Consider the following 56,669-nt stretch of genomic DNA (forward strand, 5'->3'; position numbering starts at 1 on the left):
ACCTGCTCCAACCTCTTCCAACGGGGCGATCAAACTACCCGCGGTTGATAGGTGTTTCGGACCGGGACTGGTTCATTAACTCTGACGCGGAAGGACCGCCCCGCAACCGACAAAGGACGCGATCAAGCAGCGCCTGGTGTCGATGCCGCAGATTGAAACAATCTACGACGCTTCACCCGACGAGTTGCCTGAGTGGTTTCCCGGGAACCACCCATGGGGCGACACTCACCCTGATGCGTATCTGGTGAAGCTGCGGCCGGGCGCCAACCCCGACACCGTGCAGGCGAGCCTGCGCACCTGGCCGGGGGTGTACATGGTCACCTACGTGACCGTCACTGATCGAACCATCGGCACGGGTGGGACCAAGTGAAGCACCGGCCGCTGTCGCACGATCCGTCTCCCCTGTCGGCCCGATGCTCGGGTCCGTGCGATGGGCCCCAAAGTAACGCCGAGTAACCGGGCGTTCCCGGCCAGGCGGACATAACAGAACTTATCGAGCACCGATCATGGCTGTGACCTGCGGACACGCTGCGACTCGCGTTATCGCGGCGGCGAGCGCCGGACTCATCCCCGAACGCCTGGACCGAAACCGTGCTCATCCCCTCGCACGGGTCACAGGCCGTGACCTGCTGCTATCCCTCTTGTTTGGGGCTCCTGCCACGATTCTTACGATCACCCCAGAATCTCCGAGTCGCCTCACCGCTGAGGAACTACGCAGCGATCAGGCCTCATAGCTCCAGGCCACCCCGGAACCGCGATACTCCATGACCGAGATCGGATATACGCCAGGGCGCATTCTGCCCCGATACAGCGTCCCCGCGAGGTGATCGACTTCGTGCGCTACCAGGCGGGCAAGTCCCCGCTCGTACACGGAGACACAACGGACACCCTCAAGGGTGTCGTACGCGACCCGGAGGGCCAATGAACGCGGCACGAGCCCGCGGACCGGCATGCCGCCGACGTCTGACCAGTGAAGACGGGACTCTTCATCGCAGCAGCGCCGGACAGGAGGTGGTCGAGTTCGTGGGCGACCAGCCGGGCCAGACGAGCTTGCCCTCCTTGGCCTCCATCGCGAGCACGGCCCGGAGCCGACAGGCTCGATCAGCCGATCGGTGGTGCGAGGTATTCCAGCGCATAACCGTCGCCGGAGGGGGTTACGCGGGCGATGCCGGGTGAGTCGAGGTGGGCGCCGGCTACGAAGTGGTGTGGTTGGGTCAGTTGTTCGAGGAGGGCCGCTCGCGCGGCGCGGGCCTGGGACTGGTTGCCGTCGAGCTCCCAGGACACGTTCGGCTGATCGAATTGGAGCGTGGGAACGTGAACGGTGTCGCCCCAGACGAGAAGGTGGCCGGTGCCGCTCCTGACGTCGTAGACGGTGTGACCGGGTGTGTGGCCCGGTGTCGGGATCGCGGTGGTCCAGTCGTTGATCGCGACCTTCTCCGACACGGGTACGACCCGGTCGCGGATCGGCTCGAGCCGCCCCGTGAACACCGAGGTGTCGCCCGCGCCGATCCACACGCGCTCGAGTTTGGTGAACGCCTCTGAACCGTCCGGCGCGATCAGGCCGCTCACGTGGTCTTCGTGCTTGTGGGTGATGGCCACATCGGTGACATGCGCGCGGTCGATTCCCGCTTCGTCGAGCGCGTCGTAGATCAATCCCATGGTGGGGTCATGCCAGGCGTTGGACGCGCCGGTGTCGATGAGAACCGACCGCGTGCCGTCGGTGACGAAGAAGGCATTTACCGACAGCCGCAAGTTGTCGCCGGCCAGCGGGACGGCGGCCGGCAGCTCATCGAGCCTGCGCCCATCCTCGTCGCGGAGCCGTGTCGGCGGCATGTCGATGTACCCGTCTCGCAACGAGATCACCTGCAGATCGCCGAATTCGAACGTGGCATGGTGCCGGCCACTCGAGATCAAACGCATGGAACCTCCGTCGTGTTGGGCGCACATCGCGCGTCTCCTATAGAAGACTCTATCTTCTTTAGGAGAAACCCTACACTGTGGGCAGCGAGATACCCATCGATCGAGGAGCACGGTGGTCGAGCAAGACGGAAAAGCGGCCGAACCACAGCACGGTGACGACCTGGCCGGCGCGTTCGGCGGTAACGTGCGGCGACGCCGTGAGGAGGCGGGCCTGACGCTGGAGCAGCTGTCCACACAGTCGTCGGTCAGCCGGGCGATGCTGTCCAAGGTCGAACGCGGTGAGAAGAGCCCGACGATCGGCGTCGCGTCCAAGATCGCCCACGCGCTCGACGCGTCACTCTCGGACCTGGTCGGTGCGCCGGCTGCTGCCGCGTCTGGTGTGGCCATTGCCATGCGCAAGAACGATCGCCCCGTTTTCCGTGACCCGGAAACCGGCTTCGAGCGGCACATGGTGTCAGCGGCCCCGGGCGCGGGAGGAGCCGAGATGGTCGTCCACTACCTCCCCGCGCAGGTCTCTACCGGGCTGCTGCCCGCGTATCCGCCGGGTACGGAGAAACAACTCGTGGTGCTCGAAGGCACCCTCACCGTCGCGATCGGCGGGATCAGCGAGACCCTGAACACAGGCGACTCTCTGTTCTTCCAGGCCGACGCGGACCACGGCTTCGCCAACCGAACGAACGCTCCCTGCGAATACATCATGGTCATCTCGCGCAGAACCTGATCGGCCGCAGCGTGCGGGCCTGGACCAAAGCTGGCCAGGGCATCGTCAAACTCACGGCACCCGGCTACCGACCGGCAGTCGCTCACCCAGGGCCTTCTCCCGCTCGCGGTCGGCCTGCTGCTCGGCGAGGTGCTGCTGCCACACCGCGGCCGCCTCGACCGGCAGTAGCACGGCCTCCTTGCGGCCCGGGCCGCGCCGGATCGAGGTCGTGGTCATATCTCGACGAGATTTCTCACCGAGCACGGCCCCTTCCTGTGCTACCTCACCATCGACGGCCTCGACCGCGTCGCCCCCGCAAACTCATCGCCCTTCGCGGCCGCGTCCATACCGCCGCCCCTACCGCAGCCGAAGGACGAGCGACCACCTACCACGCCACCGACTCCACCATCACCATCGGCGGCCGCAACGGCGTGGATCGGCTCAGCTTTTGGCGAGTGCTTCGCGGCGGATCCACTGGAGCAAGGTGGGGTTGTCGGCGGTGGTGATGACGCTGACGGTGGTGCGGAGGTGGCGGTCGTCGTCCAGCAGGGCCAGCATGCTCGCGGCCAGGTCCGCACGGGCGGTGAACCTGCCGTCGGCGTGGCTGTCGACGAGGGTGTAGTCGGTGACCGACGGCAGGTGGTAGAGCCCGCTCGGGCGCACGATCGTCCAGTCCAGATCGCTGGCGCGGACCAGCTCTTCCATCCGCCGCATGTCGTCGTACAGCGTCTTACCCAGCACCCGTGTCACGTATGGCAGCAGGACCCGGTTGAACAGGAACCCGCCATCGGAGTACGGGTGCGGGTCGACCCCGCTAGAGCTCACCACGGCGAGCCGACGCACCTGATGCCGTCGCATCGCGGCGATGATATTCGCCACACCCCGCGAATAGGTGCTGATCGGTTCCTTCCCAGCGGGTACCCCGAGCGTCGACAGCACCGCATCCCGCTCCGCCACGGCGGCGTCGACGGCCACCGGATCGAGCACGTCGGCACCGACCACCTCGAGCCGATGATGGCGCAGTGGAAACGAGCCGGGCTGCCGGGTGACCGCGGCGACCTGATGTCCGGCGGCTAGCGCCTGATCGGTGAGCAGGCGGCCGGTGGGGCCGTTGGCCCCGAAGACTGCGATACGCATGACGACTGTCCTTCCGTGGTTATGCCTGTGATGTTGTTCGGTAGTAGCTGGAGGCGCCCGCCCGGGAGGTAGAAAACGGTTTCCCGTTCCTCCACGCTCCGAGGGCCGAGCCTGTCTGCCCCGAGACGAGACAGCCCGGCCGTTCTGTGACACGGGAGAAAAGACGGCTGAGCCAGAGCCGGCCGCCACCCGATGCCGGCGCTCTTCTCGTACACCGGGCAACAGCCGCGAACGATCCCTTCCCGGCTGTCCAACCTGCCGTGTCACAGAATGGCCGGGCTATCTCGTCTCGGGTTTGGAAGACAGGTTGGGGAATCGGGAAGGTGATGATCATGCGGGTGTTCGTGGCTGGTGGGGCCGGGGTGCTGGGGCGGCGGCTGGTGCCGCAGCTTGTGGCGCGTGGCCACCAGGTGACGGCGACGACGACGAGCACGGCGAAGATGGGCTTGGTGGAGCGGTTGGGCGCCGAGGCGGTCGTGATGGACGGGCTGGATGCGGGGTCGGTCGGTGAGGCGGTGGCCACGGCCCGGCCGGACGTGATCGTGCACCAGATGACTGCTATCTCCGGCAAGCCAGATATCAAGCACTTCGACCGCTGGTTCGCCACCACCAACCGGCTGCGTACCGAGGGGACGGACCACCTGCTGGCCGCTGCGGAAGCGACCGGCGTATCCCACTTCGTCGCGCAGAGCTACGGATCTTGGAACGGCATCCGCAAGGGCGGATGGGTGAAGACCGAGGAGGACCCGCTGGACCCGACGAGCACGGGCAAGGGGGCGGAGGCGATCCGCCACCTTGAGGACGTGGTCGTCAAAGCAGGTGGCGCGGTCTTGCGGTACGGCGCGTTCTACGGGCCGGGCGCCACCGACGATCAGGTCGAACTCGTGCGCAAGCGGCAGTACCCGGTCGTCGGGAACGGCGGCGGCTACAGCTCGTGGGTACATCTCGAGGACGCGGCCGGCGCCACCGTCCTGGCCGTGGAGCACAGGGCGAAGGGCGTGTTCAACATCGTCGACGACGAGCCGGCCCCGGCTCGTGAGTGGCTGACCTACCTGGCCGAGTGCGCGGGGGCGAAGCCGCCGATGCGGGTTCCCACCTGGCTGGCCCGGCCGCTGGCCGGGAAGACCGCGGTGACCATGATGACCGAGGGGCGCGGCTTCTCCAACGCCAAGGCCAAGCGGGAGCTCGGCTGGCAGCTTCGCTACCCCTCCTGGCGGCAGGGCTTCAAGGAGGAGCTGGCGTGAGCCGGGCCGCGGAGTTCGAGGAACTGCGGCCACTGCTGTTCTCGATCGCCTACCGGATTCTCAGCAGTGTCAGCGAGGCCGAGGACGCGGTCCAGGAGACCTGGCTGCGCTACGAGGCCTCCCCGACACGACCCGCGTCGGCCAAGGCGTTCCTGTCGGCCGTGGTCACCCGGATCGCGATCGACGTGCTGCGCTCGGCACGTGTCCGGCGGGAGGAGTACGCCGGGCTGTGGTTTCCCGAGCCACTGCTGACCGACCCGTATGAGGACCCGGAGCGGTCGGCGGAGCTGGCCGACTCGGTGTCGATGGCGGCCCTGCTGCTGCTGGAGCGGCTCAGCCCGCTCGAACGGGCGGTCTTCGTGCTGCGGGAGGTGTTCGGGTTCGGCTTCGGTGAGGTCGCATCGGCGGTGGGACGCTCGGAGGCGGCGTGCCGCCAGCTCGCCGTGCGGGCGCGCCGCCACATGGACGCCGGCGGCGCCAGGTTCGAGGCCGACCGTCGGGAGCGAGAAGAACTCGCCGGTCGATTCTTCGACGCCTTCCGGGAAGGCGACGTGGCCGGGCTGCGGGAGTTGCTGGCCGCCGACGTGCAGATGGTCGGCGACAGCGGAGGCAAGGCCCCGCTGTGGGGCAAGGGCGTCTTCGGCGCCGAGAAGGTGGCCCGGGCGCTGGCCGCGATGGTCACGCCGTTCATCGCGATCGGCGGGGTCGTGGAGTCGCACGAGGTGAACGGCCAGCCGGGCGCGATCTTCCGTGATCAGGACGGCAAGGTGGTCAACACCTGGGCGCTCGACGTCCTCGATGGGCAGATTCAGATGATCCGCGCGGTGATCAACCCCGACAAGCTCGGACACCTGGGTCCGGTGGCGGACGCCTGGGCGGTCGTTCGCGAGACGAACCAGGCTCGCCGGTCCTCGGATTGACCGCAAGGGCTGACCTGCACAGCAGTCGACCCACCACCACAGAAAGAACGGAATGACATCATGAGTAAAGTCTGGTTCGTCACCGGTTCGTCCCGCGGCTTGGGCCGCAACTTCGTCGAGGCCGCCCTGTCCCGCGGCGACAAGGTGGCCGCCACCGCCCGGAACACCGCAAGCCTCGATGAGCTGGTCGCCGCCTATGGCGACGCGGTGCTTGCGCTGGAGCTGGACGTGACCGACAGGGCCGCCGTCTTCGACAGCGTGAAGCGGGCCAAGGAGCACTTCGGCCGGCTGGACGTCATCGTGAACAACGCGGGTTACGGCCTGTCCGGCGCTGTGGAGGAGCTGACCGAGCGGCAACTGCGCGACCAGTTGGAGACCAACCTGTTCGGCCCGGTGTGGGTCGTCCAGGCCGCGCTTCCCCACCTGCGTGAGCAGGGCGCAGGCCACATCATCCAGATCTCCTCGGTCGCCGGCGTCTCCGCGTTTCCGCTCGGCGGCGCCTACTGCGCCTCCAAGTGGGCCCTGGAAGGACTGAGCGAATCCCTCGCCCAAGAGGTCGCCGGCTTCGGCGTCAAGGTGACCGTGGTCGAGCCCGGCTCCTACGCCACCGGCGCGAGCGCCGGCGCCGTCCAGGCCGAGCCCGATCCGCTGTACGACGGTCTGCGCGAGAGCTTCGCCGCGTACGCCGAGACGCTGGACGTCGGCGACCCGGCCGCCGCGGGCCGGGCACTGCTCAAGCTCGCCGACACCGACGACCCGCCGCTGAGGGTGTTCTTCGGCACCCAGGGCAACCCGATCCTCCAGCAGGTCTACGCCGACCGGCTCAAGACCTGGGCCGACTGGCAGGACCTCTCGGCGGAAGCACACGGACATACCCCTTCGGCTCCAGCTGTCTGACCACGCCACGAGACAGGAGATCTTTACCCGTGATTCTGGTAACTGGTGGCACCGGTAACGTCGGCGCCAACGTCGTACGCCAACTGCTCGACGCAGGGGAGAAGGTACGCGTCATCACCCGCGACCCCGGCGACCGTTCCTTTCCCGACGGCGTCGAGGTCGTGCCCGGCGACCTGACCCGGCCCGACACCCTGACGGAAGCGCTGTCCGGCGTTGAGCAGGCGTTCCTGTTCCCCGTCTTCAACGCCGTCGACGGGTTTCTCGACGCGGCACGGAAAACCGACCTGCGACATGTCGTACTGCTGTCCTCATCGACCGTCACGTTTCCCACGCCTGGGTGGATCGGCGAGCAGCACCTGCGACTGGAACGGGCCGTCGAAGCGTCCGGGCTGCCGTGGACCTTCGTGCGCCCCGGCGCGTTCATGACCAACGACCTCGTCTGGGCGCCTCAGATCGCAGGCGGCGGGGTCGTCCGCGGGGTGTACGGCAGTGCCGCACTGGCTCCGATCGACCCGCGCGACATCGCCGCGGTCGCCGCACACGCCCTGCTCGATCGGCGTGCCGGCGAGGCATACCTCCTCACCGGGCCGCAGTCGCTGACCCAGATCGACCGTCTGCGGATCATCGCGGAAACGATCGGACGGCCGTTGCGGTTCGAGGAGCAACCCCGCGAAGAATTCCTGGAGCAGATGCTCCACCACGGAATGCCCGCCCCGGTGATCGCCGAGCTCATCGACGGGCTCGCGGCCAGGGTCGGCAAGACCGAGCAAGTACTGCCGACAGTCGAGGAAGTCACCGGGCGACCGGCTTTCACCTATGCCCAATGGGTGGCCCACCGCGCGGCCGACTTCGGCTCGACAGCGGGCTGACGGCGACCGCCCCGGCTGTGCGTCTCTGAGCGCTTTGCCGGGGTATCAGCGGCTGGTGCCGTGCGGGTCAGCCGAGGGTGAGTTCGTACTCGACCTGGTCGATCGGGTTGCCGTCACCGAAATCGTGCCCGCGCACCGCACCCGACTCGGTGAAGCCGCTCTTGGCGTAGAAGCGGCGTGACTGGGGGGTGTCGCGCAACGTCCACAGATGCACCCCGCCGAAGCCGTCCTCGCGCAGTCTGCTCAAGGAGGCGACTATCAGGGCGCCCGCGCTGCCGGTACCCCACGCGTCCGGGTGGCTGTAGAAACCGAAGAGTTCAGCCCATCCCGGCCGCGTCGGCGAGGAACCGAAGTAGGAGAAGGTCAGCGGTCGTCCGGCCAGCGCGGCGAGCAGGAGGGTGTCCTGCCTGTTGGCGAGCATGTCGTGCCACTTTCCGCGCCGGTTTCGTACGGCTTCGGCGAAGAATGTCGCATCGAAGAAGTCAACGTAGGCCGCCTTCCAGGACTCCGCGTGGATCTCGCCCACCACATCCCCATCGCCCGTGGAGGCTTGAAATATCGCGAAGTTTTCTGCCACAAGATCAGTCTTTCTCTTCAAGATGCTGAGCAGAGTACCTGCGCACTGCGACGGACTCTAATGCGATTATTATGCAATAGCGATATAAATGCAATTAGAGGCAACGCCGCCGCCCAGGAGCCTAGGAGCGCTTCTGCACGGACGCGGCGCGGACGAGACCGTTCGGCGCGGGGCTCAGGGTTGTGGCGGGGGGTCGAACTCAACTGTGGCGTCGGCCAGGAGGGCCCCGCAGGCGGGGTCGGGCTCAGAAGGCGAAGGAGACGCCGGTCAGCTTCTTCGAGACCTCCCACAAGCGGCCGGATGGTCACTAAGAGTAATCAGTAAGTCACTTATAGCTTCGGCGAGCCTGGAGAGCCCATCGGCGCCGGTGGTACGAACGGGTGGGGTGACTGAGACTGAAGGGGTGGGCGATGGTGCCCGGTACGGAAGAGGCCGACGGCTTGAACGGCGGGAGCAGCCATAAGGGTGGAGACCAGCCTGGGGCCTCGGTCGGCCGAGGGGTGCTGCACGGTGCCTTCGCGGTGCTGGAGGAGCTGGCGCGGCTGGAAGAGGCGGGCCTGACGCAGCTCGCCATGGCCACCGGCCTGCCAAAGGCGACTACCCATCGGCTGCTGGGCCGACTCGCCGACCTGGGCGTGGTGCATCGCGAGGACGGCGGCCGCTACCGGATGGGGGCGCGGATGTTCCGCTGGGGCCAGCGCTGGGCGCCCGCCCAGGTGCTGAGCACGGCCGCCGTGCGACCACTGCAGGGGCTCGCCGGCACCGGATGCAGTGCGGTCATCGTGGTCAGGGACGGCGGCGACGTCATCGTCGTTGCGGGGATCGTAGATCCGACCGTGGACGAGGTCTTCCGGTTGCGCCCGGGGGTGGTGCTGCCGGCGGCCAGCGCCGCCGAGGTGGTGCTGGCGGCGTGGGAATCCGCGTCGGCCGTACGTCCGGACCCCGGCCGGAGCCGGCCGGAGGGGCATTCCACGGCCGAGTGGGCGCGGCGGGTCGATGGCGCGCGCGACCGGGGGGTGGCCTTCGACTTCGAGGGGGCCCTGCCGCCCCTCGCGTGCGTGGCCGCACCGGTACGCGCGCCGACGGGAGCCTTGGTGGCCGCGGCGGCCGTCGTGGTGCACGGTACCGGCCGCCTGCCCTTGCTGGCGGACGCCGTACGGGACACCGCGGCGCGCATCAGCGTCAACCTGGCCCGCGTGCCGGGATCGGGCCGGGCCCTGAGCCTGCTGACCGAGCGTTGACCTCGTTGGCCGCGCAGGGACACGCGGCCCGGCAGGCGTGCCTGCCGGGCGCGGCGTGGCGCCTGGCTACGCATCGAAGTCGATGATCAGCCCGCCCAGGCGGGCACGGAGCGCGACGCTGTCGGCGTGGGCGAGCCGCTCGGCCACCGGGACAAGTTCCAGCCGGTCGCCCGCGCTCCTCGTAGGTTCCGCGGGCGGCTCACTGGGCTCGTCATTGCCCGCTCTGTGTGTCGGCTCGCCGGGCCCCCCGATGACCACGGTTTCGTCGGCCGTCCCCGGGTCGCTACGGTAGCGCTCCCGCTCTTCCACCAGCAGCCGGTACTGCCGGCCGATATCCACCTCCGCCGGAGGGATCAGCGCGGACCACTGGAAACCGGCCCCGGCCGCGCCGCAGGTCAGTTCGGCCTTGATCTCGGTGTCCGCCCAATCGAGATCTTCGTCGCTCGTGAAGGGGCGCCGCTGGACGGTCGCGGTGACGCGGTGGCTGGCCGCGACCGCGGGAAGGCCGGAACCGGCCTGCGCGCCCAGCTCGGTGGCGGCGGCGGGCCCGGAGAGCGTGATGCGGAGCCCCCCGTCCGGCGCCTCTTCGACCGTGAGCGTACGGCGCGGTACCAGCTGGGCGAACTCGGCCTGTACGACGGCCGACAGCTCCAGCCCGGCCAGGGCATGCGGCTGGTAGCGGGCCAAGGCCAGGCGCAGGTACGGGAAGTAGGCCGACTCCCGCCCGGCGGGGCCGAGGTCGATGTCGACGTCAGCGAACCACAGCTCCTTCGCCGCGTCGAACGACGGGTTGTACACCACGGTCGCCGCGATCAGCTCACGGCCCGCCCCGGACTCCGCCAGCCGGAGGTCGGCGGGGGTGGCGACGGGGTTGGGGAAGTTCACCGGGGTCGGTGGGGGCAGCACGGTCGCGTCGGACCAGATGGGATCGGTGCCCCAGCGAGTCGTCAGATGACCAGGCAACGGGCCGACCCCGGGTGGGTCGAGGACGATCGCCAGCAGTTCGTCGTCGCCGGAGGAGAACCACGGTCGGTCCAGGTAGATCCGTACCCCGGCCCCATCGCGTACCGTCACGAGCCGCTTGTTCCGGCGGTCCTCCTGCCGGCTCCACCGGAAGGTGGGCAGGAGGTAAGAAGGCTTCGGCGGCTCCGGCCGCCTGCCGGCGGGCACCGGCCAGCCCCGCTCTGACGGCCCGGTGCTCAGCTCGCCGACGCTGGTGACGAGTTCGGGCTTGGCGGTGATCGACGGGTGGAAGTACTCGCGGAACCGGGTGGTGGCGGTCGGCCGGTAGGCGACATTGCGGTGCAGCGTGTCGCCGAAGTCGTGCCGGACCGGGGTCCCGGAGCGCGGCAGTTGTACCTCGTCCCTGTCGAAGTACGACAGCTCCACTCTGCCGACGTGGGCGTGCTCCTTGATCTGACGGGGGGCCGGTTCGGTGACGTCGTCGATCCAGCGCGTCCAGGTGGCGTCGATGTCGACGTGCCCGGTGCTGCGGGGATGCGACCGCAGCGCGCCACGCAGATCGGCGAAGGTCTGTTCCGGCTCCCGTACGAAGCGCAGCGCGTCGAGCGCGGGCGGCCGCAGCGGACGTTCCACGGCGTGCACCAGGCGGATTTCCGTGTACGGGGTGAGCAGCCAGTTCAGCCCGGCGACGGTCTCCTCGGCGATCAGCGCCCGCTGGGAGTCGGTCAGGCCCCGCCAGAAATCCGAGGCGAGCAACCGCCGCCAGAGGGGGAAGAGGTCAAGGTCGGCCGCGCTGAGCCGGCAGCTGAGCCGTACGGTGGCCATCTCGGCCTTGGGCAGGAACACGGTGAGCCGCCGGGGGCCTTCACGCCACCGCGGCTCCCCGTCCCCCTCTTCGATGCGCAGCGTGAACGGCGCGGCATCCGGCCAGGTCTCGTGGAAGTCGTCGTAGAACGAGACCGGATAGATCGGCGGCGCGCCCGGCAGGCCGTACAGCGTGACGCCCCGGGCGAGGACGTCGGGCAGGTACGGCAGGATGAGCCCGGGGGCGGTGTGCACGACGAACTCGCCGGACTTCAGCCCGGCACCGCGCGTCACGGGCAGCCGGGTGACCGGCTCCGGGTCGAAGGCGTCGTGCTTGGCGACGGCGATCTCCCTGAAGAACAGCAGGTCGCGGGTCCGGCCCGGATCGTCGGCGAAGCTGACCACCGTGTCGAGGAACGTGCCGGCCTCGCGTGAGGCCGCCGCGAAGAACCTCCTGCGCACCTCCTCCGGCCGCTCGCCGCCGATGGCGTCGTCGAATCGGCGGTGCCGCTCGGCCATCTGCAGCGACGTCTTGGGCGGGGCGACGAACCGCTCGTCGAAGTCCGCGTACCGGCGGCTCAGCCCGTCCGTGGCGGGCGGGCGGTCCGTGTGGCCGGGGACGTCGTGGCGTTCCAGGGCCCACTGCCAGGCGGGCACGTCCCGGCCGCCGACCGTGACGGTGCTGCGGATGACGAGGCATTGGCTGGATTCGCCCTCGTTGAACGGCTTGCTCTCGACGAGGGCCGGCTGCGGGACCGGCTCCCACCGTGAATATGTGATCGGCGGTGACAGCGCGGACTCGGGCGCCGCCGCGGCCGGCCCCAGGGCGTTGCCCGCGAGATCCACCACGCGGGCCCGCAGCCGATAGGTGCGCCCGTACCGCAGCGCCGGCAGCGAGCCCGGCACCGGCGTGAATTTGGTGTCGAGCGGGAAGTCCGCGTCGACCTCCGGGTCGGCGACGACCGGCCTGCCGAATCTGTCGAGCGTCCGGCCGGGCGGCGGGGCGGCCAGGCTCCAGCCGTCCCATCCGAACAGCGCCTGGTGCACGTACAGCTCATCGGCCCTGGTCGCGTCCCGCGTGACGGCGCTGGCGCGGACCGCGCCCTCGTCGTCGGCGATCCCCTCGATCCGGTGCGGCGGCTGCCCGCTACGGCGGATGAGGTAGGAGCCCCGGCGGCGGCACAGGGACAACCAGCCGGTGACCGCGCCCGCCGGGCCGACGGCTCCGACGTCGACGCGGAACCCGCGGACCAGGTGCCCGGCGTGCAGTTCGGGAACCGCCCCGCCCGATCCGGTCTGGTGGGCGGCATCGTCGCCGATCTGAGCGGCCAGCCACGCGTCCCGCCCCTTGTGGAAGACGGTGAGCCCGGCGCCCTGCAGCGCTGTCGTACCGGTGCCCAGCTGCTGCGCGCTCGGCTGGCCGCTCGGCCCGGCCAGCTTGTGCATGCGCTCGATCAGCGCGGTGAAGTCGGCCGCCTTGATGGCCGCGCCGTCGATGTCGGCGTCGGTGATCATCCAGTCCTCGCCGCCGAGGCCGAGCCAGCCGCCCTGGACGGGGTGCCCCGGCGGCGAGGCGGCGGTGAAACGCTCGCCGGCGGCGTAGTCGAACAGCGTCCACGGCCGCAGCCGGTCGGTGTCGAACGGCGCGGCGATGTCCTTGAACGCCACCCGGAGCTTGCCGGTCGCGGCGAGTCCGGCGGGTACGGGGACCACGAGATCGAGGACGAGCCCGAGCCGGCGGCACAGCTCCGGATAGTCGGCCAGGAAGCCGCAGACACCGTGGAATTCCACGTCGGGAGGCTCCGGCCGGGGCGCTTCGGCGGCCTCCCCGCCGCCGCTCCCTGTGGGCTTCGGCCGGTCGTAGAACCGGAAGGCCTCCGCCAACGCGAACCTCGTCTCGTCGCTCCGGTAGGCGTCACTCGTCCGATCGACAGTGCCCGGGCGGAGTTCCGCCGCGAGAGGGCCGGAGGTGCGGGCGTACGGCGCCGCGGCGTCCCCGCCGACCATGCCGTCGATGGCCCGGTAGGCGGCCTGGGGGTCGCCGGTGAACTTACGCATGTCCGCGACCACCGGGATGCCGCGGACGAGACCTGTGTACGGCTGATGCCAGGGCCGGGGCGGAGGTTCGGCGGGGCCGCCGTTCCCCCCACCGCCATGGTCGACCCCACCGCCATGGGCGCCGCCGTCACCATGGGCGCCGCCGCCGCCGTTCCCGCCGTTGCCGTTGCCGGGAGGCGTGAGGCGGTCGGCGACCACGGCCTTGCCCATGTCGTCGTACAGCGTGGTGATCCGCTCATGGACCAGCGCCGCGGGGAACGAGCGCAGCAGCCGCACGGCCAGCGGGCCGGCCTCGCCGCCACCCGCCGCACCGGGGGCATCGGCGGCCGCCAGGGAACGCGATCGTACCGGCGAGGCGGCCGGGAACATCTTCCCCCACAGGCCCGAGTCGGGGGCCGGCGACCGGGGGTCGAGGCGCGGGACCACCGGCTCGGCGTGCCCGTCCCACACGATGCGCAGCGCCGGCAGCACCGTGTCGCGCAGCGTCTTGGGCCAGTCGACGAACTCTCCGACGTCGTCGAGCCGGCCGTGCGGGGCCTCCAGCCGGGGGCCGACCGCGACGGACAGGCGCACCTCGCCCGGCCCGGCCACGCCGGCCGGCAACGCCGTCCACAGAACCTTGAACGCGCTCATGTTCGTTCGCTCCGCTCACTCGGCTCGGTCCGCTCGCTCACGGTCAGCCCACTTCCGCGAAGGCGGCGCAGTATTCGACGATCGGGTCTCGTCGCGCGCCGGTCACCGGATCCTGGTACGGCGCCATCATCTGGGCGAAGGTCGGGGCCGTACCGGCCGCCGCGGCCCCGAGCACCAGCCCGCCGTCCGCCTCCGCGCCCGGCACCGCGGCGCCCTCGGCGGTGGACAGCAGGGACTGGGCGCCGCCGAACCTCTTCTCGCAGCTGATCTCGACGGATTCCTCGAAGAAGCCGATCTCGATGGTGATCGTGATCTTCGCCCGTCCGACCGCGTCGCCGCCCTCGTACCCCAGCTCCAGGTAGAGCTCGATCGACGCGGAGACCAGGCCGAGAACGTCCACCTCGCCGCGGGCGCGCAAGTAGCCGAACAGGACAGCCTTACCGGTCGCGGCGTCCAGGTGGAAATAGATGCCGGCCATCACCGACAGGCTGCCGCTCGCCACTCCGAAGTCGATGGACGCCGCGGCGCCGAACTCCAGGCCCGCGTCCAGCGCACGGACCCCGTCAGGCGACAGCACGATCCCGAACCAGCCGCCGCCGCCGAACAGCGAGACGGTGAGCCGGAACGGTGCGTCGCGGCGGCAGAAAGCGAATCCGATCTCCAGCGGCCGGGTGCCGGCGAACGGCAGGTCCAGATAGGCGTTCAGGGAGATGTTCTCCAGGCTGAACACGCCGATCGCGAGGTTCGGCAGTGGCATGCCGTACCTCGCGCGCACCCCCAGCGGGGAGACGTCGAGCATCGGCGGGTCGCTGAACCCGTTGAGCGGGATGATCTGACGCAGCGTCTCGACGAACGACAGCGCCCCGATGAACTCGACCGCCCGCAACGCCACCTCGACGTCGGGCTTCTCGCCGGCACGTACGGTGAACCTGACCCGCCGGAAGTCCAGCCGCATCGCCGCAAGGACGCCCGGCAACAGCACCAGGTCGAACTCCTCCAGCGTGCAGGTCACGTCGGCGGCCGGGCGGACGTCCGGCCGCAGCGCGCCGCGCAGGTCGACGACCACGGAGAAACGGCCGGCCCGCGCCGGGTCGCCACCGCCGTCGTGCGGGTCGAAGACCGGCGGGTCACCCGCCCGCAGTGACCAGCGCTGAATATCGGGTACCCACTCCAACCGGGCGGCGACGGACTCCGGCAGCCGGATGCCGGCCTTCGCCGCCTCGATCGCCTGCCGCAGCGGCAGCACCCCGGCGGGGGCGTTCTCCCAGATGGCGATGGCCTGCCTCAGGTGATCGATCAGCGCGATGACCGCATGATCGACCTCGGCGGGGAGCCCGGTGCCGAGCGCGTCCAGGGCTGCGCTGAAGTCCCGGAAGGCCGCGTCCACCTGGCTGAGGGTGGCCGTTCCCGCGATGAACGCCTCGATGGTCTTGACGAGCGTCAGGGCGGTGGTACGCACGCGCTCGACCGCGGCGGCGACGGCCGGGAACCGGGCGGCGACGCCGATCAGCTGACGTTCGATCCGGCGCAGGTCCGCCAGGAAGCCGGTGGCGGCGTTGACGGTCTGTGTGATGAACCGCGGGGCCTTCAGTTCCTTGTCCAAGCCGGCCGCCTTGACCAGGGCGGACAGCGGGATGACGCCGAACAGCTTCGCGCCGATCGCGTCGAAGAAGTCCGAGGGCTGGAAGGTGCCGTCGGCCACCGTCCCCAGCGGATCTGCGGCCGCTGCGGCAGCCCCGCCGGTGGCGGCCGGAGACGACTTGGCGGCGCTGACCGGTCCGGTCAGCCGGGACAGGCCCGCCACCGTGAGCGTGGGCGCGGCGAGCCCGCCGGAGCGATCCCGCTGGTCGGCGAAGTCCATCACCAGCGGGGGCGCCCCGGTGACCGGGATCAGTTCCAGGAAGACCTCGCCGGGGTTGACGGCATCGCCCGGCCTGGCCGGCGTCTTGTCGAAGCCGGCCACCCGGTAACGCCGGGCGTACCGGACCGGGCGGGGCCCAAGCGCCCCGGTGAGCCGGCTCACCGCGGGCAGCACCGCCGTCGCCCAGCGCACCACCGGGAGGAAGCCGGGGATCCGCTGGTAGAACTGATCGTCGCGGTCCGTCGGCAGGGCGGTCCCCCAGACCAGGTGGGCGGCCTCTACCGTGGTGTCGTCGGGCGCGGAGGTCGCCGCGACCGCGACCCGGGCGCCGCGCAGAGCGGCGCACAGCTTCGCCGGAGGCGCCTCGGGGTTCACCGGTTCGGGGTCGAGGGCGTTGTACGCCTTGGCCGCCGCCTCCAGCTCGGCGCCCTTGTTGAAGTTCTCGGTGAGGAACAGCAGCGGGGTGCGGAATTCGGTCTCCCGCCCGGCCAGGTCGGTCGCGCGCACCGTGAACAGGAACGGATCCTCATCCCGGACGGCGGGAAAGAACGCATACTGCCCTTCTCGCACCGGCAGGAGGTTCCCGGGCGGCGAAAGATCGGGGGTGACGAGGGTCAGCAGCTCGACCCGCCGGAACGGGAACAGGGCGTTGAGCCGTTCGCCGGTGGCGTCCCGCCGTACCGTGCCGGGCTGGAATTCCCTGACCGGTTCGCGGCAGGTGATGAAGAGCCGCTGGGCGAGGTAGGCGGGATGTTCCGGGCGCTCCGGATCGAACTTCCGCTCCGTCACCTTCACCAGGTCAGCACGCTGCCCGAAGGGGCAGAGAAAGCCCGAGTAGAGCACCCGTACGTCATGGTCGCGGCCCATGGCCGCCCGGTGCCGCCATTCGCTGATGTTCGTGATCGCCGGCCGCGGATCCCAGTGGCCGAGGGCGTCGAGCCAGCCGCCCAGGCGGAGAGGATCACGTGCCCGACATCGACGGGCACCGGCACGTACGGCCGATGGCCCGGCTCGGTGAACAGCCCGCGATTGCTGGTCAGATGGACGAGCGCGGCCCGGTCGGCCGGCGTCAGCGACGTGGTCAGGGGGTCGGGCGGCGGTTCGACCGGTGTGTCGCCCGGGAAGTCCCGGGTCCATACGGCCCTGGCCCGCGTGCCGCGCACCCGCGTGTGCCACAGCTCCACGCGGCCCGCGCCGGCTGTGTCGCTCGTGGCGCCGCCCGCCGGATCGGCCGGGGTCGTACGGTGCACCCAGCGCACGTTCGGGGGCGGCGACAGCAGCAGCCGGTACGGCAGCTCGATCGCGGTCCGGGGATCGCCGGCGGGGTCGCGCAGCGGGTTGGCCGGGCCTTCGTCGCCCACCGTCCGCAGCGGAAGCCGGCCCATGGCCTCCAGCAGGCCCTCGGCGGTGTACGGGACCTCGTCGTCCGGTCCCACGACGAAGACCAGCATGCTGCGCCCGCCGATCCGGGAGACGACGGGCGGCGGCGGGTGCAGCCGCACCGGAACGGGGTCAGGCAGCCCGGTCCCCGCCGATTCGAAGAACGTCTGCTCCACCACGTGCTGCGCGGGGAACGTGACGACGATCAGCCCGTCGCGCTCCGGCGCGGTCCGGACCAGGATCCGTCTCACCGCCGGGCGCTTGAACGACAGACCGAGGAAGCCGAAGCGCAGATCCGCCAGGTCCGCGGTGCGGACCAGGCGGGCCTGCGTCGGCTCCTCCGCGGGGCCGGTCACGGCTACACCACCCTTTCCGGGTCAGCCCACTCGGGGGGATCCGAAGGAGAACTGTTCCTGCCTGCCCGGGGCGGTGACGTGGGCGGAGCCTATGGCGCGGTCGAACTCGAAGGGGTTGTTGTCGGGCACGCTGCTGGTGCCGCAGAACGCCGTCTGGCCGTTCTGGAGCTGGATGTCGGTGCACCGGGCGTCCCCGGGGAGGGGATCCAGCGCGGCGGTCAGGGTTTCGACCGTCAGCGGGGAGCCCGTACCGTTGAAAACCTCCGTCTGGGCCTGCTTCCAGCCGGCGCCCACCCCCCAGATGCAGGCCCGGCCCGAGAGCCCGGGGATGACGAGGCTGGAGACCCAGCTACCACAAGTCGGGTCGGCCGCGGCCGCGGCCGCGGGGCTGCTCGTACCGGCCAGGTCCGGTGCCATCATCACCGCCACCGCGATCACGGCCCAGGACATGCCCCTCGCCGATCTGTTACTCATTCTCCTCGTCCTTTCGTGGGCGCAGCCTGATCGCTGCGGTTGAGGTCGATCCCAGGCACCGTTCAGCCCACCCAGGGGGACTCGACGGTCATCCGTTCCTCCAGCTCCGGGTCCGAGACCGTCACGTACCCCCTGGCCTGGTCGAACTGGAAGGGGTTGTTGTCGGCCGCACTGCGCGTGGGGCAGAAGCCGCTCTGCCCGCGATCGAGCCGGATGTTGAAGCACCGGGCTCCTTGGAGGTCCAGCGGATCCAGGTAGGCGAACATGTCCGAGACCAGCAAGGAGGAACCCGAGCCGTTGAAGACCTCCGTCTGGGCCGACTTCCAGCCGGCGCCCACCCCCCAGATGCAGGTCCGTGCCCTGGCACCCGGGAACAGCCCGCTGTTGTGCCAGACCCCGCAGGCCGGGTCGGCGGCGGCCGCACCGCTCGTCCCGGCCAGGCCCGGCGCCATCACCACCGCTGCCCCGGCCGTCGCCGCTGCGATCAGGGCCCGGGACAGAGCCCTCGCGACCTTGTTCCGCCGCCCACCATTTTGTCGCTCTGAGTAATTGCTCGATGACAGCATGGATTCATGCTGTGCGTGCGAGGAAGGGACGGGCAACGTTCGGTCCACTCAGCGGACCGGGGAGCCGGCCTACTGCAAAGGCCAAACCCCAGTGGCGCTCAACCAGCGAGGAGCCGTGCTCGCGGACCACATTCCGGCCGCACCCCGGGCGCCCTCATCGCCGGTCGGCATTTGAGGCAGGCGCATCAGCAGGCCGTCGCAGTGGCAGGGCGAGCCGCACCGGTGGCAGTGGTAGTCGCCCGCCACTGAAGCCTGTTCCCAGTATCGGCGGACGGTGGTCACCGGCTCCCAGCCGGCGGCCTTCAGCACGCCGTCGCCGCACGCCGGATGGTCGCGCAGCCACACCATCGCGTACGCCTCGGCGCACCGCCCCCTCAGCCAGGCCGTGCGCTGGGCGGCAAGGACGGTGCCGAGACCGCGACGGCGCATCGACGGCACCACGGCCATGGCGCTCAGGATGCCGACCCGGCGCCCGCCGGCGGACGGCGGCGCGGGGGAGAGGGTCCCGTCCGGCATCGGGGCGATGAACGCGCGATATCCCTCGTCGTCGACCACCTGAGCCAGGGCCGCCCCCACCGGCGTCATCGACCCCTGCGGGAAGGCCGCCAGGAACTGCACCCTCTCGTCGTCGCGCATGTGCCGCAGGAGCCAGCCGACGGTGAGCACGCCATGGCCGAGAGCGGCGTTGACGACGGCGGCCGCGGCCGCCACCCCCCGCTCGTCGCCGGGATGAAGCCGGGCGACGAACCACGCGGGATCCGTCATCGGCGAAGGAATGCGAGTCACGTTCCTCGTTATATCCGGCCGCCGTTCTCGAATTCAGGTGAACGGAATTCACGTATCTCCAACATAGTACTATGATTAGAGTGGTTTGGATTCTGATGACGGAGAGATGCGATGCGGCAGAACCCGGCACGACGGGCGGCACTCCTCGACGCGGCCATCGAGGTGCTGGCCCGTGAGGGAGCGCGCGGGCTGACCTTCCGTGCCGTGGACGTCGAGGCGCAGGTGCCCAACGGCACGGCCTCCAACTACTTCAACAACCGCGACGACCTGCTCACCCAGGTCGGTCACCGCTTCTACGAACGGCTGGAGCCCGAGGCGGGGATAATGGCCGCCGCGCTGGAAGGGCCGCGCGACCGCGACCGGGTCACCGAGCTCATGCATGACCTGGTGGAGCGCGTCAGCCACTTCCGCTCCGGCTTCCTGGCCCTGCTGGAGCTCCGGCTGGAGGCCACCCGCCGCCCGGAGCTGCGCCGCCTGCTCACCGAGCGCATCCGCGCCGACGTCGACGCCAACATCAGCTACCACACGCAGTCCGGCCTGCCCGGTGACGCGACCACGGTGGTCCTGCTCTACCTCGCGCTGAACTGGCTGATCCTGGAACGGCTCACGCTGCCCGACGTCTTTCCCGAGAGCCAGATCCACGACCTGGTCACCGACGTGGTCGAACGCGTCCTGCCGGGCCCCGGGCGTTAGCACCGCGGGCCGGCTCGATCTGGAGATCCTGGCAGACTGAGACCGGCGGGCCCGGCCGATCAGGCACTGAACGGCAGGACCCGGTCATTCCGGGCAGCGGACCCGATGGCGAGGAGGACCGGTGCGTTACGTGCTGATGTTGTGCAGCGACGTGTCCGACGAGACGGTCGCCGGCCAGGATCCGGACATGGTCGGGTGCGGCGGCTGGACCGAGGAGATGGAGCGCCGCGGGATCCTGCGGGGCGCGACGGGACTGCGGCCCAGCAGCGACGCGACCACGTTGCGCGTACGGCGTGAGGAGGTGCTGCTGACCGATGGGCCGTTCGCCGAGACCAAGGATCAGATCGGCGGGTTCAGCGTGATCGACTGCGCCGACCTCGACGAGGCCATCGAGCTGGCCGCCGCCCATCCGTGGGCGCGCGTGGGACAGATCGAGATCAGGCCGGTCTGGCAACCGTGACGGACCAGGTCACCGCGGCGGTCGCGACCGCGTTCCGGGCGGAGTGGGGGCAGGTCGTCGCCACGCTCATCCGGATGACCGGCGACTGGGACCTGGCCGAGGAGTGCGCGCAGGACGCGTTCGCCGCCGCGCTGGAACGCTGGCCGCGCGACGGGGTGCCACAGCGGCCGGGCGCGTGGCTGACCACGACGGCCCGCAACCGCGCGCTCGACCGGCTGCGCCGCGAGGCCGTCGGGACCGAGAAGCTGCGGCAACTGGCGGTGCTCGACGCCCCGGACGGCGAGGAGAGTGGCGAGGAGAGCGGGGTGGGCGATGACCGGCTGCGGTTGATGTTCACCTGCTGCCATCCCGCGCTCGGCCTGGAGGCGCAGGTCGCGCTGACGCTGAGGACGCTGGCGGGGCTGACGACGGCCGAGATCGCACGGGCGTTCCTGGTCACGGAGCAGACGATGTCCAGGCGCCTGGTCAGGGCCAAGACGAAGATCCGCAACGCGGGCATCCCCTACCGGGTACCGCCCGCCCACCTGCTGCCCGAGCGCACGACGGCCGTGCTGGGCGTGCTGTACCTGCTGTTCAACGAGGGCTACGCGGCGAGCGAGGGCGCCGACCTGGTACGGCGGAGCCTGTGCGGTGAGGCCATCCGCCTGGCCAGGGTTCTGGCGGCGCTGATGCCCGGCGAGCCGGAGATACGGGGGCTGCTGGCGCTGATGCTGCTGCACGACGCCCGGCGGGCCACCCGGGTGGACGCCTCCGGCGTGCTGGTGACCCTCGAACACCAGGATCGCGCCCGCTGGGACACCGGCGAGATCGCGGAGGGCGCCGAGATCCTGGAGCGGGCGCTGCTCGAGGGCCGTCCCGGCGGGTACCAGGTGCAGGCGGCCATCGCGGCCTGCCACGCGACCGCGGCCAAGGCCGCCGACACCGACTGGGCGCAGATCGTCGCCCTGTACGACCGGCTCGCGCTGCTGGTCCCCTCACCGGTGGTACAACTCAACCGGGCGGTGGCCGTGGGCATGGCCGAGGGACCACCGGCCGGGCTGGCGCTGGTAGACGCCTTGACGGACTCGGGCGAACTGGACGGCTACCACCTGCTGCCGGCGACGCGCGCCGACCTGCTGCGCCGCATGGAGCGCGACGGCGAGGCGGCCGACGCCTACCGGCAGGCGCTCGCCCTGGCCGCCAACGACTCCGAACGCCGCTACCTGGCCGGACGGCTCGCCGAGGTCACGTGAGGCAGGTTCCTGGAACTCTTCGTCGCCTGGGCGAAAGGCCGGTAGGTGTCGGTTTCGGCCCATCCCGTTCGTCGGTGCAGCGAGATGACCGGCAACGGAAAGAAGAAGCCTCATGCACACCGTGCTCTCAGCCGACGGCACCCGCATCGCCTACGACCGGTCGGGCAGCGGCCCGGCACTGGTCTACGTGACCGGGGCGCTCTGCGACCGCTCGACGGATAAGCCGCTGGCCGCGCTGCTGGCGCCGTACTTCACCGTCCTCACCTATGACCGCCGCGGCCGGGGAGACAGCGGCGACACGGCGCCGTACCAGGTCGAACGCGAGGTGGAGGACCTGGCCGCGGTCATCGCCGAGGCCGGCGGGTCCGCATCGGTGTACGGCATGTCCTCGGGCGCGGCGCTGGCGCTGCACGCGGCGGCCCAGGGGGTGGCGATCACCAGGCTGGCGCTGTTCGAGCCGCCCTACAGCCCCGACGACGAGGAGCGGCTGACACAGGCCCGCGCCTATGCGGCCAGGCTGGGCGAGCTGCTGACGGCGGGGCGGCGTGGGGACGCGGTCGAGCTGTTCATGACGACGGTGGGGCTGCCGGCGGAGCTGATCGGCCAGATGCGGGGCGCGCCGATGTGGCCCGCGCTGGAGGCGCTGGCGCCCACCCTCGCCTACGACGCCGCCGTCATGGGGAACAGCGCGCTGCCCGCCGAACTGGTGGCCCAGGTGGGGGTGCCCGCCCTGGTGGCCGACGGCGGCGCGAGCCCGGCGTGGCTGCGCGACACGGCGCGGCGCCTGGCCGGCGCGCTTCCGCAGGGGCGGCATCGCACGCTGGCGGGCCAGACGCACGACGTGGACCCGCAGGCGCTGGCCCCGGTCCTGCGGGAGTTCCTCAGCGATCCCGCACCGGCTCGGCCGCCATCGGCCGTGAAGATCAGGTAGCGGTTCCCGTACCAGACCGCCGATCCGGTGCCGGAACAACGTATTGTCGCCTGATGTCCCACGACAGCCGCGGCCTGGGCCACCTCCTCGACGGGATGGACCGATGATCACTGCCAGAGAGCTCAACCGGGCCACGCTGGCCAGGCAACTCCTGCTCCAGCGGCATGCGATGCCCGCCTTACAGGCGGTGGAGCAGTTGGTCGGGTTGCAGGCGCAGGCGCCGTTCCCGCCGTACTTCGGGCTCTGGTCGCGTCTTGAGGGGTTCCGGCCCGAGGAGCTGGCGGAGCTGCTGACCGGGCGTGAGGCGGTCAGGATCGTGCTCATGCGCGGCACCGTCCACCTGGTCAGCGCCGCCGACTGCCTGACGTTGCGGGCGCTGACGCAGCCGCAGCTCACCAAATACCTGCACAGCGCGTACGGCGCGCAGCTCCTGAGCCTGGACCTGGCGGCGGTCGTCGAGGCGGGCCGCGCGGCGCTGACCGATGGACCACTGACCGCGGCCAAGCTCGGAACGCTGCTGGCCGGGCGCTTCCCCGGCACGGCCGCGGCCGACCTGGCGCAGATCATGCGCATCCTGACGCCGCTGGTGCAGGTGCCGCCCAGGGCGGTGTGGGGCAAGGCGGGGCAGACCGCGTACGCGACCGCCGAGTCGTGGCTGGGCCGCGAGCTGCACCCGTCGCCGTCGCTGGAGGACCTGGTGGTGCGCTACCTGGCCGCCTTCGGGCCCGCCACCGTGGCCGACGTACAGGCGTGGTCGGGGCTGACCGGGCTGCGTGAGGTGGTCCAACGGCTGCGCCCGCGGCTGGTGGAGCTGGACAGGGGGCTGTTCGACCTGCCGGACGCGCCACGGCCCGGCCCGGACGTGGACGCGCCGGTGCGGCTGCTGGCGCCGTTCGACAACGTGCTGCTCAGCCATGCCGACCGGACCCGGATCATCTCCGACGAACACCGCAAACGGGTCATCACCATCAACGGACAGGTGCTCGGGACGGTCCTGGTCGACGGGTTCGTGCAGGGGGTGTGGAAGCGGGACAAGCGGGTGGTGAGCGTCGAGATGTTCGGGCCGGTGTCGCCGGGTCGGGCTCGGGAGATCAGGGATGAGGCGGCCCGGCTGCTCGCCTTCGCCGAACCGGGCAAGGACGGCGAAGTCACAGGGATCTGATGGCGGTTTTCCGCAGTGCAGGTTGAGGGCTTTCCGCAATGTGCCGTCGAGGCGCGGTGCCTAGCGTTGACGCGTGCTCTTGAACACCCTCGCGGCGCTCTGCCTGGCCATACTCCCCGCGCCTGGCGGCCCCGCTCTTACCCCGACGACGATCGACGGATATATCGCCCAATACCGTGAAGCGACCGGACTGCCGGGTGTGGCAGTGGCGGTCACCAAGGGAAAGGAAGTCATTCACGCCGCAGGCTACGGCCGGACCGCGACAGGCGACCCGGTGACCGCCGACACCCCCATGGCGCTCGCGTCGGCCAGCAAGTCCTTCACCTCACTGGCCGTCCTGCAACTGGTGGAGAAAGGCCAGGTCGAGCTGGACAAACCGGTGCACGGTTACCTGCCCGAGTTCCAGCTGGCCGATCCCCGGGCGGCCGGCATCACCGTGCGCCAGCTCCTCAACCAGACCTCGGGCATGGCCGACTCGGCCTTCCGCGAGAAGAGCCTGCCGCAGCCTGACTCGCTCCAGGGTGCGGTGACCCGCCTCAGAGACGCGCGCCTCGCCGCCTAAGGCAGGCCGCAGGCGAGGTCGCGTTCCAGGGTGCGGGCGTAGGCCTCGACGGTGGCGACGATGTCGACGGCGCCGGGGTCGAGCAGCCACTGGGTCTGCAGGCCGTCGAGCGTGGCGATGATTTCGATGGCCTTGGCCATCGGGTCGGCGTCCCGGCGGGCGAGGCCGGCGGCCTGGGCGGAGCGGATGTTGTCGGCGACGATGGCGCGCATCGAGCGATAGCGGTCGACGAAGTGCTCATGGCCCGGCGAGCCCGGTTCGAGGCTTTCGGCCACCAGGACGGTGAACAGTTTGGCCAGTCCGGCCCGCTGCTTGTTTCGGCGCGCGAACTCCGGCAGGGCCCGTAGCCGCCCGGAGGGTTCCATGCCGAGCAGTTCCAGCGCGAAGGCCTCGCTGTCCAGGTCGCGCCGCTCGATCACCGCCAGCAGCAGGCCCGCCTTGTTGCCGAAGTGGTGCAGGAGCCCGGGTTCGGTGATGCCGGCCCGGGCTGCCACGTCGGCGAGCGAGGTGCCGCGGTAACCGCTGCGGGCGAACATCTCGCCGGCCGCCGTGATGATCTCTTCTCGCCGCTGGCGAGATCGTTCTTGCCTGCCAGGTACTTGCCTGCTGGGGGTCACGATGTTAAATCTAACTCATTCACTTACCGAGTACTCAGTAAGTGAACCACCCTCGGACGAGTAGCGAGGTGCGACGATGTCGCCGAGCCCACACCGCATCCGGCCCTTACTGATCCTCGCTTTCGCCTTGCTGGCCGGGCTCTGCACCGGTTCGCCGGCCCAGGGCGCGCAGCGGGAGCCGGTCATCCTGGTTCACGGCTGGAACGGATCCCCCACCGAGTTCGCCCAGATGCAGACGGCATTGGAGCAAGCCGGCTATCCGACGTACGCGATCGACCTGCCCGGCGAGGAGAACGTCGCCAACGCCCAAGCCATCAGCGCCCTCGTGGAACAGGCGCGGCAAGAGCACGACGGCAGCAAGGTCAGCATCGTCGGGCACAGCATGGGCGGGCTGTCGGCGCGCCACTACCTGAAATTCCTCGGCGGCGCCGGCAAGACGCTCAGCTACATCTCGATGGGCACCGGGCAGCTCGGCTACTGGCCGGCATGCCTGCTACCGGCCGGGCAGGGCGGGCAGATGTGCCCCAGCAACAGTTTCATCACCCAGCTCAACAGCGGCGACCCCACGCCGGATCCGGTCAGGTACACGTTGCTGGCGAGCTCGCTGGACGACACGCGTAACGACGTCATCGCCGGTGTGTGGTGCAGGGCCGAGTTCGCCGGTGTGGCGCATGCCGACGAGCCGTCGTCACCGGTGTTCATCGACGCCGTCCTCAGCGCCCTTGACGGGCGATGCCCGGCCTGAGCGGAGGAGAAAGGGGATCGCCGATCGCACGTGCGGCCTACTACTGTCGCGCGGATGAGAAGTGATCCTCTGCCGTTGCTGTGGCTGTGCGGGCCGTCAGGTGTCGGGAAGTCCTCGGCCGGCTGGGAGCTGTTCGCGCGGCTGAGCCGAAGCGGCATCAAGGCGGCCTTCCTCGACGCCGACCAGATCAGCCTGTGTCATCCCCTCCCGGAGAGTGGCACCCATCGGCTCCGGGCCCGGAGCCTCGCCGCGATCTGGCCCCACTTCCGGGAGGAAGGGGCGCAGTGCATGGTGCTGTCGGGTTTTGTCGACACCGCCGAGGAGGTGGGTGAGTACACCGACCTCCTCCCGGACGCCGCGTTGACCGTGTGCCGGCTGCGCGTGGACACCGCTGAGCTCAAGGAACGCTTCATCGCCCGAGGGTGGCGTCCGGACCTGGTGGCGGAGGCCGTCGCCGAGGCGGAGCTGCTGGACCTCAGCGACTTCGCCGACATCTGCCTGGATACCGACGGGCTTACCGTGTCCGAGGTGGCCCGGATGGTCCGTGAGCGAGCCGGTGGGTGGCCGCGTACCGGCCCCGCCGCGACGCCTGGCGGCTCCGCGTCCCGCCCAGCGGCGCCACCCGCTTGCGGCCCGGTCCCTGTGCTGTGGTTCTCCGGCGCTGGTGCGGTCGGGAAGTCGACTGTCGGGTATGAGGTCTTCACGCAGATCATCCAGAGCGGCATACGAGCTGCTTATGTCGATCTGAAGCAGATCGGCGCGCTGTGGCCCGCCGCGGACGACGACCCGGACGGCCACCGCCTCAAGGCGCGCAACCTCGCGGCCCTGTGGGCCGGATACGGCGCGGCCGGGGCCCGGTGCCTGATCGTCTCCGGGCACGCCGACCGGGATGACACCGTCCGCGGTTACGCCGACCTGCTTGCCGGAACGGCGCTGACGGTGTGCCGCCTGCACGCCGGGCCCGCCACGCTGGCCGAGCGCGTCGCGCGGCGCGGCCAGGGAGGCGGGCCGGCGATACCGGGGGACGAGCTGAAGGGGCTGGACTCCGGCGCCCTGCACCGCGCCGCCGAACGCGCCGCAGGGGAGGCCGCGGCGCTCGACCGCGTCAAGGCGGGTGACCTGTGCGTGGACACCGACGGCCGGTCGGTGCGAGAGGTGGCCGGACAAGTGCGGGCCCTCCTCGGCGACTGGCCGAACCGCACGATCCCGTTCCCTACCGCTTGACACCGCGACACTCTTTGGGATAGTTGTGCTATCCAACACTAGATAGTGCAACTACCCAATAGGGAGTCTGTCGTGGAACCGATCATCGTGCTGTTGGTGGTCCTGCTGGGATTGCGGGCGCTGGGGGCGTTCGGGGTCGGCCGGTTCGCCTCGTGGCCGGTCAGTGCGGCGCACGCGCTGGCCGTCATGCTCTTCATGACGGCCAGCGCGCACTTCGTCCCGGACAGCGTCACGGTCATGCCCAGCCATGGGGATCTCGTACGCATGGTGCCGCCCTTCGTGCCCTTCGCCGACGCGATGGTCTACCTGACCGGCGTGCTGGAGCTCATGGGCGCGGTGGGGCTGGTCATCACCGGGACGCGCCGACCGGCCGGGATGGCGCTGGCCGCGCTCTTCGTGCTCCTGCTGCCGGCCAACATCTACGCCGCGGTCGCCGACGTGCCGTTCAACGGCGGCCAGGCGTCGCCTTTGTGGCTGCGGGTGCCCGAGCAGGTCCTGTACATCGCCGTCGCGCTCTGGGCGATCCGCCCGGCGCCGCGGCCGGAGCCGGCCTTGGCCGGGGCTACGGCACGCCGTAGGTGATGTCGTACTTGGCGGCGATGGGGTTGAGTTTGACCGGGTCGAGCCGGCCGCCCGTGGTGATGTGCGGCCTGGCCTCGATCAGGTCCTCGATGAAACACTCCCAGCCGCCCGGCGAGGAGATCTGGATGACCCGCGGGGGAGGGGTGGACCCGCAGCGCAGCGCGTGCGGGACCCCGTGAGGCAGCAGGACGAACTGGCCCTTGCCCACCTTCTCCGTCCGGTCGTCGAACTCGACGACGAGCTCCCCGTCGAGTACGTAGATGCCTTCGTCTGCCTTGTGGTGGATGTGGCGGGGAATGTCCTGAGCCACCACCATTTCGAGGAGCGACAGCCTGCCGCCGGTGTCGACGCCGCGGGTCTTGGCGGCGAACGCGGGCGGGACCTTGATGCGCCCCGGGCGCACTTCGCCGCGCTGGAGAAGGTAGAAGCGCTCTTTGTCGCCGTTCTCCGCCGCCGGCCCGGCCTCGGCCACGTCCTCTTCCCAGCCGCCCGGCGAGGACAGGTGCAGCGCGTGGACCGGAACCTCCGACAGGGTGCGCATCGCGTGGGTGACGCCGCGCGGCAGCAGCGCGCACATGCCCGCGGTCAGGCGGTGCGTCCGGCCGTCGAAGTCGATGCCCAGCTCCCCGTCCAGGACGAAGACGAGCTCGTCGAAGGAGTCGTGGACATGCGACGGGAGGTCATGCCGGCCCCGGTTCTCGACGAGGGAGAACCGGCCCTCGGTGTCGGCGGCTCCGGCCTTGAGCGTCGTCGGCGGCGGCATGGGAAGGCGTGACTCTCCGGCGTTCAGGAGGATGAAGCGATCCTTGGACATGCGGTAGCCTTTCATAGATGGATACGGATTCGGAATCCGATTCCGTTTAGAGTCTAGACAGAGGACCGCGAGGGATGTCAAAACCCACCACCCGCAAACCCCGTACCGACGCCGAACGCAACCGCGGCCGGGTGCTGGAGGTGGCCTGCGCGCTGTTCGCCGAACGGGGGGATGAGGTGCAGATGGCGGAGGTGGCCAAGGCGGCCGGGGTCGGCGTGGGCACCGTCTACCGACATTTCCCGACACGTCAAGCGTTGATTGAGGCGGTGACGGAGCAGCGGTTCGCCGAGATCCTGGCCTACGCCCGGACCGCATGCCTGCCCAACCCCGACACGCGGCAGGCCCTGACCTGCTTCCTGGCCCGCATCGGCGAGGTGCACGACGAGGGCCGCGGGGTCTCCAGCGCGATCGAGGCGGCCCTGGGCTCGACCGAGCCGCGCGGCGAGGTGGGCGCCGACCTCCTCGCCCTCGGCGAGACCCTGCTGGACCGAGGCCGGGCCGACGGCACCTTCCGCGCCGACGTCAAGGTCGCGGACCTCTACATGATCGCCGGAGCGGTGGCCGCGATCAGCCGCGACGCCATCGGCGACTGGCGGCGCTTCATCGACATCGCCCTGGACGGCCTACGCCCACGATGACCCATCGCCCCGTTTCGGATCCACAGCACAAAGCACTCAACGTGCGGGACTTTCGCCCCTAGGAGTCCGGGAAGCCGTCGCGGTGGGATGTGACGGGAGACAGCGCTCACCTGCCGGAAACGGCGGGACGCACCACGGCCTCTGTCCCCAGCATGGATCGGCACGACAAGGGCGGATGAGATGAGCTCCGACACGACCAGCGCAACGGCCCGCCGGCCGGCGCTGATGCTGGCGTTGGCGACCGTGGGATTCGCGGTGAACTTCTGGGCGTGGGCGCTGCTCAGCCCGCTGGGCCCGCGTTTCAAGGAGGTCCTGGGCCTGTCGGCCGCCCAGCAGGCGTTGCTGGTCGCGGTCCCGGTGATCGTCGGCTCGCTGGGCCGCATCCCGGTCGGGGCGCTCACCGACCGCTACGGCGGCCGGGTGATGTTCCCGCTGCTCTCGGCGGCCACCATGGTCCCGGTGCTGTTCATCGGCCTGGCGGGGCAGGGTTCGCCGGCGGCGCTGCTGGCAGGCGGGTTCTTTCTGGGCATCGGTGGGACGGTGTTCGCCGTGGGCGTGCCCTTCGTCAGCGCCTGGTTCCCGCCCGAGCGCCGCGGGCTGGCCGTCGGTGTCTTCGGCATGGGGATGGGCGGCACCGCGATCAGCGCGCTGACCACCGTCAAACTGGTCAGGGCCGGCGGCTCGGCCACGCCGTTCCTGCTCACCGCGGCGGCGCTCGCCCTCTACGCCGTGCTGGCCTGGTTGGTGCTGCGCGACGCCCCGGGCCGTACGGCGCCGGCCCAGTCGAGCACGGCGCGCCTGGCCGCGGCCGTGCGCCTGCCGATCACCTGGCAGGCATGCGTGCTGTACGCGGTGGCCTTCGGCGGGTACGTCGCCTTCTCGGTCTATCTGCCGGTCTATCTGCAGTCGGCCTATGGCCTGGAGCAGGCGGACGCGGCCGACCGGATGGCCGGGTTCGTGATCTTCGCGGTCGTGATGCGGCCGGTCGGCGGCTGGCTGTCGGACCGGATCGGGCCGATTCCCGTGCTGGTCGTCGTGTTCGCCATCGTCGCGTGCTGCGCCGCCGCGCAGGCGTTCACCCCGCCGCTGATGGTGCTGGGCACGGCCGCGTTCCTGACCATGGCCGCGGCGCTCGGCGCCGGCAGCGGGGCCACGTTCGCCCTGGTGGCGACGGTGGCACCGGCCGACAAGGTCGGCTCGGTCACGGGTCTGGTGGGCGCGGCCGGCGGGCTCGGCGGGTTCGTGCCGCCGCTGGTGATGGGGTTCGTCTACGGCCTGTTCGGCTCCTACGGGCTGGGCCTGGCCCTGCTGGCCGGGGTGTCGGCGCTGATGCTGGTGCTCACGGTCACCGCGGTCCGTGCCACGGCCGGGCGGCGCCCGGCCGCGCCACCGATGCCGTCCAGGCCCGCACACTGACGCCGCCGCAAGACAGCGGCGACTGAGGGCGGATCGGCAGCCGTCATAGGACTTTCGTCCCTAACCCCGCAGGTAGGGGCGGCGGCAGGCTGACAGACATGAAAGTCGACTCGGCCGGCCTGCAGGTGCTCTCCCATGAGGAGTGCATGCGCCTGCTGCCTTCATGCCCGATCGGGCGGATCGTCTTCACCGATCGCGCCCTGCCAGCTGTGCAGCCGGTCAACTTCTGCCTGGACGGCGACGACATCGTCATCCGCACGGCGGCCGGTTCGAAGCTGGCCGCCGCCACGCGCCGTGCGGTCGTCGCCTTCGAGGTCGACGACTTCCACCCGGTGCAGCGGAGCGGCTGGTCGGTGACCGTCGTCGGGCTGGCCCGCGTCGCCGACGAGCCCGCGGAGATCGCCCGGCTGGAAAGACTGCCGCTGACGCCGTGGGCGCGCGGCCGCGACCAGTTCATCGTCATCACCACGGTGGAGGCCACCGGCCGGCGCCTCACCTGAGCTGCCCCTTGGGTCTTTCGGATCCGGAAGGTGGGACTAAAGGCCCTGAACTGTCCTGCGGTGCGGCCGAAAGGATCGAGACGTCGTCATGCGGCACGTGAGGTGAGGAGTTGCACGGATGGCAGGTATGGACGGGCCGGTCAGCGATGCCCTGCTGGGATTGGGAAGGCATCTGCGCCGCGGCGAAGTCTCCGATGACCTGCGGACGTTGCACCAGATCGGCGGACGCCAGGGGGACGTGTTCTACCGTGACCGGTGGAGCCACGACAAGGTCGTCCGCTCCACCCACGGCGTCAACTGCACCGGTTCCTGTTCCTGGAAGGTGTACGTCAAGGACGGCGTGATCACCTGGGAGGCGCAGCAGACCGACTACCCGAGCGTGGGCGGCGACCGGCCGGAGTACGAGCCTCGGGGCTGTCCGCGCGGTGCGGCGTTCTCCTGGTACACCTACTCGCCCACCCGGGTCCGCTTCCCGTACGCCAGGGGTGTGCTGGTGGAGATGTACCGGGAGGCCAGGGCGAGGCTGGGCGACCCGGTCACCGCCTGGGCGGAGATCACCACAGACCCGGACAAGCGCCGCCGCTACCAGTCGGGGCGCGGCAAGGGCGGGCTGGTGCGCGTCACCTGGGAGGAGGCATGCGAGATCATCGCCGCGGCGCATGTGCACACCATCAAGACCTACGGCCCTGACCGGGTGGCCGGGTTCTCCCCGATTCCGGCCATGTCGATGGCCTCCCACGCGGTGGGTGCCCGGTTCGTCTCGCTGATCGGCGGGGCGATGCTGTCGTTCTACGACTGGTACGCCGACCTGCCGGTGGCCTCCCCGCAGGTGTTCGGCGACCAGACGGACGTGCCGGAGTCGGCCGACTGGTGGGACGCGGCGTACCTGATGCTGTGGGGTTCGAACGTGCCGGTCACCCGCACTCCCGACGCCCACTTCATGGCCGAGGCGCGCTACCGGGGCCAGAAGGTGGTGGTGCTCGCGCCCGACTACAACGACGCCGCCAAGTTCGCCGACGAGTGGCTGGCCCCGCACCCGGGCACGGACGGCGCGCTGGCCATGGCGATGGGGCAGGTGATCCTCAAGGAGTTCTTCGCCGACCGGCCGACGGCCTGTTTCACTGATTACGTCAAGCGGTTCACCGACCTGCCGTTCCTGGTGCGGCTGCGTGAGCGGGGCACGTCGTATGTGCCGGACAAGTTCCTCACCGCGGCCGACCTGGGGCAGGAAGGGCAGGAGGCGGCGTTCGCCACGGTCCTGCTGGACGCGCGGACCGGCGAGCCGGTCGTGCCGAACGGCTCGCTCGCCTTCCGCTACTCCGACCACGGGCAGGGCCGCTGGAATCTCGACCTGGGCGAGGTGGACCCGCTGCTGACCTGCCTGGGGCAGGAAGCAGCGGCGGTCGCGCTGCCGCGCTTCGACGGTCACGGCGAAGGAGTGCTGGAACGTGGTGTGCCGGTGCGGCGCGTCGGCGGCCACCTGGTCACCACGGTGTACGACCTGATGCTCGCCCAGTACGGCGTGGCCCGCGACGGGCTGCCGGGACGCTGGCCGTCCGGATACGACGACGCGGCCGAGCCGTACACCCCGGCCTGGCAGGAGGCGATCACCTCGGTGCCGGCCGCGGCGGCGGCCCGCATCGCCCGGGAGTTCGCCCGCAACGCCGAGGAGTCGGGCGGCCGATCCATGATCATCATGGGGGCGGGGACGAACCACTGGTTCCACTCCGACACCATCTACCGCTCGTTCCTGGCACTGACCACGCTGACCGGCTGCCAGGGCGTCAACGGCGGCGGCTGGGCCCATTACGTCGGCCAGGAGAAGTGCCGGCCGATCACCGGCTGGGCGCAGCTCGCCTTCGGCCTGGACTGGTCGCGCCCGCCGCGGCAGATGATCGGCACCGCCTACTGGTACCTGCACACCGACCAGTGGCGCTACGACACCTACTCGGCCGACATCGTCTCCTCGCCGCTCGGCAGCGGCGCGTTCACCGGCAAGGCCACCGCCGACCTGCTGTCGCACTCGGCGCGAATGGGCTGGATGCCGTCGTACCCGACCTTCGATCGCAATCCGCTCGACCTGGCCGACGAGGCGGCCGCGGCGGGCGCGCAGGCGGGGCCGTACGTGGCCGAGCAGGTCGCCCAGGGGCGGCTCGCTTTCGCCTGCGAGGACCCCGACGCGCCCGCGAACTGGCCGCGCGTGCTGACCGTGTGGCGGGCCAACCTGCTCGGCTCCTCGGCCAAGGGAAACGAGTACTTCCTGCGCCACCTGCTGGGCACCGACTCGGCCGTGCGGGCCGAGGAGGCCGCGCCCGGACAGCGGCCGCAGAGCCTGGCCTGGCCGCAGGAGGCGCCGCGCGGCAAGCTCGACCTGCTGCTGTCGCTGGACTTCCGGATGACCTCCACCACGCTGTTCTCCGACATCGTGCTGCCGGCCGCCACCTGGTACGAGAAGCACGACCTGTCCTCGACCGACATGCACCCGTTCGTGCACGCCTTCACCCCGGCGATCGACCCGCCCTGGCAGACCCGCACCGACTTCGCCGCCTTCCACGCCATCGCCCGCGCCTTCAGCGACCTGGCCAAGACCCACCTGGGCACCCGCACGGACGTGGTGGCCGTGCCGCTGCTGCACGACACGCCCGACGAACTGGCCACCCCGCACGGGCGGGTACATGACTGGCGCGCGACAGGCAGCCCGCCTACTCCGGGACGCGACTTCCCCAAGCTGGTCACGGTGGAGCGCGACTACGGGGCGGTCGCGCAGAAGATGGCCGCGCTCGGTCCGCTGCTGGAACGGCTCGGCGCCACGACCAAGGGGCTGACGTTCGACGTGCGCGGCGAGATCGACCGGCTGGGCAGGATGAACGGCACCGTCCACGGCGGCGTCGCCGACGGCCGCCCGTCTCTGGCCCGCGACAGCGACATGTGCGAGGCCATCCTGGCCTTGTCGGGCACCACCAACGGGCACCTGGCCGCCCAGGGGTTCGCCACGCTGGGCCGGCGTACCGGGACGTCGTTCGACGGGCTGGCCGAGGAGCACAAGCAGATCACCTTCGCCGACACCCAGGCCCGGCCCGTGCCGGTGATCACCTCGCCGGAATGGTCGGGCAGCGAGAGCGGCGGGCGGCGCTACTCGGCGTTCACCATCAACGTCGAGCACCGCAAACCCTGGCACACGCTGACCGGCCGCCAGCACTTCTACCTCGACCACGACTGGATCCACGAGGCCGGCGAGGCGCTGCCGGTCTACCGGCCGCCGCTGAACATGACCGCGATGTTCGGTGAGCCCGGCATCGGCGAATCCGGGGCGGACGGTGTCACCGTGCGCTACCTCACCCCGCACTCCAAGTGGTCCATCCACTCCGAATACCAGGACAACCTGCTCATGCTCACACTCTCCCGAGGCGGCCCGACCATCTGGATGAGCCCCGCCGACGCGGCCAAGGCGAAGATCGCCGACAACGACTGGGTGGAGGCGGTCAACCGCAACGGCGTCGTCGTGGCCCGCGCGGTCCTCTCGCACCGGATGCCCGAGGGCACCGTGTACATGTACCACGCCCAGGAGCGCGTGGTGGACGTGCCCAAGAGCGAGACCTCCGGGCGGCGCGGCGGCATCCACAACTCGCTCACCCGCCTCCTGGTCAAACCCACCCACCTCATCGGCGGGTACGCCCAGCTGAGCTTCGCCTTCAACTACCTCGGGCCCACCGGCAACCAGCGCGACGAGGTCACGGTGATCCGCCGCCGCGCTCAGGAGGTCGACTACTGATGACCGCGAGCACAGCGAGCCGCGAACGGAGTGAGCCATGAGACCGATGGGTCAGCTGGCCATGGTGATGAACCTGGACAAGTGCATCGGCTGCCACACCTGTTCGGTCACCTGCAAGCAGGCGTGGACCAACCGGGCCGGGGTCGAGTACGTCTGGTTCAACAACGTCGAGACCCGCCCCGGCCAGGGCTACCCCCGCACCTACCAGGACCAGGAGAAATGGAAGGGCGGCTGGGAGCTCAACCGGCGCGGCCGGCTCCGGCTGAAGGCGGGCGGGCGGCTGAAGAAGCTGTTCACCATCTTCGCCAACCCGCTCATGCCCTCCATCCAGGACTACTACGAGCCCTGGACCTACGACTACGACCGGCTCTTCTCGGCTCCCGCCACCGAGGACACGCCCGTCGCCCGGCCCAGGTCGCTGATCACGGGCAAGAACACGAAGATCACCTGGAGTGCGAACTGGGACGACGACCTGGCCGGCGGCCCGGAGCTCACCGCCGCCGACCCGGTGCTGCGCAAGCTGTCGGACCAGGTGAAGCTGGAGTTCGAGCAGGCGTTCATGTTCTACCTGCCGCGCATCTGCGAGCACTGCCTCAACCCCTCGTGCGTGGCCTCCTGCCCGTCCGGCGCGATGTACAAGCGCTCGGAGGACGGGATCGTCCTGGTCGACCAGGATCGCTGCCGGGGCTGGCGCATGTGCGTGACCGGCTGCCCGTACAAGAAGGTGTACTTCAACCACCGCACCGGCAAGGCCGAGAAGTGCACGTTCTGCTACCCCCGGGTCGAGGTCGGCATCCCCACGGTCTGCTCGGAGACCTGCGTGGGCCGTCTGCGCTACCTCGGCCTGCTCCTCTACGACGCCGACCGCGTCGCCGAGGCCGCGAGCGTCCCGGACGAGCAGGACCTGTACCAGGCGCACAAGAGCGTCCTGCTGGACCCGCACGACCCCGAGGTGATCGCCGCCGCCCGCGCCGCGAACATCCCCGAGGACTGGCTGGAGGCGGCACGCAACTCCCCGATCCACAAGCTGATCTTCGAGTACGGCGTGGCGCTCCCGCTGCACCCGGAGTACCGCACGATGCCGATGGTCTGGTACATCCCGCCGCTGTCGCCCGTGGTGGACGTGCTGGCCGGCACCGGCCATGACGGCGAGGACTCCGGGAACCTGTTCGGCGCGATCGACGCCCTGCGCATTCCGATCGGCTACCTGGCCGAGCTGTTCACCGCCGGCGACCCCGAGCCGGTCCGCGCCGTGCTGCGCCGCCTGGCCGCCATGCGCTCCTACATGCGCCGCCTCAACCTCGGCCAAGACCCCGACGAGTCGATCGCCGCCACCGTGGGGATGACCGGCGAGCAGGTCGAGGCGATGCACCGGCTGCTGGCCCTGGCACCCTACGCCGAGCGGTACGTGATCCCCCAGGCGCACGCCGAGCAGGGCGCGCGGCTGGAGGAGAGCGCCACCGGGTGCAGCCTCGACTACGAAGGCGGGCCCGGCATGGGCGGCCCGTTCGGCGAGGCCTCCGGCCTGCCCGCCCCGGTGGCGGTGGAGAACTTCCACGCGCTGCGCGAGCGGCAGGCCCGCGACGACCTGGACGAGGCCGGCGAGCTACGCGGCCGCGTCAACCTCCTCAACTGGGACGGCAAGGGCACTCCCGACGGGCTGTTCCCCAAGAGAAACCGGGACAAATCATGATGGACATGGGTGAAGGTGAGCTGCGGACAGCGCACATGGTGGCCTCGGTTCTGCTCGGCTACCCCGACGACCGGTTGTACGAGGCCCGGCAGTTGCTGGCCGGGGCCGTGGCCGCGCTGCCCGGCGGACAGGTCCGCGAGCGCCTGAGCGCCTTCCTCGACCACGCCGCCGTCACCGCGCAGGCCGACCTGGCCGCCCACTACGTGGCGACCTTCGACCTCAACCGGCGCTGCTGCCCGTACCTGACGTACTACGCCTACGGCGACACCCGCAAGCGCGGCGGAGCGCTGCTGCGCTTCAAGCACGCCCTGCGCGCCGCCGGCTTCGAGGCGGCCGACGGCGAACTGCCCGACCACGTGGCGGTGGTGTGCGAGCTGTCGGCCCGCGGTGGCGTGCGGGAGGCCCGGCGCCTGCTGCAGGAGCACCGGGCGGGCCTGGAGCTGCTGCGCGCGGCGCTGGAGGAGGAGCGCTCACCGTACGCCGACGTGGTGGCGGCCGTGGCGGCCACCCTGCCCCCGGCCGGCTCGCGTGAGAAGGAGGCCGCGCTGCGGCTGGCGGCGCAAGGACCGCCGGCCGAGGAGGTCGGGCTGGAACCCTACGCCGTCAAGGAGGCCGGCCGATGAACAGCCTGGACGTCCTGCTGTGGGTGGTGGCGCCGTACGTGGCGCTGACGCTGTTCGTGCTCGGCCACCTGTGGCGCTACCGCTACGACAAGTTCGGCTGGACCACCCGCTCGTCGCAGCTGTACGAGTCGCGGCTGCTGCGCATCGGCAGCCCGCTGTTCCACTTCGGCATCCTGGTCGTGCTGCTCGGCCACATCGGCGGGCTGGTGATCCCCAAGAGCTGGACGGCGGCGGTCGGGGTGAGCGAGCAGGCCTACCACGCCGGCGCCGTCGTGCTCGGCACCATCGCGGGCGCGGCCACCCTCGGCGGCCTGGCGATCCTCATCTACCGGCGGCGCACCGTCGGACCGGTCTTCACGGCCACCACCCGCAACGACAAGCTCATGTACGCCGTGCTGAGCATCACCATCGTGCTCGGCCTGGCCGCCACGGTGGCGGCCAACGTCATCGGCTCCGGCTACGACTATCGCGCCACCATCTCGCCCTGGTTCCGGTCGATCTTCTCCTTCAGCCCGGATCCCGCGCTGATGGCCGGTGCGCCGATCCTGTTCCAGGCGCACGCGCTCAGCGCGCTGCTGCTGTTCGCCATCTGGCCCTTCACCCGGCTGGTGCACATGCTCACCGCGCCCATCGGCTACCTGACCCGCCCCTACATCGTCTACCGCAGCCGCGCCGACCAGCCGATCGGGGCCCGCGCGCCCCGGCGCGGCTGGGAGCCCTAAAAGGCGTTGCGCCATCATTCCGAAAACGTGGCCCATACCCGGTTGACCGTGTAGGAAATTAGTGGATACGTGGAAGGATGAGCCTCTGGACTCCGGATCCCACGTTCTATCCTTCGCCCAGGGACGCGGCAGGCGCGCCCGCCGAGAAACTGGCCTACGTCGCCGCCTTCGACAGGTCGGCGAGCAGGCCGGACGCGCTGGTCGTCCTCGACACCGATGCCACCTCGCCGACCTACGGCCAGGTGGTGGGCTGGAGCGACCTGCCCAACACCGGCGACGAGCTGCACCACTTCGGCTGGAACGCCTGCAGCAGCGCGCTGTGCCCCTACGCCCCGCATCCGCACGTCGAACGCCGCTACCTCGTCGTGCCGGGGCTGCGGTCCTCACGGATCCACATCTTCGACACCAAGGACCGGATCAGCCCCGAACTGGTCAAGGTCATCGAGGCCGAGGACCTGGCCAAGCGGGCCGGCTACTCCCGGCCCCACACCGTGCACTGCGGGCCGGAAGGGCTCTACCTGTCCGCGCTCGGCGGCGCCGACGGCAACGAGGGGCCGGGCGGGATCGCGATCCTCGACCACACCTCCTTCGAGGTGCTCGGGCGCTGGGAGGTCGAGCGGGGGCCGCAGTATCTCGCCTACGACTTCTGGTGGCACCTCAACCATGACGTGCTGATCAGCTCCGAGTGGGGCACGCCGTCGATGATCGAGGACGGGGTGGTGGGGGAGCTGCTGCTCGGCCGCGCCTACGGGCACAAACTGCACTTCTGGGACCTGCGCAAACGCCGGCACGTCCAGGAGGTCGACCTCGGCGACGAACACCAGATGACCCTGGAACTCCGCCCGGCGCACGACCCCACCCACACCTACGGGTTCGCGGGGGTCGTCACCAGCGTCGCGGACCTGTCGGCCTCCGTCTGGCTCTGGTTCCGCGAGGACGAGCGCTGGCAGGCCCGCAAGGTGATCTCCATTCCCGCCGAACCCGCCGACGCGAGCCTGCTGCCGCCCGTGCTGCAGCCCTTCGGCGCGGTGCCGCCGCTGGTCACCGACATCGACCTGTCGGTCGACGATCAGCGGCTGTACGTCTCGTGCTGGGGCACCGGCGAGCTCAAGCAGTACGACGTGTCGGACCCGGCCAAGCCCGTGGAGCTGGGCTCGCTCAAGATCGGCGGCATCGTCCGGCAGGCGCCCCACCCGGCCCAGCCGTCGCTGCCCCTGCGGGGCGGCCCCCAGATGGTGGAGGTCAGCCGCGACGGCCGCCGCGTCTACGTCACCAACTCCCTGTACGGCGCCTGGGACGACCAGTTCTACCCCGAGGGCGTCGGCGCCTGGATGGCCAAGATCGACGCCGGCTCCTTCACCTTCGACACCCGCTTCTTCCCCCACGGCGAGGCGTTTCGCGGTCTGCGCCCCCACCAGGTGCGGCTTCAGGGCGGCGATGCCTCCTCCGATTCCTACTGCTACCCGTGACGATCGCCACCGTGCTCCTGCTGGGCGCCTTCCACGGCCTGAACCCGGCCATGGGCTGGCTGTTCGCCGTGGCCCGCGGCCTGCAGGAGCGCAGCAGGGACCTGCTGCTGCAGTCACTGCCGGTCATCGCGCTCGGCCATCTGGCCTCGGTCGCCCTGGTCGCGCTCGTCGTCGGCGCCACCGGCTCGCTGGTCACCGGCAGGGTGCTGTCGATCGGCGGCGGGGTGGTGCTGGTCGGGTTCGGCCTGTGGCGGCTGCTGTCCACCCGGCACTTCCGCTGGGTGGGGATGCGGCTGTCGCTGTGGCAGCTGGCCTGCTGGTCGTTCCTGATGTCCTCGGCCCACGGCGCCGGGCTGATGCTGCTGCCGGTCTTCACCGGCCTGCACGTTCCCGGCCACCCGGGCCACGCCCTGACGGGCGGCCTGGCGGTGGCCGCTCTGCACACGCTGGCGATGTTCGTGGTGGCGGGCGTCATCGCCCTGGTCGTGTACGAGGTGGTGGGACTGACGGTGCTGCGGCGCGCCTGGTTCAACCTGGACCGCATGTGGGCGATCGCCCTGGTGAGCGCGGGCGTGATCACCCTGGTCCAGGCGTGAAGGCCAGATCCGCAGCGCCGCAGCGGCGAGCCGGAGCAACCTGACCCGTTGGCACGCCCAACGATTCTTGCTATGGTTGGCCCGGCCAACGTTGGCCAGGCCAACCAATTTTCGGCAGGGAGCCCGACTGTGAACGTTCCGTTCGACACCCAGATCAAGACGCTGGACCCGATCTTCGCCGAGATGAGCGCCGCCACGGACCGGAAGGCCTGGGCCGGCAACCCGGAGCTGACCATGCGGGAGAAGGTCCTGCTCAGCGTGGTCGCCGACATCTGCCAGCAGACCCTCGGACTGCCTTTCGAAGCGCACGTGAGGATGGGCCGCGAACACGGCGTCGACGCCGACGATCTCCGGGAGCTGCTCCGCTTCATCGCCTACGACAGCGGCTACCCGGCGGCGCTGGCGGCCCTGGCCCGCCTGACCGACATCGAACGCGAGCAGGGCCTTGCCGGCCCCACGGGTCAGGGTCATCCGGTGGACGGGGACGGCACGGGAAGCCCGATCCCCGCACCGACCCGGCGGGCCGTGCACAACCTCGACGCCGGCTTCGCCGACTACATGGACCTGCAGTCGCGCATGCGCACCGGCATGCGGCGGCTGACCGTCCGCGAGCGGGCGTTCGCCACGATGACCGTCGACGTCCTGTACCAGACGCTGCAGGAGAGCTTCCGCGTCCATGTGACGCGTGCCTTCAGCGCCGGCGCCACCCCCGAGGAGGTCCGCGCGGTCGTGCGGTTCTCGGCCCAGTTCGGCATGACGAAGGCGTGGAGCGGCCTGCGGGCACTCAACGCCCTGTTCACCGAGACCGGCACCGTCTTCGCCTGAGCTGTGCGGCCGGCGGGCGCGGATAACGTGGGTGTGATGCTCCGCTCCCACCTGCCGGACCCCGGCGGCACACCGTACGAGGCGCCCGACACCAAGGCGTTCCTGCCCTTCGTCCTCCTGGCTGCGGGCGCGATCTGGGAGACCGCCGACGGTTCGCTGCGGCCCGCCTGGCTGTCGTGGACGGGCCTGGCCGCCATGTTCGTCCTGTACGCACTGACGGTGATCATGTCCTTCCGGCGCCGGACCGTGCCCGCCCGGGTCGCGCTGGCGGCGCTGGCCGTGGTCGTCTTCGCCCTGGCGATCGTGCTGGGCGGCGGCTGGTACTACCTGTTCCCGCTGCTGGGCATCGCGTGCGGCCTCACCCTGCACGGCCGAGCGGTGCGCATCGCCACGGCGGCGGTGCCCTTGGGCGCGGCGCTGGTGGTGTGGGCCGGCGGCGGCACCCTGGAGTCGATCCTGGCCTTCTCGTGGGGGACGTTCAGCGCGGGCCTGGTCGTGGCCGTCATCCTGCGCCTGCACGCGATCATCGGCGAACTGAACGAGACCCGGCAGCGCCTGGCCGAGGCGGCCGTCGCGCAGGAGCGGCTGCGCTTCTCCCGCGACCTGCACGACCTGCTCGGGCACACCCTGTCGGTCATCGTGGTCAAGGCCGAGGCGGTACGCCGGCTGACCCGCCGCGACCCCGGCCAGGCCGAACGCCAGGCCGCCGACATCGAGGCCGTCGGCCGGCAGGCGCTGACCGAGGTGCGCGAGGCGGTCACCGGCTACCGGGCGGGCAGCCTGGCCGACGAGCTCGCCCGCGCCCGCGACGCCCTGGAAGCGGCCGGGGTGCGGGTACGCCTCCACCGCACCGGGCCACCGCCGGCCGCCCAGGGCGAGGCACTGCTGGGCTGGGTGGTACGCGAGGGCGTCACCAACATCATCAGGCACAGCGGCGCCACCGAGGCGGAGATCGACCTGACGGGCCTGACCCTGACGATCCGCGACAACGGCACCAACAGCCCCCAGCCCGCCGACACCACTGCCGGCAGCGGCCTGCGTGGCCTGGCCGAACGGCTCGGCCAGGCAGGCGGCAACATCGAGGCCGGCCCCCACCCGCACGGCGGCTTCCACCTCACCGCCACCCTCCCGCCCGGCCGGTAGGCGAGAACCTCCGGCCGCCCGCCGGTGTATCGAAGACGTGACCACCATCACCAGACGCCAAGCCCTGGCGCTCGGCGCCGCAGCCGCCGTATCGGCCTGCGCCACCACCCAGCCGCCCCCCAAGGCGGCGCTCCCCGCCCCGCGCGGCCGGCTGCTCGCCGAGACCGCCGCCGGGCTGTCCCTGGTCGAGCTGTCCACCGGCACTGTGACGGCCACCTACCCCGGGGCCGTGCCCGGCGCCCGCTGGCTGCGCCTGTACCAGCTCGACCACGGCCACCTGCGCACCTACGACGCCACCACCGGCCACCTCCTGGAGCAGACCGACGCCCCCGGCGAACGGATCAAGGCCGTCTCCGGCCGGGTCGTCGCCCTCGGCCCCGGACCCGGCCCGCGCAGCCGCACCACGATCACCCTGACCGGAGCCGGCGGCACCCGCACGCTCCAGCTCGACGGCAACATCGAACCGGAGGCGTTCTCCGGCGACGGCCAGGTCATGTACGTCCTGGACCACCTGCCGCCCGAACACCCCGACCGCTACCGCGTGCGCATGTACGACCTGGCCGCCGGCCGGATGACGCCGCTGCTGACCCGCGCCAAGCAGCCCGTGCCGCTGTCGAAGGAGGAGGAGATGCACGGCAAGGGCCGCCAGGCCGTCCACGACCCGGACCTGGCCACCCTCTACACGCTCTACACCCACCAGGACGAGCACCTGCACACCCGCGACCTGATCGCCGGCCACGACCTGAGCCCCGGCGTGCACGCCTTCGTGCACGTGCTCAGCCTGGACCAGCGCTGGGCCTACTGCCTGGACCTGCCCGAGCCGTTCGGTCTCGGCCCGCCGCGCTCGCACGCGATGGCGCTGGACTCCCAGGCCAGGCGGCTGTACGTCGTCGACGCCTCCACCGGCCGGGTGGTGGTCGCCTCCACCGACGACCTGCGGATCAAGCGCGGCGGCCTGCTGGGCGAACGGCCCGGCGGCGAGGCGTACGCGGTGGCCGCCGACGGCCGCGCCTACCTGGCGGCGGGCAAGCGGCTGCTGGCGGCCGACGGCCAGACGCTGGCCCCCGCCGGCGCCTGGGACCTGCCGGGCCAGGCGCGGGGGCTGGCCTGGCTGAACGGCGAGCTGCTGGCCGGCGCGGGCGAGCAGGTGCTGCGCCTGGAGCCGCGCACCGGCGCGCGGCTGGGCGCCATCACCCTGCCCGGCCTGCGTGAGCTGCGGCACGCCGAGCCGTCCTACGGCTGACCGCGGCGGCGAAGGCGGAGATGACCGGGTGCGGACGGCTACCGTCGCCGGACAGCTCCGGCTGGAACAACGTGGCCAGGTAGAACGGGTGCCCGGGCAGCTCGGCCACCCGCACCATGCCGTCGTCGGCGTGCCCGGAGAAGACCAGACCGTGCTCGACGAGCCGCTGCTTGTAGGCCTCGTTGAGGCCGTAGGAGCAGCTGTATGCCTCCATCGTGGTGGGCGAGCCGATGATCTGCTCGATCAGCGTGCCGGGCGCCAGCCGTACCAGCCCCTCGTGGCCGGCCAGCGAGCACTCCAGCGGCAGCAGCAGGAAATCGCGCGCCCCCGGGTCGTTCTCGGCGTGCGCCACGTCCAGCCCGCACACGCCGCGCGCGTACTCCAGCAGCAGATGCTGAAAGCCGCCGCAGGTGCCCAGGACGGGGATGGCGTGCTCCCGCGCGGTCCGCGCGGCGCTGATCACGCCCTCCTCACTGAGGTACGGGCTGCCGGGCACGATCCAGATGCCGTCGAAGCGTTCGAGGGCCTCGTCGTGGGCGTCGGTGGAAGGGATCCAGTACGGGTCGAGCGCGATGCCGTCCCGCTCGCGCAGCGCCTGGATGATCAACGGGATACGGGCGTGCGCGCGCACGCTGGGCGAGCGGTCTCCGACCAGGGCGATTCTCATGCCTCCATGGTGCGGCGAACCCCTTCTTAAGCGCCAACGATGATGTCTGCACGTGCTATAAGAAACACTGATGGACCCTCATCTGCTGCGTACCTTCGTCACCGTCGCCGAGGCGGGCTCGTTCTCGGCGGCGGCCGAACAACTCGGCTACACCCAGTCGGCCATCTCCCAGCAGGTCGCCGCGCTGGAGGCCGACCTGGGCCTGCCGCTGCTGCACCGCCGCCCGGTCACCCCCACCGAGGCGGGCCTGCGCCTGCTGGAGCACGCCGGGCCGCTGCTGCTGCGCATCCGCGCCGCGCGGGCCGACGTGCTGCGCACCGCCGCACTCCCCGCCCACCGCCTGACCCTGGCCGCCACACCCCTGGCACTCAACCCGGTCCTGGCCCGACGGCTGGCGGCGGCGCGGGCGGCCCAGCCCCGGCTACGGGTGACGGTACGCACCTGCGGCAGGGACGAGGTGGCCAGGCAGGTGGCCGACGGCACGGCCGAGGCGGGCCTGGCCGACGGGATCACCGCGCCGAACGACCCGCTGCGCCTGCCCGAGGTCGGCCCCCTGACCACGGTCGGCGTGGCCGAGGAAGGCCTGGTCGTGGCACTGCCCGGCGACCACCCCCTGGCCGGCCGGGCGGGGCTGCGGCTGGCCGACCTGCTCGACGCGCACTGGCTGCAGACGACACTGTGCCCGCTGGAGCGGCTGCGCGACCTGCTGGGCGACGGCTTCCGGCCCGCGCTCGACTACACCGGCGACGACGTGCACACCGTGCTCAACCTGGTCGCCGCCGGCCACGGCCTGACACTGCTGCCCGCCTCCGCCGCCCCCGGCGTACCGCTGGTCTCGCCCCGGCTGGTGCACCGCGTCGAACTGCTGCACGGCAGCCTGCCACCCGGCCCCGCCGCCGACCTGGCAGCGCGCCTGTCACCATGACAGCGATCTGTGCGCGACCTGCCAGCACCGCCGTCCACGTGTCCGCCGTACAGTCGCACTACGAGGAGCTGGCATGGAACGCTCCGCGCGGGGGTGAGCCGGACGGCCGGGTCCTGCGGTGGACCTGCGAGTGCGATGAGGTCGTTTACGAATTGATCGCGCTCGGCGGGTTGCGGTTCATTCGCCGGACGGCTTTCCGGGCCGGGAAGAGTGTCATTCATGAGAGTGATCGCTGGTCCTTCCGTGTGGCGGATGCCATGTGGAGCGCTCTGCTGATGGGGCAGGCGAGATGACTGGAAGATCATCGGGCGGGGGGACGTCGGGGTGTTTCTTCCTCCCGCCGTCTGCTCCGATCGTGCGCTGGCTGTGTCGGTCTTGTGCGGTCGGATGATGCCGCCGAGAGAGGTTTATGAGGCGGGGTGTGGTGAGGCGATGAGAGCGGCCTGCCGGGTGAGGACTGTCGGGCCCTCATCGCCAAGGAACTCGCCGCACCCTGATGGACGGCAACGCGGTTGATGCTCCTCAGGCGCCATCCAGGGTTGAGCGCCCGCGTTGCCGCCCACGGTGAGTGGTGGGGCCGGCGGAGTGGCCGCAGGCCACCCGTAGGGCGAGCGTGAGCGAGTTGGCGTCCAGCCCACATACGCCCAGGACCCACATTCAGTGGATCTTGGTGACAGCAGTGATGCACCGGATAATGGTCCCTTATCCGGTACATCGAGCTTGAGCTTCGGGACCCGGCTCCGCCCATCGCAGCGAGAGACAACGCCGCCGGGGACGACCCGCCACCCGAGCCGCTTGATCAACCGACCCAGCGAACGTTCGTGGACACCGCACTAGACACCCTGCGCGAGCTACCTGGTCGGCAACTGTGTCTTCAAAGCCATCTTGGACCGATGCAGATTAACGATCAGGCTAGGGCGATCTGTCCCACGTAGATCAGGAGAAGCTCGATGAACCCCCCGCAATACACTCTGCCGCGCGAGGTGCTGCCGAAGATACTGGAGATCTCCGGGTACCTACGCGACTTCAAACCACCCCTCGACGACTTGCTACGTCCTGATGTTGTGCGCGAGCTCACTCAAGAGATGTTCGAATTGGTGAACTACACAGTGGTGCGAAGCACGGTCATACGCCGTCGCCGGGAGTTCGAAGCAAACAGTCCCAACAACAGCAATTTGCGGCTGAACCTGCAGATCAGCGCCGCCGACCTGCTGGCTGTCGAACTGGAGCGGACGGCGGAGACGAATCAGCACGTCCACACAGTCGTCAAGACCAAAAGGAGTTACCAGGTCACCGAGGGCCTTTTCACCAGCCGTAAGGACCTCACGGTGCGGGAACTGGTCCTCGAGGCGGGTCTGTCCCAGGCCTGCATGAACCTTCTGGGAGGCGGGCTTCAGGAATACCTCGTGGAATTGTGCAAGCTGGCCCTACCGCCGCGGCGATAGACCACGCACGTTGCCAGCACCCGATACAGGCATGGCCGCCCCCGATCCCATAGCGCGGCCATGCCTGGACATCGAGACGCTCGGAGCCTCAACTTGCAAGGCCATTAGCAGTTCACGAGCCGAAGGCTGGCGGCTGCAGGTGGCTGTGCTGAACACGCGCTGAAGATCATCAAGCTTGGTCGGGAGGATCCGGCGGCGCCGGTTTGGGAGTTGGGGGGGGGGGGAGCGCCGTCTCGATGCGGCGCATGGCTTCCGCTTGCCAGCCGGAGATGCATTTGGCGTAGACCCGGAGGAGTACCTCCACACTGTGGCCGGCCCACTCGGCGAACCGAGACGGGTTCATGTCGGCGTTGAGCCAAGCCGAAACGCACGCATGCCGGAAATCGTAGGGCCGCCCGGCAGTTACCGACGCTCGGTCGGCAGGCGTGAGTGCGCGCTCCCGCGCTTTGTGTCAAACCGGGAGATAGGTGCTGTCGTGAATGATGCCGCCCCGAGACCCGGTGAAGATGCGGCTCTCTCGACGGGGGGCGAACTCGGAAAGGTACGTCACTGCCCAAGATCCACTGAATGTGGGTTCTGGGCGTATGTGGGATGGACCCCAGTTCGGCCGACGCCACCACGACCTTTCGCAATCACGACAGGCCGCCGTGGGGCGGTCATGATCATTTAAGTCCTGCGCGGGACGAACGCGCCATGAGGCTGAATGCCCAGATCCGCTGGCCGGGCGGCGCCCGCCGCGCCTCTGCGGGGAGACGCGGACCAGGAGAGCGCGGCATGACCCTCACCACCGAACACATCGCCGCCCACGCACGCCTGAACCAGCGCCCCTTCGGCCTCATCCGCCACAGCCTCGCTCTGGCCGGGCGCAGCGTCGTCAAGACCCTGCGCACCCCCAAACAGCTCATCGACGTCACCCTGCAGCCGATCCTCTTCCTGATCATCTATGTGCTCCTCCTGGCCGGCGCCGTGTCCGTCTCGACTGAGGAGTACCTGCAGTTCCTGCTGCCCGCGATCATGGTGCAGACGGTGATGTTCGGCGGCATGGCCACCGGCGTCAACCTCAACACCGACATCAAGAAAGGCGTCTTCGACCGGTTCCGCAGCCTGCCGATCGCCCACTCGGCGCCGCTGATCGGATCGATACTGGGCGGGTCTGATCCGCTATGTGGTGGCGATCGTGGTGTTGATGGGGGCGGGGGCCGCGCTGGGCTTCAAGGTCCAGACCGGGCTGGTGCCCACGCTGGCCGCCTGCCTGCTGACGATCTTCTTCTCGTTCTGCCTGAGCTGGGCCTTCGTGCTGCCGGGGGTGCTGATGCGAGAGCCGGGCGGGGTGCAGGGCACCTCGTTCGTGGTGCTGTTCCCGCTGATGTTCGGCACCAGCATGATCACCCCCAAGGACACTCTGCCCGGCTGGCTGCAGGCCTGGCTGGAGGTGAACCCGGTCAACCACGCGGCGGCCCGACCACCGCCTCGGAGGTGTGGACGGTCGTGTCGGCGCTGGTGTTCCTGGTGATCTTCGCACCCCTGGCCGTCGCCGCCTACCGGCGTCGCGCCTGAGACATCGACCTAAGTGCGCGGCTCGGTCGCGCGGTCGGGCCCCGCTATGAGGGCGCGGCCGGGATGCCCACCAGCTTCAGGGCGGCGAGTCGGTCCAGGCCCCGGCCCGCCGCGTAGGCGGCGTCGTAGGCGTCGCCGAGCCCGGCACGCAGCCACGCCGACAGACGGGCCACATCGGGATTGAACGCATCCGGCGCACCGCGCAACTGCTCGGCCGCGCCCAGCGTCCGGGCCGCGAGCATCGCTTCGCCGCCAAGCGCCCGCGACTCCGCCACCGCCACACCCACCCGGGCCAGCACCGGCATGTCCTTGGCCGACACGCTCAGCTCAGCGGCCTGGACGATGCGCCGCTCAGCAGCCGCCTGATCGCCCACCGCCAGCGCCAGATGCGCCCTGCCGATCAGCACCAGCGCCCGGAACTGCGGCACGATCGAAGGCGACTGCTCCATCGTCGCCGCCGACAGCTCATACTCACGCTCGGCCGCCTCGAGATCGCCTTCCAGCCGCGCCAGATCGCCGAGCCCGGCGTGGGCCAAGGCGGCGTTGCGCATCGACTGTTCGCGGTGCGGCTGCTCGGTCATGACGCGCAACTCGGCACGCGCCTGCTCCACCTCGCCGTTGCGGATGCGGATCGTGGCCTGCCACACCTGGTGACCGGGGTCGAGGTCAGGGTTGAGCCGCAACATCAACGCCGTGGCCTCCTGAATCGAGGCGAGCGCGTCATCGAAATCGCCGAACATCGCGTGCGCCTCGGCCAGCGACATCAGCGTCATCGCCAGCCCCCACCGCTCACCCACCGCCCGCAGCTCAGCGGCGGAGGCGATCAGGTCCTGGCGCGAGCCGCCCATGTCACCGTCGTTCTCCTTGATGGCCGCCCGAACCATCAGGAGCATCCCCCGAGCCCACGGGTCGGGATGGTCCAGACGCCGCTCGACCTCCCTCAGCCCCAGCGCCACGTCGCCGGTGAACAGCGCCAGCGCCGGCCCGAGCATCGCCAGCACCGGATGGGCCGGCTCCCGCTCCGTCACCGCGGCGAAACGCCGCAGCTCCTGCACATCCGCCTCCACCAGGGTGTCACCACCGGCCAGCGCGCCGTTGATGAGCACCGTCGCCGAGGCGATCAGCCGGGCCTGCCACGGCACCGGCCCCGGCACGTTCAGCGCCAGGTTCATCCAGCCCACCGATTCCTGCCGGTTGCCGCGGATCGTCCAGAACACGCCCATCGCCGCCGCCAGCCGTACCGCGGTGTCGGCGTCACCGCGATCGACGGCGAAGTGCAGCGCGGCCAGCAGGTTGCCATGCTCGGCCAGCAGCCGCGCGATCCAGGTGAGCTGCTCCCGCCCGCGCAGATACGGCTCGGCCAACTCGGCCAGCCGCAGGAAGTAAGCCGCATGCCCGGCCCGGGCCGGGCCGATCCGCCCGGTCTCGGCCAGGCGTTCCAGGCCGTACTGCCTGATCGTCTCCAGCATGCGGTAACGGCCGGCGCCGGCCGCCTGCAACAGCGACTTGTCCAGCAGGGCCGCGACCAGATCGAGGGTCCCGCCCAGATGCTCGGCGGCGCCCAGATCGAACCCGCCCGCGAACACCGCCAGCCGCTCGGCCAGCCGCCGCTCCGGCTCCTCCAGCAGATCCCAGCTCCACGCCACGACCGCGCGCAGCGTCTGGTGCCGGGGCAGCGCCGTACGGCTGCCTCCGGTCAGCAGCAGGAACCTGTCATCCAGCCGTACGACCAGCTCGTCCACACTCAGCGCACGCAACCGGGCCGCGGCCAGCTCGATGGCCAGCGGCAACCCGTCAAGCCGGCGGCAGACCTCCCGCACCAGCCCCTGATCCAGCACCAGCCCCGGACAGGCCGCCGCGACCCGATCGGCGAACAACTCCACGGCCGGCTCGACCGGCAGCGGCGGAACCGGGCTGACGATCTCCCCCACGATCCCCAGAGGCTCACGGCTGGTGGCCAGCACCCGCAACCGCGGGCAGCGGCCGAGCAGCTCTTCGGCCAGGCGGGCCGCGGCGTCGACGAGGTGCTCGCAGTTGTCGAGCACCAGCAGCACCCGGCCCGCCGACAGGGCCTCGACGACACGGTCGAGGGTGTCGGTCGGCGCGGCGGGACCGACCGGCATCGGCGCACGACCGAGCGCGGCCAACGCCGCCTGCGGCACGTCGGCCGGATCACTGACGGGCGCCAACTCCACCAGCCACACCGCACTCGGCCCCTCGTACACCGGCTGTCCCGAGCGTCCGTCCATGCCGTCGTACCCGCCGCCGTGTGGGGAGCCGTTTTCGGAGCGGCCCCGGTGGTCGGCCTCGTTCAGGAGGGCGGTGGCGATCGTGGTGGCGAGCCTGGTCTTGCCGGCGCCGCCCGGGCCGACGAGCGTCACCAGGCGGCTCCGTCCCAGCTGGGCGCGTACCTGGACGATCTCGGCGGCGCGGCCGACGAAGCTGGTGAGCGGGGTGCGCAGGTTGGTGCGCGGACGGCGGACGGGATCGGCTCGTATCAGCTTCAGGTGGATCTCGCGCAGCTCCGGGCCCGGGTCGGCACCCAGCTCGTCGGCCAGAGCACGCCGGAAGTCCTCGTACGCGACCAGCGCCTCGGCTCGGCGTCCGGCGGCGTGCAACGCCTTGAGGCGGGTGGCGTGCAGCCGCTCGCGCAGAGGATGACGCGCCGCCAGCTCACCGAGCTCCGCCAACAGCCCACCCAACTCGCCGTCCACCCACCCGCCGCCGTCCGCGCCCCTGGCTCCGGCCGCGCCCTCGCCTTCTGCTGTGCCTCCAGGTCCTGCCGTCGTGCCATCTTCTGTCGCGCTCTCGCCCCTCGCGCTCGCACCACCTCCGGCGGTCGCGGTACCTCCCGACGTCTCGCCGCTCGCGGTGGTGCGTGTCAGGTCGGCCTCCGCGCGGTCTTCGATGGCCGTCAGCCGGGCCTCCTCGAGGCGTAGCGCGTAGCCGGTCGCGAAAGGGGCCGTCGCGACCTCGCCCAGTGCCGGGCCGCGCCACAGGGCCAGCGCCTCGCTCAGGAGTCTGGCCGTGGCCGCCGGGTCGCTTTCGCGTCGTGCCTGCGCTGTCAGCCGGTCGAATTCCCGTACGTCCGTGACGGCGTCGAGCCGGTAGCCGCCGGGTACCAGGGCCAGCGCCGACGGGTCGGGCAGGACCCGCCGTAACCGGGAGACCAGCGACTGCAGCGCGTTGGCCGGGTCGGCGGGCCGCTCGTCCGGCCACAACGCCTCGGCCAGTTCCTCGACGGTGACGGTGCGCCGGGCCGACAGCGCCAGCCGTACCAGCAGCAAACGCAGCCGGGCGCCGCTGATGGCGGCGGACTCGACCTCCAGCGGCCCCAGGATTGCCACGCGCACACGACCATGCTGCCACCTCGACGCCGTTCCCTCACCGACACGACTCCCGGCAGGAACCCGCCCCCTCCGAGGGCCAGCCCCGAACGCACGAGCCCAACCGGACGAGCCCAAACGCACGGGCTCAAACGGATAAGCTCGCGCGCCCAGGCGAGGCCGACTGAGCGCGAGCGCGGAATGCGGTCAGGCGTGCCAGTCCGTCACGCCGCCCGGGACGGGCGCCTGCGGGTCGTACGGGTCGCGGGTGAAGATGAACGTGTTGAGGTCGAGGTGATCGGCCGCCACCCGCAGCGTCTCACCGGCGTAGTAGCCGTCGAGCCCCAGCCAGGTCCCGTCGTCCTGCGGCACGAACCGGGACGCCCGGCCCGCGCCGCCCACCGGCGTCAGTGCCAGGCCGCCGTCGGGCAGCAGCCGCAGCGAGTACGGCTTGGGCCCCCAGTGCCACAGCCCGGTCAGCGCCAGCAGGGCGGGGTCGGCGGGGGAGGGGCGCCACTGCCGCGGCAGGCGGGGTTCGTGTTCGTCGAGGATGTCCAGCAGGTCGGTGGTCAGGGTGTAGGTGAGGCCGCTGGTGGTGTTGGCCATGAACAGCACCCCCACCTGATCGGCCGGGTCGGCCCAGACGGTGGCCAGGAAGCCGGGCATGGACCCGGTGTGACCGGCCAGGCGGCGTCCGGCGTGCCGGGTCAGTTGCAGGCCGAGGCCGTACCCGGAGGTCCAGGCGTCGCCGTCGTCGACGGTGGCGGGCTCGCGCATCTCGGCGACGGTGGCGGGGGACAGGACGCCGCCGGTGTCACCGGCCACGAACGCCGCCCAGCGGGCCAGGTCGGCGGCCGTGGACCACAGCTGCCCGGCGGGCGCCATCGCGACGGCGTCGTGTTCGGGCTCGGGCAGCACCACGTCGGCCCACGGGTGAACGGCGTACCCGATGGCGTGCGGGGCGCGCGGCCGCTCGGTGGTGGCCGCCATGCCGAGCGGATCGAGAACCTCCTGCTGTACGGCCCGCAGCCAAGGCACGCCACGCAGCCGGGCGACCAGCTCGCCGAGCAGGGCGTAGCCGAGGTTGGAGTAGTGGAAGCGGCGGCCGGGCCGGTGTTTGGCGTGCTCCGGCCCGAGCAGGGCGAGCAGTTCGTCGGACGGCAGGCCGGCGGTGCGTTCCCACCAGCCGGTGGGCGGCTCGGCGGTCAGCCCGCCGGTGTGGGAGAGCAGCTGGGCGACGTTCACCTCGCCGAACGGGGTGTCCGGCAGGTGTTTGGCCAGGGGGTCGAGCAGGTCGAGGCGGCCTTCGTCGCGCAGCCGCATGACGACGGTGGCGACCAGGCTCTTGGTGATCGAGCCGAGCCGGTACTGGGTGTCCACAGTGGGCACACCACTGTCACCCTCACCAGCGCAGCCGTGGAATCCGCGAGCGCCGAACCAGGCCAGCCTCCCCTCCCGTACGATCGCGGCCGTCAGCGACGGCACCCTGCACTCGGCCTGTTCGACGGCCAGCCTGCGCAGCAGCGCCCGCCCCGTCGTCTCACCCACCTGATCCATGGACGCCAAGCCTAGCCGTCAGATCGGCACCAGTTCCGGCCCGATGAGCTCTCCCTGGTGCGGCTGCGGGTGGGCCTGGTCGTGGTAGTAGTGGCCGGCGTACCAGACGACGACGTTGGCGCCGTCGATGCTCTCGCTGTTGAGGAATCGTCCGAGGGCGGCCCGGTCACGCGGGCCGGGGTTGCCGTCTTCCAGTTCGGCCGGGTGCTGGCGCAGGAACCACAGGTCGGACACCCCGTAGGCGTCGGCGGTGTCGTCGAAGGGGCCGGGGTGGATCTGGTAGCCGCGGCCTGAGGACTTGTCGCGTACCTGCCAGTAGCGGCCGGGGGCGCGGCGGCGGGTGGTCTCGCGGATGATGGGCACCGGGTCGGGGATGATCGGCCCCTGGTCGATCTGCTCGATGACGTCGTTGGCGGCGCCTTCGATGTCGAAGTCGAAACGCCAGTAGGCGTGGTGGCGGTGCACCATGCAGGTCATCGGGTTGGCCGTGGCGGCGAAGCCGAAGCGGGGCCGGATGGTGCCGTCGTCGCCGAGCCGCCAGTCGCTGGCGTAGCGGTACCAGCCGGCCTGTATCTCGCTGACGATGCGTAGTTCGTCGCCGTCGTGGTGGAAGGCGACGCCCTGAAAGCCGCCGGAGTCGCTGTCGGGCCGTTCGAGGATGGTACGCGGCGCCCTGTCGCACAGCCGCCAGCCCCAGCCGACCGGGTCGGTGCCGCCGGCCGAGAAGCGGGTCTCGGAGGAGGCGTCGTCGCGGAAGGTGGTGCCCTGCTCGTACTCGACGTTCAGGATGGGTACGTGCGCCTGGCGCAGCACCAGCCGGCCCCGGTAGCGGACCTCGCGCAGTTCCACGCCCGATCCGACGCCGGGGTTCTGCGGGGCGGAGGCGCGTGGCCGTACGACCAGCAGGTTCCACAGCTCGGTGGCGCCACTCATGACGCGTACCCGCACCTGGTCGGGGCCGCCGCGGTCGGCCAGGGGGTCGATGCCTTCGGGGACGGTGTGCTCGCAGTCGTGGTGCATGCGCACGTCGATGCCCGCCGGGGTCCAGTCGACGGCGTGGGCGGCGGTGTCGACCGCGACGATGCGGTGGCGTACCCCGGTGGGCTCGTGCGGGGTGTAGATGCCCAGGGTGGGACGGCGCACGGTGGTGCCGTCGGGGTTTTCCAGGTCGGCCAGCGGCGGCATGGGCCGGTAGACGGTCACCTCGCCGCCCGCCGGGAAGTGGGGGTCGGCGCGCAGGATGGCGGCGGCCTCGATCAGTTCGTCGTGGCTGGGCGGCGGCCGGTGGGCGCTGGGCCGGATCTCGGCGCGTTCGGGCCGGTCGAGGGTGCCGCGCAGTTCGATGGCGCGGTTGCCCGCCGGGTCGAAGACGGTGGCACGGAAGGGGGCGTTCTCGCCCGGGTCGTGGCCGAGCGCGGCGGCGGGGCCGATGGTCAGCCGGTCGGGATCGGCGACCTGCAGTGCGGACAGCACGCCGGGGTGGCGGGCCACGGCTTGGCGCAGTTGCTCGGCGCTCAGCCCGGCGCGGGGGACGGCCTCGATGATGACGCGTACGTCGTCGCTCATGCATGGGTCATACAGGGTGGCGGGCGCGGCCGGAAGGCCCAGAAGCTCAGCGGGGCAGGCGCGCCTGAACGGCCCGGAGACTCAGCGGGACGGGCGCGGCCGGCAGGTCCAAAGGCTCAGCGCGACGGCGTGCGGTCGAAGGCGTCCAGGATGACGTCGGTGGCGTCCAGGTCGCGGGCGGTGGCGCCCAGCCGCGGCACGCGCAGGGGTCCCGGCCAGGTGTGGCCGCCGCCCTTGACCGTGTACAGGCCTACCGACACGCCGTCGCGGCAGGATTTCCAGCCGCGCAGCCGTACCTGGGAGGACACGGCGGAGGTGGTGCGGCCGGTGCAGCCCAGGACGCGCGCCCAGGCGTCGACGACCTGCTCGACGGGCTTGAGGACGACCATGTCGGCCAGGACGCGCAGCCGGCCGGAGGAGTTCTGTAAGGGGTGGCCGCCCTGGTAGGGGACGATGTCGTCGGCGGTGCCGTGGAAGGCGATGATCGTGGTCGGCTCGGCTTCGGCGCACGGCTGGACGATGTTGATCCCGGCCACCGGCGCGATCCCGGCCAGGCGGCCGTTCATGGCGCAGATCAGGCCGGTGGACATGCCGGCGCCGAAGGACATGCCGGCGGCGAACTCGCGCCGCCGCTCGGCGCACAGCCCTTGTTCGAGGTGGTCGAGCAGCGCGGTGAGGAAGCCGGTGTCGTCGGGGCCGTAGGTGTGCGGCAGCGTCCAGCCGAGCCGGCCCTCGGCGGCCTGCGGGGTGGCCACGATGTAGCCGCGCCGGGACCCGGCCTCGGGCAGGCGGCTGTAGGCGGCCTGCTGGGCGGCGCTGGAGCCGAGGCCGTGCAGGTCGAGCAGGACCGGATGCGGGCCGTCGCCCTTGGGCACCGACAGCAGGTAGCGGCGCTTGAGGCCGCCGAACGTCAGGGTGTGCCTGCCCGGTCCGAGCCGGGCGCTCTTCGAGCAGCCGCCGGCGGAGGACGTGGGCGTCGGCGTCGGCGTCGGCGAGGAGACGGGAGCCGAGGAGAGGGGGGCGGCGGTGCAACCGGTCAGCAGCAGCACCAGCATGATCACGCCTTTGAGCATCGCGCCTCCCGGGTTGGCGGCAGAAAGTCCCCCTCGTAGTGTCCCTGCTCGGTTCCTTCATGCGGACGGCCCCGGTCGGCGAGCGACCGGGGCCGGAGACTGCGGAACGTCAGTCGGCGCAGATGGCGAAGACGCTGATGCCGACGTCGTTGTAGCCGATCTGGCGGCCGAGAGCGATCCAGCCGCGGCCGTCATCGGTGGGGAACGAGCCGACCAGGATCGCGCCGTTGCCGCGGGCTTCCGCGCCGCCGCCCAGGACCTTCTTGGCGCCGGGGCAGTAGAGGGTCCGGCGCTGGAAGTTGGGCACGTTCGCGTTGGGCAGCGTCACGAGCTGGTAGCCGGGCGGCAGCGCGTGGACCGCGGCTGCGGGTGCGGAGGTGGCGTTGGCCGCGGTGACGACGGTGACCGTCGTCAGGCACGCGCCGGCGAGGAGGACGGCCAGGGCGAGGGACTTCTTGTGCATCGCTCTCCTTACGTTGTTCCCCGGCTCGCCTCCGTCCGCGGGCAGCGTGAAGCCACTCGCGGGGTGGAAGTGATCGGGGAGACAGAGGGCTTACACGAAGAGTATCCATACCACTACCGTGAGTGTCGATGGGGAATCATGTTCGAGATACGGACGCCTCGCAAGCGGCCGCGCACCCGAGCCGCGATCGCACCCTGATTCCCGGGCCTCCCGTTGGAGCATATGATCATGATCATCTAAAACGGAACATAATTCAGGTTATGTTCTTCTCTGGTGTTAGACTCGAAACTACTCTTGCGAAAGAAGATCACCCATGAGTGAGACACGCTTCCCGCTGACCCTGCGCGTCACGGTCAGCGGAGCGACACCAGACGAGATCAGAGAAAAGGCCAGAACGCAGGCGCTGAGCTTCTTCGGTCCCGACTCCGAGCTGGACGTCATCAGCGCCGAAGCCGAGGCCGACGGAGAGCACCACAACCGCTACTGCGCCACCGTCGTCTTCCGCCGGGTGGCCTGATGACCGCTGAGCTGGTCGAGCAGCCGAGCGGCGACCTGACGCTGCCGCTCGACCTGCCGCCGCTCGTCCTCGACCTGACCAGGGCCTGGCTGTGGTCCTACGGCAAGAACACACGCGAGGCGTACGAGCGGGCGATCCGCCGCTGGCTGGCCTTCTGCGCCGAGACCGGCCTCGACCCGCTGCAGGCCCGCAAGGCCCACGGCGACGTGTTCGCCCGCTGGTTCGTCGAGACAGCCGGCAAGCCGCCGAAACCGAAGTCGATCGCGCAGCTCATCTCGGCCGTGTCATCCTGGTACGACTACCTCGCGGGTGAAGAGGTGCTCGACGCCAACCGGTTCAAGAACACGCGGCGACCGAAGATCCCCCGCAAGCACTCCGAGACGATGGCCCTCACCAAGACCGAGGCCCACGCCGTGCTCCAGGCCGCCGACGTCTACCGGGTGGCCGACCGTGGCGGCAACGCCGAACTGGTACGGCTGCGCGCCGCCGCGCTCATCCGGCTGTTGTTCCAGATCGGGGTACGCG

52 protein-coding genes and 1 pseudogene (1 of these 53 running past the window's edge) are annotated in these 56,669 nt (G+C 70.8%); 34 read left to right on the top strand and 19 right to left on the bottom strand.

The features are described 5' to 3' along the window. The first annotated feature begins 136 nt into the window (after positions 1 to 136). Positions 137 to 370: a hypothetical protein gene (locus tag AB0F17_RS00005; protein ID WP_358013711.1), complete on the top strand. Its 234-nt coding sequence runs from the start codon at positions 137 to 139 to the stop codon at positions 368 to 370. A 351-nt stretch (positions 371 to 721) separates the two neighbouring features. Here the strand turns inward: AB0F17_RS00005 and AB0F17_RS00010 are convergent, their stop codons facing one another. Both AB0F17_RS00010 and AB0F17_RS00015 read right to left on the bottom strand, forming a co-directional pair. Continuing rightward, a complete protein-coding gene (locus AB0F17_RS00010) occupies positions 722 to 952 on the bottom strand; it encodes a peptide deformylase (protein ID WP_358013713.1) in 231 nt (76 codons plus the stop codon). 149 nt (positions 953 to 1,101) lie between these two features. Continuing rightward, positions 1,102 to 1,920 carry an MBL fold metallo-hydrolase gene (locus AB0F17_RS00015; RefSeq protein ID WP_358013715.1) on the bottom strand — a complete coding sequence of 273 codons (819 nt, stop codon included), beginning with the start codon at positions 1,918 to 1,920 and terminating at the stop codon, positions 1,102 to 1,104. A gap of 112 nt (positions 1,921 to 2,032) precedes the next feature. On the opposite strand from AB0F17_RS00015, the gene AB0F17_RS00020 reads away from it, so the two are divergent. Beyond that, positions 2,033 to 2,641: an XRE family transcriptional regulator gene (locus tag AB0F17_RS00020; protein ID WP_358013717.1), complete on the top strand. Its 609-nt coding sequence runs from the start codon at positions 2,033 to 2,035 to the stop codon at positions 2,639 to 2,641. Between the two features lie 51 nt (positions 2,642 to 2,692). On the opposite strand, the gene AB0F17_RS00025 is transcribed toward AB0F17_RS00020, so the two are convergent. Further along, the gene (locus AB0F17_RS00025; protein WP_358013719.1) at positions 2,693 to 2,857 is read right to left on the bottom strand and encodes a hypothetical protein; all 165 of its coding nucleotides are present in this window, start codon (positions 2,855 to 2,857) and stop codon (positions 2,693 to 2,695) included. A 204-nt stretch (positions 2,858 to 3,061) separates the two neighbouring features. Beyond that, a complete protein-coding gene (locus AB0F17_RS00030) occupies positions 3,062 to 3,757 on the bottom strand; it encodes an NAD(P)H-binding protein (protein WP_358013721.1) in 696 nt (231 codons plus the stop codon). Between the two features lie 332 nt (positions 3,758 to 4,089). Between AB0F17_RS00030 and AB0F17_RS00035 the strand changes: the two genes are divergently transcribed. The 4 genes from AB0F17_RS00035 to AB0F17_RS00050 are packed head-to-tail and all read left to right on the top strand — an operon-like array spanning position 4,090 to position 7,687. Then, a complete protein-coding gene (locus AB0F17_RS00035; RefSeq protein WP_358013723.1) occupies positions 4,090 to 5,001 on the top strand; it encodes an NAD(P)-dependent oxidoreductase in 912 nt (303 codons plus the stop codon). Beyond that, a complete protein-coding gene (locus tag AB0F17_RS00040; protein WP_358013725.1) occupies positions 4,998 to 5,921 on the top strand; it encodes an RNA polymerase sigma-70 factor in 924 nt (307 codons plus the stop codon). The genes AB0F17_RS00035 and AB0F17_RS00040 overlap by 4 nt, the downstream gene beginning before the upstream one ends. 60 nt (positions 5,922 to 5,981) lie before the next feature. Beyond that, positions 5,982 to 6,818, top strand: a complete 837-nt coding sequence (locus AB0F17_RS00045; RefSeq protein WP_358013727.1) for an SDR family NAD(P)-dependent oxidoreductase — start codon at positions 5,982 to 5,984, stop codon at positions 6,816 to 6,818. A 29-nt stretch (positions 6,819 to 6,847) separates the two neighbouring features. Next, complete coding sequence (locus tag AB0F17_RS00050) at positions 6,848 to 7,687, top strand: NAD(P)H-binding protein (RefSeq protein ID WP_358013729.1); 840 nt, start codon at positions 6,848 to 6,850, stop codon at positions 7,685 to 7,687. A gap of 67 nt (positions 7,688 to 7,754) precedes the next feature. Here the strand turns inward: AB0F17_RS00050 and AB0F17_RS00055 are convergent, their stop codons facing one another. After that, positions 7,755 to 8,264: a GNAT family N-acetyltransferase gene (locus AB0F17_RS00055; protein ID WP_358013731.1), complete on the bottom strand. Its 510-nt coding sequence runs from the start codon at positions 8,262 to 8,264 to the stop codon at positions 7,755 to 7,757. Positions 8,265 to 8,674: 410 nt separating this feature from the next. Here AB0F17_RS00055 and AB0F17_RS00060 point away from each other — a divergent pair, with 410 nt between their 5' ends. Further along, entirely contained in the window at positions 8,675 to 9,505 is an 831-nt protein-coding gene (locus tag AB0F17_RS00060) for a helix-turn-helix domain-containing protein (protein WP_358013733.1), read from the top strand. A 66-nt stretch (positions 9,506 to 9,571) separates the two neighbouring features. Here the strand turns inward: AB0F17_RS00060 and AB0F17_RS00065 are convergent, their stop codons facing one another. The 6 genes from AB0F17_RS00065 to AB0F17_RS00090 form a co-directional block, all read right to left on the bottom strand. Then, positions 9,572 to 13,963 (bottom strand): hypothetical protein, encoded by a 4,392-nt coding sequence (locus AB0F17_RS00065; protein ID WP_358013734.1) that lies wholly within the window; start codon positions 13,961 to 13,963, stop codon positions 9,572 to 9,574. Between the two features lie 43 nt (positions 13,964 to 14,006). After that, a complete protein-coding gene (locus AB0F17_RS00070; RefSeq protein ID WP_358013735.1) occupies positions 14,007 to 16,691 on the bottom strand; it encodes a hypothetical protein in 2,685 nt (894 codons plus the stop codon). Beyond that, entirely contained in the window at positions 16,616 to 17,560 is a 945-nt protein-coding gene (locus AB0F17_RS00075; RefSeq protein WP_358013736.1) for a hypothetical protein, read from the bottom strand. The genes AB0F17_RS00070 and AB0F17_RS00075 overlap by 76 nt, the downstream gene beginning before the upstream one ends. Before the next feature lie 21 nt (positions 17,561 to 17,581). Then, positions 17,582 to 18,034 (bottom strand): hypothetical protein, encoded by a 453-nt coding sequence (locus AB0F17_RS00080; RefSeq protein WP_358013737.1) that lies wholly within the window; start codon positions 18,032 to 18,034, stop codon positions 17,582 to 17,584. Between the two features lie 62 nt (positions 18,035 to 18,096). Next, positions 18,097 to 18,489 carry a hypothetical protein gene (locus AB0F17_RS00085; RefSeq protein WP_358013739.1) on the bottom strand — a complete coding sequence of 131 codons (393 nt, stop codon included), beginning with the start codon at positions 18,487 to 18,489 and terminating at the stop codon, positions 18,097 to 18,099. 180 nt (positions 18,490 to 18,669) lie between these two features. Next, positions 18,670 to 19,386 (bottom strand): GNAT family N-acetyltransferase, encoded by a 717-nt coding sequence (locus AB0F17_RS00090; protein WP_358013741.1) that lies wholly within the window; start codon positions 19,384 to 19,386, stop codon positions 18,670 to 18,672. Positions 19,387 to 19,497: 111 nt separating this feature from the next. On the opposite strand from AB0F17_RS00090, the gene AB0F17_RS00095 reads away from it, so the two are divergent. From AB0F17_RS00095 to AB0F17_RS00120, 6 genes are all read left to right on the top strand, one after another. Next, on the top strand, positions 19,498 to 20,079 hold the full coding sequence (locus AB0F17_RS00095) for a TetR family transcriptional regulator (RefSeq protein WP_358013743.1): 582 nt from the start codon (positions 19,498 to 19,500) through the stop codon (positions 20,077 to 20,079). Positions 20,080 to 20,200: 121 nt separating this feature from the next. Beyond that, complete coding sequence (locus AB0F17_RS00100) at positions 20,201 to 20,539, top strand: YciI family protein (RefSeq protein WP_358013745.1); 339 nt, start codon at positions 20,201 to 20,203, stop codon at positions 20,537 to 20,539. Then, on the top strand, positions 20,536 to 21,771 hold the full coding sequence (locus tag AB0F17_RS00105; protein ID WP_358013747.1) for an RNA polymerase sigma factor: 1,236 nt from the start codon (positions 20,536 to 20,538) through the stop codon (positions 21,769 to 21,771). Before AB0F17_RS00100 ends, AB0F17_RS00105 begins: the two co-directional genes overlap by 4 nt. A gap of 112 nt (positions 21,772 to 21,883) precedes the next feature. Further along, entirely contained in the window at positions 21,884 to 22,702 is an 819-nt protein-coding gene (locus AB0F17_RS00110; RefSeq protein ID WP_358013749.1) for an alpha/beta hydrolase, read from the top strand. Positions 22,703 to 22,805: 103 nt separating this feature from the next. After that, positions 22,806 to 23,864 carry a winged helix DNA-binding domain-containing protein gene (locus AB0F17_RS00115; protein WP_358013751.1) on the top strand — a complete coding sequence of 353 codons (1,059 nt, stop codon included), beginning with the start codon at positions 22,806 to 22,808 and terminating at the stop codon, positions 23,862 to 23,864. A 73-nt stretch (positions 23,865 to 23,937) separates the two neighbouring features. After that, positions 23,938 to 24,426 carry a serine hydrolase domain-containing protein gene (locus tag AB0F17_RS00120; protein WP_358013753.1) on the top strand — a complete coding sequence of 163 codons (489 nt, stop codon included), beginning with the start codon at positions 23,938 to 23,940 and terminating at the stop codon, positions 24,424 to 24,426. Here the strand turns inward: AB0F17_RS00120 and AB0F17_RS00125 are convergent. Next, the gene (locus tag AB0F17_RS00125) at positions 24,423 to 25,043 is read right to left on the bottom strand and encodes a TetR/AcrR family transcriptional regulator (protein WP_358013755.1); all 621 of its coding nucleotides are present in this window, start codon (positions 25,041 to 25,043) and stop codon (positions 24,423 to 24,425) included. The genes AB0F17_RS00120 and AB0F17_RS00125 overlap by 4 nt on opposite strands. A 76-nt stretch (positions 25,044 to 25,119) precedes the next feature. On the opposite strand from AB0F17_RS00125, the gene AB0F17_RS00130 reads away from it, so the two are divergent. From AB0F17_RS00130 to AB0F17_RS00140, 3 genes are all read left to right on the top strand, one after another. Beyond that, positions 25,120 to 25,788 carry an alpha/beta fold hydrolase gene (locus AB0F17_RS00130; protein ID WP_358013757.1) on the top strand — a complete coding sequence of 223 codons (669 nt, stop codon included), beginning with the start codon at positions 25,120 to 25,122 and terminating at the stop codon, positions 25,786 to 25,788. Between the two features lie 54 nt (positions 25,789 to 25,842). Continuing rightward, positions 25,843 to 27,012, top strand: a complete 1,170-nt coding sequence (locus tag AB0F17_RS00135; protein WP_358013759.1) for a hypothetical protein — start codon at positions 25,843 to 25,845, stop codon at positions 27,010 to 27,012. A gap of 72 nt (positions 27,013 to 27,084) precedes the next feature. After that, a complete protein-coding gene (locus tag AB0F17_RS00140) occupies positions 27,085 to 27,594 on the top strand; it encodes a hypothetical protein (protein WP_358013761.1) in 510 nt (169 codons plus the stop codon). Here AB0F17_RS00140 and AB0F17_RS00145 read toward each other — a convergent pair. Then, positions 27,575 to 28,408 carry a cupin domain-containing protein gene (locus AB0F17_RS00145; protein WP_358013763.1) on the bottom strand — a complete coding sequence of 278 codons (834 nt, stop codon included), beginning with the start codon at positions 28,406 to 28,408 and terminating at the stop codon, positions 27,575 to 27,577. The genes AB0F17_RS00140 and AB0F17_RS00145 overlap by 20 nt on opposite strands. A 74-nt stretch (positions 28,409 to 28,482) precedes the next feature. Between AB0F17_RS00145 and AB0F17_RS00150 the strand changes: the two genes are divergently transcribed. The 12 genes from AB0F17_RS00150 (at position 28,483) to AB0F17_RS00205 (ending at position 43,048) form a co-directional block, all read left to right on the top strand. After that, the gene (locus tag AB0F17_RS00150) at positions 28,483 to 29,046 is read left to right on the top strand and encodes a helix-turn-helix domain-containing protein (protein ID WP_358013765.1); all 564 of its coding nucleotides are present in this window, start codon (positions 28,483 to 28,485) and stop codon (positions 29,044 to 29,046) included. Positions 29,047 to 29,226: 180 nt separating this feature from the next. Next, positions 29,227 to 30,462 (top strand): MFS transporter, encoded by a 1,236-nt coding sequence (locus AB0F17_RS00155; RefSeq protein WP_358013767.1) that lies wholly within the window; start codon positions 29,227 to 29,229, stop codon positions 30,460 to 30,462. 98 nt (positions 30,463 to 30,560) lie between these two features. After that, positions 30,561 to 30,962, top strand: coding sequence for a pyridoxamine 5'-phosphate oxidase family protein (locus AB0F17_RS00160; protein ID WP_358013769.1), 402 nt, complete (start codon positions 30,561 to 30,563; stop codon positions 30,960 to 30,962). Between the two features lie 118 nt (positions 30,963 to 31,080). Next, on the top strand, positions 31,081 to 34,734 hold the full coding sequence (locus AB0F17_RS00165; RefSeq protein WP_358013771.1) for a nitrate reductase subunit alpha: 3,654 nt from the start codon (positions 31,081 to 31,083) through the stop codon (positions 34,732 to 34,734). Positions 34,735 to 34,771: 37 nt separating this feature from the next. Next, positions 34,772 to 36,427 carry a nitrate reductase subunit beta gene (gene narH, locus AB0F17_RS00170; protein WP_358013773.1) on the top strand — a complete coding sequence of 552 codons (1,656 nt, stop codon included), beginning with the start codon at positions 34,772 to 34,774 and terminating at the stop codon, positions 36,425 to 36,427. Between the two features lie 5 nt (positions 36,428 to 36,432). Continuing rightward, positions 36,433 to 37,050 (top strand): nitrate reductase molybdenum cofactor assembly chaperone, encoded by a 618-nt coding sequence (narJ, locus tag AB0F17_RS00175; RefSeq protein WP_358013775.1) that lies wholly within the window; start codon positions 36,433 to 36,435, stop codon positions 37,048 to 37,050. Then, positions 37,047 to 37,772, top strand: a complete 726-nt coding sequence (gene narI / locus AB0F17_RS00180) for a respiratory nitrate reductase subunit gamma (RefSeq protein WP_358013777.1) — start codon at positions 37,047 to 37,049, stop codon at positions 37,770 to 37,772. The genes narJ and narI overlap by 4 nt, the downstream gene beginning before the upstream one ends. A gap of 77 nt (positions 37,773 to 37,849) precedes the next feature. Then, positions 37,850 to 39,241 carry a selenium-binding protein SBP56-related protein gene (locus AB0F17_RS00185; RefSeq protein ID WP_358013779.1) on the top strand — a complete coding sequence of 464 codons (1,392 nt, stop codon included), beginning with the start codon at positions 37,850 to 37,852 and terminating at the stop codon, positions 39,239 to 39,241. Next, a complete protein-coding gene (locus tag AB0F17_RS00190) occupies positions 39,229 to 39,837 on the top strand; it encodes a hypothetical protein (RefSeq protein WP_358015625.1) in 609 nt (202 codons plus the stop codon). The genes AB0F17_RS00185 and AB0F17_RS00190 overlap by 13 nt, the downstream gene beginning before the upstream one ends. Positions 39,838 to 39,966: 129 nt before the next feature. After that, complete coding sequence (locus tag AB0F17_RS00195; protein ID WP_358013780.1) at positions 39,967 to 40,662, top strand: carboxymuconolactone decarboxylase family protein; 696 nt, start codon at positions 39,967 to 39,969, stop codon at positions 40,660 to 40,662. 36 nt (positions 40,663 to 40,698) lie between these two features. Beyond that, positions 40,699 to 41,805: a histidine kinase gene (locus AB0F17_RS00200; RefSeq protein ID WP_358013782.1), complete on the top strand. Its 1,107-nt coding sequence runs from the start codon at positions 40,699 to 40,701 to the stop codon at positions 41,803 to 41,805. 37 nt (positions 41,806 to 41,842) lie between these two features. Next, entirely contained in the window at positions 41,843 to 43,048 is a 1,206-nt protein-coding gene (locus AB0F17_RS00205) for a hypothetical protein (RefSeq protein WP_358013784.1), read from the top strand. Here the strand turns inward: AB0F17_RS00205 and AB0F17_RS00210 are convergent. Beyond that, the gene (locus AB0F17_RS00210; RefSeq protein ID WP_358013786.1) at positions 42,996 to 43,715 is read right to left on the bottom strand and encodes a hypothetical protein; all 720 of its coding nucleotides are present in this window, start codon (positions 43,713 to 43,715) and stop codon (positions 42,996 to 42,998) included. The two genes, AB0F17_RS00205 and AB0F17_RS00210, sit on opposite strands and share 53 nt — an antisense overlap. Before the next feature lie 70 nt (positions 43,716 to 43,785). On the opposite strand from AB0F17_RS00210, the gene AB0F17_RS00215 reads away from it, so the two are divergent. From AB0F17_RS00215 to AB0F17_RS00230, 4 genes and pseudogenes are all read left to right on the top strand, one after another. Next, the gene (locus AB0F17_RS00215; protein ID WP_358013788.1) at positions 43,786 to 44,640 is read left to right on the top strand and encodes a LysR family transcriptional regulator; all 855 of its coding nucleotides are present in this window, start codon (positions 43,786 to 43,788) and stop codon (positions 44,638 to 44,640) included. Between the two features lie 950 nt (positions 44,641 to 45,590). Next, complete coding sequence (locus AB0F17_RS00220; RefSeq protein WP_358013790.1) at positions 45,591 to 46,085, top strand: hypothetical protein; 495 nt, start codon at positions 45,591 to 45,593, stop codon at positions 46,083 to 46,085. 774 nt (positions 46,086 to 46,859) lie between these two features. Further along, positions 46,860 to 47,222, top strand: a pseudogene (locus AB0F17_RS00225) (ABC transporter permease); the annotation flags it as partial. Positions 47,223 to 47,271: 49 nt separating this feature from the next. Continuing rightward, on the top strand, positions 47,272 to 47,598 hold the full coding sequence (locus AB0F17_RS00230; protein ID WP_358015628.1) for an ABC transporter permease: 327 nt from the start codon (positions 47,272 to 47,274) through the stop codon (positions 47,596 to 47,598). Between the two features lie 88 nt (positions 47,599 to 47,686). On the opposite strand, the gene AB0F17_RS00235 is transcribed toward AB0F17_RS00230, so the two are convergent. The 5 genes from AB0F17_RS00235 to AB0F17_RS00255 form a co-directional block, all read right to left on the bottom strand. After that, a complete protein-coding gene (locus AB0F17_RS00235) occupies positions 47,687 to 50,995 on the bottom strand; it encodes a BTAD domain-containing putative transcriptional regulator (protein WP_358013792.1) in 3,309 nt (1,102 codons plus the stop codon). Between the two features lie 180 nt (positions 50,996 to 51,175). Beyond that, positions 51,176 to 52,525 carry a serine hydrolase domain-containing protein gene (locus tag AB0F17_RS00240; protein ID WP_358013794.1) on the bottom strand — a complete coding sequence of 450 codons (1,350 nt, stop codon included), beginning with the start codon at positions 52,523 to 52,525 and terminating at the stop codon, positions 51,176 to 51,178. Positions 52,526 to 52,543: 18 nt separating this feature from the next. Beyond that, positions 52,544 to 54,091 (bottom strand): hypothetical protein, encoded by a 1,548-nt coding sequence (locus tag AB0F17_RS00245; protein WP_358013796.1) that lies wholly within the window; start codon positions 54,089 to 54,091, stop codon positions 52,544 to 52,546. A gap of 116 nt (positions 54,092 to 54,207) precedes the next feature. Further along, positions 54,208 to 55,164 carry a hypothetical protein gene (locus AB0F17_RS00250; protein ID WP_358013798.1) on the bottom strand — a complete coding sequence of 319 codons (957 nt, stop codon included), beginning with the start codon at positions 55,162 to 55,164 and terminating at the stop codon, positions 54,208 to 54,210. Positions 55,165 to 55,273: 109 nt separating this feature from the next. Then, complete coding sequence (locus AB0F17_RS00255; RefSeq protein WP_358013800.1) at positions 55,274 to 55,627, bottom strand: hypothetical protein; 354 nt, start codon at positions 55,625 to 55,627, stop codon at positions 55,274 to 55,276. Positions 55,628 to 55,940: 313 nt separating this feature from the next. On the opposite strand from AB0F17_RS00255, the gene AB0F17_RS00260 reads away from it, so the two are divergent. Further along, a complete protein-coding gene (locus AB0F17_RS00260; RefSeq protein ID WP_358013801.1) occupies positions 55,941 to 56,144 on the top strand; it encodes a hypothetical protein in 204 nt (67 codons plus the stop codon). Next, a protein-coding gene (locus AB0F17_RS00265) for a tyrosine-type recombinase/integrase (RefSeq protein WP_358013803.1) crosses the window boundary here: on the top strand, positions 56,144 to 56,669 show its 5' portion. It continues 467 nt past the right edge of the window; the window shows 526 of its 993 coding nt (coding positions 1-526); it begins with the start codon at positions 56,144 to 56,146; its stop codon lies beyond the right edge, outside the window. The genes AB0F17_RS00260 and AB0F17_RS00265 overlap by 1 nt, the downstream gene beginning before the upstream one ends.

Origin of the sequence: Nonomuraea sp. NPDC026600, from assembly GCF_040638335.1 — a bacterium.
GTDB lineage: Bacteria > Actinomycetota > Actinomycetes > Streptosporangiales > Streptosporangiaceae > Nonomuraea.

What these genes read in the sequence shown, in the direction of transcription:
- AB0F17_RS00010 (WP_358013713.1), bottom strand. Translation starts at nt 952, where the DNA reads ATGCCGGTCCGCGGGCTCGTGCCGCGTTCATTGGCCCTCCGGGTCGCG.
- AB0F17_RS00015 (WP_358013715.1), bottom strand. Translation starts at nt 1,920, where the DNA reads ATGCGTTTGATCTCGAGTGGCCGGCACCATGCCACGTTCGAATTCGGC.
- AB0F17_RS00025 (WP_358013719.1), bottom strand. Translation starts at nt 2,857, where the DNA reads ATGACCACGACCTCGATCCGGCGCGGCCCGGGCCGCAAGGAGGCCGTG.
- AB0F17_RS00030 (WP_358013721.1), bottom strand. Translation starts at nt 3,757, where the DNA reads ATGCGTATCGCAGTCTTCGGGGCCAACGGCCCCACCGGCCGCCTGCTC.
- AB0F17_RS00035 (WP_358013723.1), top strand. Translation starts at nt 4,090, where the DNA reads ATGCGGGTGTTCGTGGCTGGTGGGGCCGGGGTGCTGGGGCGGCGGCTG.
- AB0F17_RS00045 (WP_358013727.1), top strand. Translation starts at nt 5,982, where the DNA reads ATGAGTAAAGTCTGGTTCGTCACCGGTTCGTCCCGCGGCTTGGGCCGC.
- AB0F17_RS00060 (WP_358013733.1), top strand. Translation starts at nt 8,675, where the DNA reads ATGGTGCCCGGTACGGAAGAGGCCGACGGCTTGAACGGCGGGAGCAGC.
- AB0F17_RS00065 (WP_358013734.1), bottom strand. Translation starts at nt 13,963, where the DNA reads ATGAGCGCGTTCAAGGTTCTGTGGACGGCGTTGCCGGCCGGCGTGGCC.
- AB0F17_RS00070 (WP_358013735.1), bottom strand. Translation starts at nt 16,691, where the DNA reads ATGGGCCGCGACCATGACGTACGGGTGCTCTACTCGGGCTTTCTCTGC.
- AB0F17_RS00080 (WP_358013737.1), bottom strand. Translation starts at nt 18,034, where the DNA reads ATGAGTAACAGATCGGCGAGGGGCATGTCCTGGGCCGTGATCGCGGTG.
- AB0F17_RS00095 (WP_358013743.1), top strand. Translation starts at nt 19,498, where the DNA reads ATGCGGCAGAACCCGGCACGACGGGCGGCACTCCTCGACGCGGCCATC.
- AB0F17_RS00110 (WP_358013749.1), top strand. Translation starts at nt 21,884, where the DNA reads ATGCACACCGTGCTCTCAGCCGACGGCACCCGCATCGCCTACGACCGG.
- AB0F17_RS00115 (WP_358013751.1), top strand. Translation starts at nt 22,806, where the DNA reads ATGATCACTGCCAGAGAGCTCAACCGGGCCACGCTGGCCAGGCAACTC.
- AB0F17_RS00130 (WP_358013757.1), top strand. Translation starts at nt 25,120, where the DNA reads ATGTCGCCGAGCCCACACCGCATCCGGCCCTTACTGATCCTCGCTTTC.
- AB0F17_RS00135 (WP_358013759.1), top strand. Translation starts at nt 25,843, where the DNA reads ATGAGAAGTGATCCTCTGCCGTTGCTGTGGCTGTGCGGGCCGTCAGGT.
- AB0F17_RS00145 (WP_358013763.1), bottom strand. Translation starts at nt 28,408, where the DNA reads ATGTCCAAGGATCGCTTCATCCTCCTGAACGCCGGAGAGTCACGCCTT.
- AB0F17_RS00150 (WP_358013765.1), top strand. Translation starts at nt 28,483, where the DNA reads ATGTCAAAACCCACCACCCGCAAACCCCGTACCGACGCCGAACGCAAC.
- AB0F17_RS00155 (WP_358013767.1), top strand. Translation starts at nt 29,227, where the DNA reads ATGAGCTCCGACACGACCAGCGCAACGGCCCGCCGGCCGGCGCTGATG.
- AB0F17_RS00160 (WP_358013769.1), top strand. Translation starts at nt 30,561, where the DNA reads ATGAAAGTCGACTCGGCCGGCCTGCAGGTGCTCTCCCATGAGGAGTGC.
- AB0F17_RS00165 (WP_358013771.1), top strand. Translation starts at nt 31,081, where the DNA reads ATGGCAGGTATGGACGGGCCGGTCAGCGATGCCCTGCTGGGATTGGGA.
- narH (WP_358013773.1), top strand. Translation starts at nt 34,772, where the DNA reads ATGAGACCGATGGGTCAGCTGGCCATGGTGATGAACCTGGACAAGTGC.
- narJ (WP_358013775.1), top strand. Translation starts at nt 36,433, where the DNA reads ATGGGTGAAGGTGAGCTGCGGACAGCGCACATGGTGGCCTCGGTTCTG.
- narI (WP_358013777.1), top strand. Translation starts at nt 37,047, where the DNA reads ATGAACAGCCTGGACGTCCTGCTGTGGGTGGTGGCGCCGTACGTGGCG.
- AB0F17_RS00185 (WP_358013779.1), top strand. Translation starts at nt 37,850, where the DNA reads ATGAGCCTCTGGACTCCGGATCCCACGTTCTATCCTTCGCCCAGGGAC.
- AB0F17_RS00200 (WP_358013782.1), top strand. Translation starts at nt 40,699, where the DNA reads ATGCTCCGCTCCCACCTGCCGGACCCCGGCGGCACACCGTACGAGGCG.
- AB0F17_RS00210 (WP_358013786.1), bottom strand. Translation starts at nt 43,715, where the DNA reads ATGAGAATCGCCCTGGTCGGAGACCGCTCGCCCAGCGTGCGCGCGCAC.
- AB0F17_RS00215 (WP_358013788.1), top strand. Translation starts at nt 43,786, where the DNA reads ATGGACCCTCATCTGCTGCGTACCTTCGTCACCGTCGCCGAGGCGGGC.
- AB0F17_RS00220 (WP_358013790.1), top strand. Translation starts at nt 45,591, where the DNA reads ATGAACCCCCCGCAATACACTCTGCCGCGCGAGGTGCTGCCGAAGATA.
- AB0F17_RS00230 (WP_358015628.1), top strand. Translation starts at nt 47,272, where the DNA reads ATGGGGGCGGGGGCCGCGCTGGGCTTCAAGGTCCAGACCGGGCTGGTG.
- AB0F17_RS00240 (WP_358013794.1), bottom strand. Translation starts at nt 52,525, where the DNA reads ATGGATCAGGTGGGTGAGACGACGGGGCGGGCGCTGCTGCGCAGGCTG.
- AB0F17_RS00245 (WP_358013796.1), bottom strand. Translation starts at nt 54,091, where the DNA reads ATGAGCGACGACGTACGCGTCATCATCGAGGCCGTCCCCCGCGCCGGG.
- AB0F17_RS00250 (WP_358013798.1), bottom strand. Translation starts at nt 55,164, where the DNA reads ATGCTCAAAGGCGTGATCATGCTGGTGCTGCTGCTGACCGGTTGCACC.
- AB0F17_RS00255 (WP_358013800.1), bottom strand. Translation starts at nt 55,627, where the DNA reads ATGCACAAGAAGTCCCTCGCCCTGGCCGTCCTCCTCGCCGGCGCGTGC.
- AB0F17_RS00260 (WP_358013801.1), top strand. Translation starts at nt 55,941, where the DNA reads ATGAGTGAGACACGCTTCCCGCTGACCCTGCGCGTCACGGTCAGCGGA.